We start from the raw sequence: 57671 nt of genomic DNA on the forward strand, positions 1-57671 counted from the left end.
AGATCTTCTTCGCAGAAGTCATCCTGGCAATTACATCAGGCGAAGGTGGTGGGGAAGGTGGCGGCGCTACCTTCAAGCAAGCCACAGTAAGAAGCAGAAGCAAAAGGCAGAGGCTCAGCAAGGGTCTGCGAATTAGAGCGTTCATGGCATTCCTATCGTTGGGCGTACATCCATGTGGGAAGGCGGGTGACGAGGGGCAGGCACAATACTACTGCACCCACTTCAGAGGGGAGGCCAGATAGCGCTAGAAGTGACCGGTGAGCAATACGCAAAGCTACGGAGGTGAACTTACTTCATCCTTATCCGGCTCATTCACAATCAAGCTGAATCAATCATGCTCATTCATCACCACGCCCCATCCTGACAGCAGGGCGGGGCTTTTGTGTTTGTGAATTGGTATTAGGTGCAGCGAAGTACAGCGTGCAAAAGTAGCACAAGTTGCTTTTGGAGGCTTTGATGATTTCTGGGGAGGGTTGTAAAACCTGCATATTTATTGAGGATTTATGGTGGCCCGGGCAGGAGTCCAACCTGCGACCTTCGCGTTAGGAGTGCGAATTTGCACTCTCTTGAGTATGCCTGAACTGAACTGCACGAAGACGAATAAATCTAGTAAAATGAATAAGATATAAGGTTTATTTGCGTCAAACTGACTGCACGCTCCTGCACGAATTACCGGTACAAAATCACACAATAATCACACATTTGGGTTATCATCGACCCATGCCAAGAGGTCGGAAAGCAGCAAAAGTGAAGGGCGTGTTCGAGCGGTCGCCCGGGGTATGGTGCGCCCAATACCCAAGCGGAGCCTATCCGGATGGACGTACTCGATGGGTTCGGAAGTCGTTCGGCTCTGACAGGGCGGCAGCGGTTTCGTATGTCGAGAAGGCACGGCTCATTGAGCGGACGGGTGAGGGGCTGTTGCCCACTACGGCTCGGAAGCCTGTCCTGACTTTCACTGAGGCAGACCGACAGGCTGCAAGTGTCACGGTCGATGAGCTGGCTGACGATTACCTCGCGTTCGTCCAGGCCAACCCGACCGAGTTCAAAGATCAGGTCAATCCTCCCCGCGTCATCAAAGAGATCAAAGAGGTGTTCGGCTCACATCCTGCAACGACCTTGGAAGCTCATCAGATCGATGACTGGTTGACCGAGATTCAGAGGAAACGAGATCTCGCTCCCGGCACCGTCAACCGAATCAAGTCCACCTTTTCGGGTATATACCGCCGTGCTCTACAGCGCTCAAAGGTGAAGGTGAACCCTGTTCGTAATGTTCCGCAGCGGAAGATGGACAACAAAATAGGGAAGAGATTGACCGATGCAGAGATCGAAAAACTCCGAAATGCCATCCGCAAGAGTGGTGAATCTAAGGCTCACCTCGCGCAGTACCAGCCGGATGTGATTGAACACCGGTTATGTGAACTTGATTTCGCTCTTGGCACCGCTTGGCGCAAGTCTGAGCAATACGGGCTGAGATGGCCACAGGTGGATTTCAAGAACAAGAAAATCACTGCGCTGAACACTAAGAACGGCGAGACATACGTGTGCGAGATGATGGGGCTTGCAGAAAAGGCATTACGAAGGCTTCAGAAACTCAAACGTTCCCGGTTGGCTGGCCGGAAATACGATGCTCCAACTGATGCCGTGTTCGCTATTGGAGACAACAAGAAGTGGTTTGCTCAGGCGACGAAAGATGCGAAGTTGAAGATTCGCTGGCACGATCTCAGGCACACCGCGATATCGATCGTTGCAGAGAAAGCACCGTTTGCCGTGGTCCAGGCGTTCAGCAGACACAAGTCCTCATCGATGGTCATGCGCTACGCGCACGCTGACTCCACCACTATCCGCGATCACTTAGCAATGCTGGACTAACAAAGGGATGGATGCGTCGTTTCAGCGATCCTTGACCTGTAGTCCAATCAGAATGCGGAGCTTCTTCAAATATGCATCCATGTTTGCTGAGGAGATTTCAGGATTGGAACCATCGTTGTAGAAATAGATTCGATCACTGGTTCCCAACCCATGACAATCGAGCTTGGCGAGTGTAGATGGCCCAAGTCCCGTTATAAACATCTTGTGCAATGGATCGTTCCACTCCGACCACCCGTCTGTGATTGTTCCTAGAGTTTTGTATTTTCTGTTAAAGAACGTCCATGATCCATCAGGATTCTTCTCCATCCCATAAGGAAACATGGCCTGACGCACATTAAGATTCGTCATTGAACTCCTTAATCGTCGCGATTGCAAGATACCCCATGTGGGGCGATTTCATTGCGATCAGCATACAGCGTGGCTTTGAACCACATGTTCGGAAATAGAGAGCTTGCACTAAATTCCACCCGTAGTTATTCTGTAAAAGATGCATTCGGAATTCCTGTTCCTGATTTCGGGAGTTTGCAGCCATCAAATCGAGTAGAGCCTAACAGGCCAGTGGTATCCCCAACATCCTTAGAGTCACTGTGTACTCGTGACTTCGTGTGTCCACTGCTGGTCTTCCGGCATGGTGCCTGTGTGCCTATGCCTTTTGAGGTTCTATGAACGACAACACCGCAACACCCCTTCTCGTATCGCGGAAAGATTGTGCAACCCTTCTCTCTCTTTCCGTCCGCAGCATTGACTATCTCATTGCCGACAAGCGCATCAAGACCCGCCGTGTCGGTGGCTCTGTGCGCATACCCATGACCGAAGTACATCGCATTGCTCGGATGGATTTCATCGGCAGCATTCGTCCTGTCAAGACGCAGGAGGTGGCGAATGCAGCCTAACCTTCAATCGCAACTCACCGCCATCACTAACCAACTCGCAGCCATCACCGACTACCTCGGCGATCAAATCACCTGGACCGGGAAGACGTTCAATCCCACGCAGGGCAAACGCAAAGGCTGCAAGAATTGCTATGCCGCCAAGCCGAAGCCTACAGCCAAGCGCGGTCGTCCAGCCAAGCCGAAGCATGGACGCAGCCGTGGCAAGGCGCACAGCGATGCCATCAGGGCAGGTCTGAGAAAGTCCAAACGCGCCAACGCCAAGTAATCCGTGTCAGTTGAACTACCTCAGCCGCTTCCGGTGCATTGGAAGCGGCTTTTCTTTTGCAGAAGTATGGACTTTACGCAAGGGCGAGCGGAGGTCACAATGAGACTCCGTGACAGGGCATCGTTACTTTACCTTGCAGTCTTCATCTGCGCAGTTGTGCTGGGAGTTTTTTCCTTCACACGGGGTCATGTACAAAGTCTCAGCAAAATTTCCGTCTCTGGGCATGTGAAAGTTGTACCGATAGCAATACTCCGTGATATGTGGCGTTCCAAATATGTCCTTGTAGGTGAGTCGTCCGAAACTATACCAAGATCCAGGATCTTTCACGATACCAGTATGCAAAACAAGCGAAGCAAGGGCTCCGCATTCACTAATCGTTTGCATAGAATGTGGGCCTATCGTGAGTTGCTGTTTTTCCCCCAAGAATTGAGAAAAATCCAGCAACTCATTCGATCTAAGTTTGAATTGCTCTCCCGTGCCACAATTCCTTTGCAGCACCAAACCGCGCGCGTTGGTGCTACCGCTGTTTTCAAGGGTTATATCCCAAGAATAGGCTGGCTCGCCGTTGGATGCGAGGCCGTATGTGGTATCAATCGACTTCACAAAGACGAACGCTCTCTGAGTCTCCGTATATTGGCTCTTGAACGTATTAGCTTGGGTGTCGAGTTTTTCTACTGCATCACCGACCCCATTACTGATTTTTCTTGCGCTGGTCGAAAAACTTTCAGCCGCATCGTCAACGCGGTTGGCAGCGGCTATCAGTCGGTCTACTTGAGTAGAGGTGGCGCGGTTATTGCTCCACGATTCGTAAGCCTGAAAAGCGGATACAGAAAAGATAAGCGCAGTAAGAATAATCATCCAGCGCTCGCCCACCTTCACCCGGTCGAGAAGTTTCTCGTTTGTATCTTTCTCGTTTTGAGCGGGTTTATCTGCGCGTGTCTGGGTTTCAAAAGGCTTTCCCGTTTCCATAGGAAGTCTGACATCTGGCGGGCTGTCGGCCTGCTGATTATTAGTGCTTTTCTTATCGTTCAATTTGGGCGCCTTATCCATGTATGAGGATCGCTCCGATGAAGCACAAATACTAAGAGGGCCCAGAAGCACTAGAGCGGTTCAAGCAAGGGATGTCCTAAAGATGCTTTGAAAGACAAGGTTATACCGAAGCGCCAATCTGTGCGATCATGCAAGCCGGGAACGGCCTTGGGTCGGATTTCGCACTCTGTACTGCACTACGCTGCACTGTGTAACCATAAACCACTTGCCAGTGTCAAATAATAGGAGTAGAATTGGCAAATTGGTCGGAAAAGGCCATTTAGTAGTAAGCGGCGGCTGGGGCAGGACTTCGGTGGTCAAAGGTGGATTATGAAAGGGAATGCGGAATAGTGGAATTAATTGGACAACGGGCACTTTCAATGCGTGGACGGGCTGCACAAAGATAGATCAGGAATGCAAGAACTGCTATGCAGAGGTATTGCTAGATCAGAGGTACGGGGCTAATAGAGAGAAGCGGTGGGGTACAGAAGCCAAGCGGAAACGGACTTCTGAAAGTAATTGGAAACAAGTAAAGAAATGGAACTCTGATGCGGCTTCCTCCGGGGAACCGCATTTCGTGTTTTGTGGCTCTTTGATGGATGTGATGGACGGCCATGAGTCGATTCCTCAGGCGTGGCGGGATGATCTCTATAAGCTGATATCGGAAACGCCCAATCTTACTTGGTTGCTTTTGACTAAGAGGCCAGAGAACTATGTGAGCTTTTTGAATGGGCGGCAATTGTCCTGGCCGCATGTGTGGCTTGGGACTACTTGCGGGCACGATGGCGATAAAGCAAGAGGCCGAATAGAGGCATTACAAGGAACTCCTATTCATTCTGAGGCGCAGCGGTTCGTCTCGGCAGAGCCTCTTCTGAGTGATATCAGCGGTATCGATCTATCCGGCATTGGATGGGTGATAGCGGGCGGTGAGAGCGGAGCTGGTGCAAGGCCATTTGATCTAAAGAATGCTTGGAATCTATATGAGGCGTGCGACCGGCAGCATATCGCATTTTGGTTTAAGCAGATAGGCGAGATCACTGTTGACGGCGCGGAATCAATCGAGAAAGTCAGCAGTCTCCATGATCTTTCGCAGGTGCCATCGAAGTATGCGGCGATGATTCGGCGGGAGCGACCAGAGCCATATAGGGCAAGCGTGCAGGCCGTGCCCACGGTGAAGGCCGATCTCCCGGCTCTCGAAGCGGCTACATGGATGGATGCGACAGAGGGCACTGATTCGGCTCTGTCTGAGTGGGTTGATTGCCAGTTTCCGACTGATGAAGTGAAGGCTAGGGAACTTGTTCTGAGGCCGCAACTGTTGGCGGCGGTGACGGCGTTGAAGCGGTCCAGGTTCGATACCGGTCGGCTGTTGACTGAGTATCGGAAGCTGTTCAAAGGCACCTTCGACGGGCTTCTTAATGCGCTGGGAATTAAGCGTAGGACAGGCTTCGACATCATTGAGGATTACGAGAGAGCGAAGGCTGTAGCTGAACCATTGAGGGCGGCAGCATCGCGAAAGGGAATCGATCTAGCGGAGCGGAAGTACGAGGACTTGGCTTTGCAATTGGCTAAGAGTGCGAAATCCGCACTGTCTGATGATGAGGCTGATGTCGAGTTTGAGGCTGTTGCTGAGGAAGTCAAGAGTGAGCGATTGAAGAGCAAGCTAGATAAAGGCAAAGCAGATAAGCTCGTTCAGATCTCGTTATCCGGCGGTGCTAATGCGACAGAGTTGGAAGAGAAAGTGAAATCGGCCCTGGGTGCAGATGTGTTTCGGGCGCGATACATCGCCTGGCTGAAGACTCAAGAGGCGGCATTAGCGGAAGCTGCGTAAGACGCAGAAATGCCCGGCTCTCGTTATGAGTTGCCGGGCGTGTTTGCTTGCCTGTAATGCGGGTTGGGTAAGGTTTAAAACGCCAACGGCCCGTTATTCCGCTGCGCCTTGATGGAGACTTTCTTTGCGGCTTTCTTTGCCGGAGCCTTCTTCTTTGCCAAGGTCACAGGACCAGTAAGAGTGCCAGTCCCGGTAACTGTCGCTCTTGTCACGGTCTTCTTCTTGGCAGCGGCTTTCTTCGCTGGCTTGGCAGCGTAGGCCCCCATGTACATGCGTGACTTTGCTGGGGACTTCCTCGCAGCCGTCTTCTTAACAGCCTTCTTCGCTGGTGCCTTCTTTGCTACAGCTTTCTTCGCGGGAGCCTTCTTGACTGCCTTCTTTACGGCTTTCTTTGCAGGAGCTTTCTTTACAGCTTTCTTGGTTGCCATTGTGTCGCCTCTCATAGATGAATTGGGAGCCTACACCAGAATGAGGTCGATGCAGCGAATGGGGAAGACTCAACTTTGGTTCATGCGCGAGGCATAAGACTCACCCTCGCAGCATCGACTGATTCAGATTCTGTGCGACATCAGGGCGGCTGCGAACATCGCAACGTAGGAAAGTGTCAGCATTTTCCAATAGCCATTCTTGCCTAATCGAAAGGGTATTGAAGGGAACCCGACTTTGGGACCGTAGCGAAGGACCTGCCACAGGATGAATGCGAGAACCGGGGGAGCTAAGACAAGAATCAAGATTGTGGTCTGCATTGCTGCTACCTCCGCAATAACTATTTCATGCTTTCTTCAGCTTTGACCAGCGTCTCTTCTGTGAAGCGTTGATTCTAGCGCATTCAGCAGGCCTTCTTAAAGCATTTGATCCGTTTTGGCATGTTAGTTCGTACTGATGGTGGGGAATTCTTAATCCTCTTCAAGAGTCGCTTTACATCCGTTTGCTCGGCAGGGCTGAGGCTTTCATCAAATATCAATCGGGCAGGACGTGTCACATACATCCGCTGCGCGAGATCGGGCGCTATGATGCGCAAGTCCAAATCTTGATCCTCGAACGAGACAAATCGATCGAATGTAACCAAAGGGCCACGTCCCCCTGGGCATTCGTGTCTATGTGGACCCACACCAATCCAATTCAACTTGTAGGCTATCCCATTTGCTCTGGCTTCGCCGCCACTCCCACCAATCCCTATTACAGCGTCATAGGAATAGCCTCGGACAACCCCCATGCAGTCGTGGATTCCAAACCGCCCCTTTTCGTCTGGATCACCATTGTGAGTTCGTTTATAGATGAGGGTTCTCATGCCGGATAGTGTACATGGCGCTGATGTTTTACTGTGTTGTCTCAAAAGTATCGAGAGTCATGTGCCTTGAAAATAATTTCAATTATTTTCGTTTTCCACTGACGGAATTGAAAAAGATTCCGATACTACCTATTTACATAAGCAGCAAAGCCCATCTGGATATTTGAAAACGGGGCAATTGAGCATTGAAACCGGGCCGTCGTGATGACGCCTCGACCGAAGGGCTCAATACGCATGGTAAGAAGTTAGACTGTCCCATGACCGGGTAACGCACTCAGGCGTCCGGCGAAGTGATGAACCGATATGTTCGGGTGGGGCACAGCACAAGCGATACAGGGCATGATGTAAAGAGCCTTGGATCACTCTCCGAAGGGAGCTGGTGTGTTGGCGATACTTTCTCAGGATGCGTTACAGGACCGGGGGGTGACAGAGCACCCATAGCCAGCCTGAGAGTACGAGTCTAAGAAAGTCATACGCTAAGGTCTTTATACTGTCGGCCCTCCTCAGGGTAACGATTGGTGATGATTCAGAGTGATGCACTTCTCTTCAATACCTATAGGGTAAGGAGAAGTGTGTCACCACTGAATCATTGCCTGTCGTTATAGGGTGCGACGACAAGTTCATTCATGCTGTGATGTGATGCCAGACGATCTCTGTGTATGACGTGCTGCCAATCTGTTGAAGTCAGCCATCATTAACACCCTATCTGGCCCTGACCATTTGTACTTGCGGTGTTTGATTCGTAAGCAACAGGTCTATCGTCTGTGAAGGTAATATGCTTCACTGAACGTGGCTGATAGCATGGTCGAATGCCAAATTCTCCGACACCACGAGAACTCCTGCTAGTAAAAGTTGACAGGGCCTATAAGCACATCATCGATCTTGAGGCCGAAATCCTCCAATTCAATCGGGAGGGAGACAGTCACGAAATCTTCTCTAAGGACGACCTTCAGACCGGTGAGCGAACGTTTTATCTCCGAATTATCAAGGATATCCCTCTGGGCATTTCTGCGCTTGTCGGAGATGTTGTTCAGAATCTCAGAAGCACACTCGATCATCTTGCCTTTCACTTGGTACAAAGTAGCCCCATTACTCCTAAGCCCAAAGAGCAAGACATTTACTTCCCCATCTATGAGACGGCCGCCAAATACGATTCTGGAAAGATGAGAAAAACACAAAGCATGGCGGATGCTGCTATAAAGGCTATCGATGACATCCAGCCCTACTACAGAAGCGACCCCATTGATTACTCCGCTGGGATCGGGAATGGAACTCCCCTCTTTTGGCTCGACGAAGTCAGCAAGCTCGATAAGCATCGCCTTCTCGTCACGATTCGAGGTGATGTAGTATCCCATTCCCTTCCAAAATCTAAGCGGATTGAGATGGCCAATTTCTTGAAGACCGCATTGGGGAGCACGTCGGCTGATGTTCGGATTGCCTTTAGGCCAACTGATAGCCCTTTGGTAGATGGCAGCGTGTTGTGTACCCTCCCCATCGCAGATGTAGACAATAAGATGGAGTTTGGATTTCAAATAGCCTTCGGAGAGCCGAAATGGGTTAGAGGCAAGGAACTGCTCTCTACTTTGAAGCACTGGCACAAGTTCGTTAGAGATATTATCGAGGACTTCGACGCTAAAGGTTTGCTCTGACCGCTACCGCGCAAAAGGCTCCTAAAAGGATAAAAGCAACGGGCGGCAATCTCAAGCTCATGCCGATCACAAACGTGATTAAAACAGTCAGTGCGTCATGAAAATAATTACAACTATTTTCATTTATTTGCGTTTTTCGTTGATGGTTTAGCGTGGAAAAAGCATACTAAGGATATGTGTAGGCAAGAATACGCCTGCACTTGCATTGAGTTCTGTTGAGAACCAGCAAGTCATCTCTCAACATAGGAACTCATCATGCAAGCTCTGCTCGACAATCCCCCAAATCCCAACATTCCTGAAAAGTTCATAGACAGGTTCTTCGATAAGGTCCAGGTCGATCCTGTGACCGGCTGCTGGCACTTTGACGCTGCTCGCTTTCGCAACGGATATGCCCATTTCCATAATCCCGTCACAACCGCGTATGCCCATAGATTTTCTTTCCTAGCCTTTAATGGCCCTCTTCAAAAGGGTCTGAGTGTCCAACATCGTTGTCCGGCTGGATCGAATAAGGCATGTGTCAACCCTGCTCATCTCTTCCAGGACACGGCGAAGAAGAACAGCCAGGATGCTGTTGTTGAAGGTCTGTATTCGGCTACACCACGCCGTAAACAAGTGAAGGCTACAACGGAAGAGATTGCAGACATTCGCAAACGTTTCAATGATGGGGAATCTCTATATTCCATCGCGAAGAAATGGAATCGTTCTGTTCCGTATGTGTCGAGTGTCGCCTCGATGAAGCTGCACACTGGCAAACCACGCAAGCCTAGGGCTCCTCTATCAGGCATATCAGCAGTAGAGAAACCCGCCAAAAAGAAGAGTGGAAAGGTCTGGGACACATTAGCCACCCATCTCGCAAAGGAGGCCGCGTAATGACCAATCAGAGAGAACGGAACGCGGAAGCCATTGAGCGGTATGCCCAGCAGGTTCGCGAAGCCTCGGCCGATGTGGAAAGAGCATTTAAGAAGGTTCAAGAATTGATCGATCGATATTACCCAAACGGGATCATGGAGAAAGACGATGCAGAATAATCGCCTCGCTCCAGATCACTTCTTTCGCCTTGCGGATGCACGAAATAGAGATTACCGGCAAGACCAATACGTCGCATTGCTTGAGGCCGCGCCACAAACTGAAAAGGCAGCATTAGCAATCCTCCGAACGGTTCATCATCGGCAAGAGACATCACGCCGTCGGGATCGTAAGTGGACTGTCCAGCCCGACCTGACATTCGATCCCATCGCGCCACAGGGAGAAGATACAGACGGTCATATAGTAGCTGCCTTATCCTGCTTGCCCCTTGAAGATCAAGACATAATCAGCCAACACATCATCGAAGGAATGTCACTCAGAGACATTGCCAAGCAGCAAGGCGTCTCGAAGGACTGCATTCGTAAGCGGTATGACCACGCCAAGCAGAAACTTCAGGCACTCGCCCAAAAAGAGTAGCCAATTTCCTTCTCAAAGACCCGTAATAAGTAGAGGGGAAATATCTCCGCATCAGTCCGATCATTCGATCACCCACCTATTGACTGTTAACGCGTGCTGCATAAACCCCGCCCAATAGAGAACCAACCCCTCGACACATTCAAATGCGAAAAGACACATCACTCCCAAAGCGGGAGAAACACATCCCCGAACGTATCAAGCTCGCTGACGCGTCCGCTCATCCTGGTGTCGAACTCATCGAAGCCTTGACCGAGAGACGGCCAACAGCCGAAGCCAAAGCGATTCTCGAATCATGGCGTTTCAAATATCAGCCGTATAGCGGCAAAACACACCCTAAAAATAGGTACATCCTAAATGTCTAATTGGATCACTAACGCCGCCGACGCCATTGCACACGCCTTCACAAGCGTATTCGGCTCAACAGCCGCAAAGAACTTCCTCGATGCCGAAAAGAACATCCTAAAGACTGCTCTCGGTGTCATCGCAAAGGATGCCGTCACAGCAGTTCAGCAAGACGTAACCAGTCCTCTATCTGAAGCCCAATGGGCAACAGCAGCCGCCACCATCGGCGCTAAAGCAGCAGGCGAGGGAATCGTCGTAGCCGGTCAAGAAATCGACCTGTTGATTGGATTGTTCAGCGCCGTCAAGGTCAGCTAGTGCCCCAGGCTGCAAAGCGCCCATGCAAGAAGTCAGGATGCAGTGAACTCACCTTATCCGGCTATTGCGAGAAACACAGCACGACAGACAATCTGTACAAATACGATAATCATCGTGGTTCAGCAACATCTCGCGGATACGGTGCGGACTGGAACAGGCTCCGTGTGCAGGCACTCATCAGAGACTTCTATCTCTGTGTCCGTTGCAAAGCGAACGGCGATATAAAGCCCGCTACGGATGTTGACCATATCCGGCCATTCAATGGCAAAGACGATACTCTCCGTCTTGATATAGACAACCTTCAATCCCTTTGCAAAGCCTGTCACTCACGCAAAACGGCCAAGGAAGATGGCGGCTTCGGTCACGCCAAATCATGAATCAAGACCTCATAGATATAGCTACCAAAAGAAACATCATTGCGGACGATAGTATTGTCCGGGTAGTTAAATCAAGATGAGGCGAGGCTATAACTGAGATAACGAGTAACAATGCAATCCGCATAGTTACCATATTCCAATTTAGCTGTTGGCCTGACCGTCGAGATTGCATGAGCATACCGCCAAGCGCAATCAACGCCGCAATGCCACCGAAAATAGTCGATCCCCAACTAGCCAAGAACTCATGATCGTGCAGCCAAGTTTGCATGACTATCTCCTCGCTTAGAACTTGTTTCTGTCTGTTTCAGGAAGCCCACCCGACACTTCATTGGGATTCTTCGTCTCTTCGGGATCGTCATACTCCCGCAGAGCGCGCACCTCATGATGCCAAATTTTCATCGTTGAGATGACATCTGTGAGGCTTCCTGACTGCAAATCTGTTTTTTCAGGCTCGCTCTTTGCCAAGCGAGGCCTGACTATCGTCGCTCCTGGTGGATGGGATTCCACGATAAGGAAGACGCCTTGCGCGTCCTTGCCTCCGAGCTGAGGCACAATAGCTGCTCTTACCTGTCCATGCGCAATGTAAACGCATTCAGCTCCGGCTAAACGCCTAGCTTCTGCAACCACATCTCTAACTAGACCCGCTACGTTCACATCGAATAGTAGCCCCGCCACGTCTTCCATCGACATCGTGCGTCTCCCTACATCATTTTCTTGAGTTTCTTAGTGCCAGAACTATATCAGCTTAGCCACGGTGACTGTCTTACGGAGATGTCAAAGTTGCCCGCCAATAGTGTCGATATGGTCTTGACTGACCTGCCGAAGCGGTTTCCACCACCGAGCGACGAGGTTGTCAGGCTGTACACACAGGAACGATGGACACTCCGCAGAATAGCTGACCTCTATCATTCAAATCACCACGTTATTCGCCGTATCCTGCATAAAAACAATGTCGAGATTATCGGCAACAGGGCGCGGAAGCCAGTCAGCGATGAGACGCGAAAGCGTCAGAGCGCGGCGGCTAAAAAGCGTGGCCCGCACCTGACCAAGTACACATACAGCGAAGCCCAGAATAGAGCCAATCAGAAGCGCAAGATGGGAACAGTGATTGACCTCGATCAATACAAAGATTTCGAGCGTCTCAAGTTCCTTACAAAACTGACCTCCAGATATCGAAAACACTTTGGACATTCCGATGAGGTCCGCAAGGCATTTATAGATAAGTTCTGGAATGATCCGGCTTTCAATGCGATATACGACCGATGGATTAGCTCCGGCCAGAACAAATGGTGGATGCCTTCTCTCGATCACAAGCAACCGAAATCACGAAAAGGCTCTTGGGCCTTGGACAATCTGGAAATGCTTACGTGGTTCGAGAACAGGGCCAAAGACAACATGACATCCGAAGAGTGGGCAGCGTTCAAACGCACAAATCACATTAGCTCAGACCTCTTCATCGAGAACATACTTAATGACCGAATCCAACCCAACGGAGAACAACATAGGGAAGACAGCGGATTATCAACTCCTCTTAGGCGATGCGCTTGAGCAGATGAAAGTGATACCGGCAGGATCGATAGATATGATCCTCACCGATCTTCCCTATGGTTAGGAACGACCAGCAACGCGTGGGACAGCATCATTCCGATGGAAAAGCTCTGGGCAGAATGGAAACGCGTCTGCAAGCCAGGAGCGCCAATCGTGCTCTTTACACAGCAACCATTCACCACGACTGTCGCCGTGAGCAATCTCAAACAGCTAAAGACTGAACTCATTTGGGAGAAACCGCAGGGAACGAACTTCCTAAACGCGAAGAAATATCCCATGAAAGTTCACGAGAATATCCTCGTGTTCTGCGATCAAACTCCGCTGTATCACCCACAGATGACGACCGGAGCAACACCATACGTCACTGGCGCTCATTATGGTTCGAGCAACTATCGTCCGATGGATTACGCGGGCGGTAAAGTGAATGCTGACGGCTCTCGCTATCCAAGATCGGTTCTACAGTTCATACCTGAACGAGGAATGCACCCAACACAGAAACCTGTTTCTCTCTGCGAATGGCTCATACGCACATATTCAAATGCTGGCGATACCGTGCTTGATTGCTGCATGGGGTCTGGCACAACGATTCTCGCGGCACTCAATACAGACAGAAAGGGAATCGGCATTGAACAAGATCAGAAGTATTTCGATATAGCAGCACAACGATGCAAAGAGACAGAGGCTAACCAAACAACGTTAACCTCTATCCCGCATGAACCAGACATCATAGAAGATAGAGCGGCTTAATAACCTACCAATCTCGATATGGCAGATTCGATTTCGTCACATTAGCTGATGTCAATCCAATTGAGCGGCAAAAGCCAAAGACCGCGAGCTGAGTGAGATCAGCATTGGGCGTCGGTCCTATTTTGATCTCAGTGACTGCATCCCAACGAAAAACGTCAGGACGCATCTCCTCGGCGGCTTTCGAATGAGGCACATTTAGGGCGACATACGGGACCAAAGATGAACGCGTACATCTGAACTCAATTTGATGGGCCTGCTGGAATTGGGATGGCAGAACCAAACGATACTCAGATTCGCTGCTGAATCCCTTATGTTTGTAAAAACTGGCCTGAGCTTCGATGTTGAAACGGAAGTAAGCGTCGATACTAGCGAACTCATCTCCATAGTTATCCTTTAGCTCCTGCACTGACTTCAACGCATCGTTATACGCCGAATTCAATACTTTAATCGCAAGCTCGCCGTCATTAGGATCAACATAGAATACGCGTTTGAATTCACAGGGCAGTATATAGTCCCACACGTTTCGCTTATAACCCTCGTAGGCAGGCTTCCACGCAAGCTCTACTGCTTTTAGACACTCTGTCTTGAATCCGATGCTGACGCCGTTAGCCTGTGGACAATACGAGCGCCATTGATTCAGCGAATCTGACTCTGCGGAGAACGATGCGACATATGGACCATCGGGTACCTGTGATCGCTGGCTAATTCGAAATTGTTCGACTTCCATGCGATGTTCTGACGCGAAGTTGAGTAAATGTCCATCCACGGTGTCGAGCAGAAGGTTCCGCTCAGAGACATCATTCAAATATCCGATATCCGTAGCCCATATCTTCTGTGTCTTCAGAATCTTCATCATTGAAGCCAGAGACGTGTAGTGATACACCACGGTCGGCTCTACGTCTGGAATCAGGGGTTTGAGAACACTGCTCATGTATCCGCCATCCTAACGGAAATCAAAGGTTAGGGGTATGGGGTCGAAATCCCTCGCATTCAGGCCCCCTGAGACCGCACATTGGTCGAATTTTTACGTCTGCAATTCAAAGTTTTGAAAATCGATGCCCAAACCACGTAAACCGACGGCCCTGCTTGCCTTAAATGGCGGTCTGGCCACTAATCCTGGCCGCTATGCAGATAGATTGAGCGAACCTAATGTGACTCTTCCCATTGGTTCAGCCCCATCCGGTTTCTCCAAAGCGAAACGTGCGATATGGGATGAAGTGGCTGGCTTGGTTGCGCCTGGTGTTCTCCAACGCAGTGACCGCATCATCCTTGAACTCATCACCCACCTCATATATGACCTACGCACAGGCCAATCGACTGTCGCGTCTATCGCGCAGCTACGTATGGCTCTCGCCTCATTAGGCATGACCCCTTCAGATCGAAGCCGCGTGTCAGCCGCTCCCCAAGATTCCCCCAATGACCCCTTGCAGTTCCTCGACAGTTAGCTTCACCGACCGCGCCATCCATTATTGCCGGTCCATCTTCGCGAAGGAACATCCTGCTAGTCGATACACAATCGGAGCCTGTCAACGCTTCCTAGACGATCTAGAGCGCACTGATTGGCGCTGGATATACGATCCCGCCCGCGCACATAAGGTTTGCAGCTTCATCCAGCTCTGCCCACACGAAAAGGGCGCAAAGCAATCAACGCCATTCCTATTGGAAGACTTCCAGGTCTTCATTGTCTGTTCCATATTTGGCTTTGTTGACCGTGACACCCAGCTCAGACGCTTCCGTGAGGCTGTATTGCTCATTCCCCGGAAGAACGGCAAGTCGCCTCTAGCTGCTGCCATTGCTCTATACATGACTTTCTTTGACGGGGAGAAAGGTGCCGAAACCTACTGCGGAGCACTCACCGAACAACAGGCCTTTGAAGTCTTCCGGCCTGCAAAGGCCATGCTCGAAGGGATGCCTGCACTCTGCAAGCGTTACGGAATCGAGATAAACGCAAAGTCTCTCGTACAACCTACATCCCGCTCTCGAATGATGCCCGTCATTGGCACAGGCCGGGACGGCTCCATGCCTCATCTGTTCGTAGGCGACGAAGCGCATCAGTGGAGAGACGCATCTCTCTATGACGCCCAATCAACGGGCATGGTCGGACGTAAACAACCTCTCAAGCTCATCATCACCACTGCTGGCGAAACGATCAGCGGCCCGGCCCACTCCAAACAGCGTGAAGTTGAAGCACTGCTAGATGGCAAAGGCGATAACGAACGTCTATTCGGTGTCATTTATACCGCCGATCCCGAGATCCCCTGGACCTCACGCGAAGCCCTCCTAAGCGCCAATCCCAACATTGGTGTGAGTGTCTCGGAAGAATCCCTCATTGAGGCTCAAGCCGAAGCAATTCGTAATAGTGCCAAGCAGGGAACATTCCGCTGCAAACACTTGAATCATTGGATAACCGCCTCATCCGCATGGATGAACATGGAGTTCTTTCGCAAGTGTGCGGATTCCGCACTCAGCCCAGACGCATTCCTCGATGATCCCTGCATCCTCAGCAGCGATCTTGCCTCCAAGATCGACCTCTGCGCTCTCTGCAAACTGTTCAGGCGGGATATAGAAGGCAAACCCCACTATTACGCCTTCGTTCAGTGTTACGTTCCTGAGTCACGCGTCAACGACCCCGCCAACCAACACTTTCAGAAATGGTGCGCTGACGGGCTTCTCACCTCCACACCGGGCAGCAGCATTGATTACGCCACGCTCGAACGAGACACCCTCGCTGATATCGCCAAATTCAAAGTTTCTCTGCTTGCCTATGACGAACGCTATGCAGACCAATTCTCCCAGCGCGTAGCCGAACAAAGCGGCATAGATAGGGTCATTATCCCGCCATCTCCTCGCGAGCTATCACCCGCAATGAAGGAATTGGAATCAGCCGTATACGACGGCAGGTTCCATTACGACGGCAACCCACTTCTTGAGTGGGCGATGGGCAATGTTCTCACTCACGAGACAGTCGCCGGCAATCTCACAATGCCCGACAAGCCGGCTCCCGAAGCCAAGATAGACCCCGCAATAGCCATATTCCTCGCTATGAACCGAGCCATGTTGCTCGATCCCGCAGATAAGACATCTGCCTTTGAACCGTTCTTCCTATAAGACTCCCTCCCGAATGTCCCTTATCAAACTGAATTTAGAAGTGCCGCCATCGCCTCCGATAGAGCAGCGCGACAGCACCGTTAACGTCAATGGCCTGTTCTCCGCAGCATGGTCAATGCTGACGGATACAACACCCACCGCATCCGGCGAGATGGTCAATGAAGCCATCGCCCTGCAACACATTACTGTTTATGCGGCTGTCCGGTGCATTGCTGAGTCCGTAGGCTCTCTGACTCTCCGTCTCTATCGGCGCACCGACAGAGGCCGTCAGGAAGCACTAGACAAGTCCCTATACCGCGTTCTTACCGTTTCGCCTAACGATGAGATGTCTGCACCTGTTTTATGGGAATCAATTGCTGGTTGCATGGCCCTCACAGGCAATGCCTATCTTGAAATCCTCCGCAACAGCGCATTGGAACCAGTCGGCATATATCCGCTATCACCTCTATTAACCACACCAGTCCGTCTCCCTGACAAGACCCTGGCCTTTAAGACGAGTGTCGGCCTCACTAACGGTCAGACACGCATTGTCGCAGCGAAAGATATGCTCCATTTTCCTCTGTTTTCATGGGACGGCCTCAAAGGTCTGTCACCCATTGGTCAGGCGCGGCAAGCAATTGGCCTCGCGAGAGCAGCTGAAAAGTTCGGAAGCAAGTTCTTCGGCAACGGCTCACGCCCAGGTGGATTGCTCACACCGAACAGCAAGATAGACGAAAAAGAAATGATTAACTTCCGCAAGTTCTGGGAAGCCGCCAATGGTGGAGAGAATCAAGGCCGAATAGGTGTTTTACCTCAGTCCTGGACCTACACCCAGCTTGGCCTGTCACCTGAAGACAGTCAGTTTCTCGAAACCCGTCAGTTTAGCCGTACAGATATCGCAGCACTCTTCCGCGTGCCGCCTACGATGGTCGGCGATACCACCCGCCTGTCAAATAACAATCACGAGCAGCAGTCACTCTCATTCGTCACCGATACATTGCGCCCCTATCTGGTCCGTATCGAGAAGGAAATCCAGCGCAAGCTGCTTCCTGTAGACGGCTCAATGTTTGTTGAATTCGATGTTTCTGAACGTCTACGCGGTGACTTCGCAACGACGATGGCGGGATTCGCAACAGGGAAACAATGGGGCTTCTATTCCACCAACGCAGTCCTAGAAAAGCTCGGCGAGAATCCCATCGGTCCAGAGGGTGATGTCTATTGGGCTCCCGTCAACATGATGAACGCGGCAAGTCTCACCACTGTTCAGAAACCCATAGCGCCGACCACGCCTGCTGAAGCAGAAGCCGAAGTCGATCAAAGATCACTGTTCGATGCCTATATCCCGGCATTCAACGGTCTGTTTCAGGATGCCGTTAGCCGCATATCCTCTCGCAGCAAACGCGATGCGGAATCCATCACACCGATCTTGAACCCAATCCTTCAGTCGATTTCTAGCCTGATCGTCACCGAGGCCCGCAGCAAGTTTGATCTTCCTGATGATTGGACGCCTTCAGACAAGATCGTCCGTGACTGTATCAAAAACGCCTCTAGCCGCGCCAATGAATGGACCACGGATAACGCTTCATCTGTATCCGGCTCCGAAATGAGCAAAGCGATTCGTTCCATCCACACAAACATCTTTCGCGAAGCCGGTGCAGCAATAGCCACAAGGAACCCCCATGTCTAAAGAACCAAATTCAGTTGAGCATCGCTATCTAACACAAGAGTTTCGTGTGTCCGATACAGGAGCGCCAACCATTTCCGGTTATGCCGCTCTATTCGGCGTTTTTTCAGAAGATATCGGAGGCTGGACCGAATCGATTGATCCTCACGCATTCGATGCCATCATGATGACGAATCCTGATGTCCGTGCTCTATGGAATCACAATCCTGACCATGTATTAGGCAGAACTCTATCGGGCACATTGAAGCTAAACCTTGATTCTCGCGGATTGGCCTACGTCATTGATCCACCTAACACAACACTGGCTAACGACCTGATTGTTTCGATGCGCCGTAAGGATGTAACGCAATCGTCATTCGGCTTCAAGGTCAAACGCGATCAATGGACAGAGCAACCAGACGGCAGCATCACTCGCCGCATATTGGAATTCCAAGAGTTGCTAGACATATCGCCTGTTACCTATCCGGCTTATGCCCAAACAAGCTCTCAGGCCCGCAACATGCCTTCGACAATGCCAGCCGAACTCCGCTCTAAGATCATCACCCGATCAGCAGACGACATCTCAAATGAACCTATTTGCGAATGTGAATGCACCCAATGTCTCGCAGGAGCCTGCAATCTCTGCTCTGACGATGACTGCATAGACGAAGTTTGTTCTTGCTACAACCAGAATGCTCAGAGATCACTACATGTCTCTGATTCAGAGCATAGACGCCTTCTGATGAAGCTGGCTCTATTGGCTCATAAGCACTAATCCCCACCCCACAAATTTAGTAATTCGCAAGTAGGACGTCGCCGCTATGTCGTGCCGCGTTCAATCGCACCCGTCTGCCTTGCAGCCCTGAAGTCTCGCCCGCAGCGAATCGGTCAGCGCATATCCCCCCTGCAACACGGAAACACACAATGGAAATCAAGTCTTTAACAGAAAAACGCAACAAGATCATGTCTGATGCGACTGCATTAGTAGCGGGCGAAAACGTCACCGCAGAACAACGCACTCAATTCGATTCAATGTTGGCTGATGTCACAGCCATTGACGGCGATATCGCCAGAGTCCAGGCCGCTGACGAATACCGCGCCTCCATCAACAAGGCTACAAACAGCCCACGTCCTAACCCAGGCGAATCCAACGACGTTCATGAATCCGTTGAAGTCCGCAGCGCCCAGGTAAAGCAATCATTTCGCAATTACCTTCGTACCGGCCAGATAGAGATACGTGATTTAACTGTCGCCAACAGCGGCGTTATGATCCCCACTCTCTTCAATCCTTCAGTCTTTGAAGCTCAGAAGTCATACGGCCAAATCTATGACCTCGTTAACGTGATGAAGACCGACACTGGCGATCCTATCAAGCTAGTTCTTGATAACGACACCAACAACGGCCTTACCTCCGTCACCGTTGGAACTAACGCCAGCGAAGTCGACCCATCCATCACTGGATTAACCCTTCAGGTGGACAACTTCACCACAGGCGTTATCAGAATCGACAATGGCCTCCTAACAGACGCCGGATTCGATGTTGAGGCCTTCATCCGTGACAGATTCGCTAACCGCTTCTTTCGGGGTGCAAGCAATCTCATCATCAACGGCAACGCAGGTGCGGTTCAGTCAATAACCACCGCATACAACACCCAAGGTTTCACCAGCGCCACAACCAACAAGCTCGGCTATGTTGACTTTGCTACTGCTATCGGAACCCTAGACCCTGCATATCAGCCTAACGCCGTATGGGCAATGTCCAATGCAACACTTGGCTATGTCATCGGTCTAACTGACACCGCTGGCCGTCCCTTATTCCTTCCTAATTACGGTGACGCATCAGGTGGTTTCGTCGGAACCATTCTCGGTCGCCCTGTAAAGCTAGTCACCCAGCTTCCCGCTGTTGCAACAGGTAATGTTCCTGTTCTATTCGGTGACTTCAAACAAGCCTATACATTCCGTCAGCAAAATCCTGGCCTCGGAATCCTTCGCTTGAATGAACTCTTTGCAGCCGGATACGAAACAGGCTTCGTCGGTTTCGCCCGTGTCGGTGGATTAGCCACTAACGCCGGTGTCTCACCCATCTGCGCAATCACAATCAAGTAACCGCCCAAGAAGAAGGCAGGGGATGGCTCACGTCGTCCCTTGTCTCTTCGGTATCCCGCCTAAATGATCCTCAGCTATCAACTCATCACACCGCCAACGGTGGAACCTGTCACGCTCGAATTGGCAAAAAGCCATTGCAGAGTCGACTTTACTGCTGATGATCCTCTGATCCAGGTCTACATCACAGCGGCCCGGCAGTATGCGGAGAAATACACCAATCGCGCATTCTTCAACCAGACATGGGTGTTGGCATTGGATCACTTTCCGTTGCCGAGATTCCAAACGTCATTGAATGCAGAACAGCGTCATGATTGGCCCTATTTCGGTGCCGCATGGGACTACTTCAGCATCAGGCTGCCTAAGCCACGATGCGTCTCTGTTCAGTCCGTCACATATCTTGACCTGAACGCACAGCTTCAGACATTAGACCCATCGACATACTTCGTCGATACGACCTCCGAGCCTGCTCGTCTCGTGCCGTCTGAAAACCTCTTCTGGCCATACACACAGCAATATCTCCCCGGCTCAGTAAAGATCACCTATCTGGCTGGCTCTTATGGTGATGGCGTGACCGTCAACACATGCCCACAAACCATTGTGATGGCGATTCTGTTGCTCGTGAGCCATTGGTATGAGAACAGGGAAGACAGTACAGCCCTAAACCTCAAGAACATCCCTATGGGTGTCAGTGCCTTGCTGGATACGGAAGTGTTCAACGCGCTGACTTACGACGCGGTATAAGCCATGCAAGCAGGAAATCTCAAACGCCCCATCACCGTCGAAGTTCCCGGCACTACCAAAGATCAATACGGCCAGATAACGGCCACATGGGACACTCTGTTGCAGACATGGGCAGACATCCACACGATCACTTCTAAGGAAGTCTATGCTCTGGGTGCTGGATTCAATTCTCAAATCTCCCACAAGATCACTATCCGGTTTCAACCTGCTGTAACGCTCGCAGCCGGAATGCGTGTCGTCTATCTCACCCGCAATTTCATCATTCAAGCTGTATCCGATCCCACAGAAGAGCGTAGGGAACTGGACCTGCTCTGTCTTGAGCAAACGAAATAACAATGATTGAATCCGGTCTTTATCAACTCATCACCGCTAATGCAGGATTCTCGGCCATCGCAGGAAACCGTCTGTATCCCCTGGTGTTGCCTGATTCGCTAGTGCAATCAGATACGACACAACCATCTGCGACATACCAGACTGTCTCGTCTGTGCCTGTTTACACCAACGACGGCCCTGCCGGATGCGTGCTCGCCAGAGTGCAGTTTGATTGTTTCGCGGCGGCTTATGCAGACGCAAAGTCTGTCAGCGATGCGATCAGAAAGACGCTTGACGGCTATACAGGAACACTCCCTGATGGAACCCCTGTGTCGAATTGCTGGATAGATAACGTCACTGATTCCTATTCGCAAGACACCCGCCTATATAGGACATCGACTGATTACCGCGTCCTCTACGCACAGCAATAACGAAACTGTCCGGTCTGGACACTTTCTCTGAACATCCGCAACACCCCTCTCCGCAACATCCCCTCCGCACTGCCCATTTCCCTCCGCTTCAAAGGAATCCCCATCTATGTCTACCGCCTTTATATCCGGTAAGAGTTCCGTATTGTCTATTGCCGCAGCTTCGGCTACCGGAACACCCACCTTTACCCCAATCAATCAGATCAAAACCACTCAGTATTCAGGCCGCAAGATGGATACCGAAGACATCACCAACATGAGTTCTGCTGGCGTGACTCGTGAGTATGCCCCAACTCTCAATGATGCCGGTCAGCTTGCAATCAGCGGTGTGTGGGACCCCTCAGACCCCGGCCAGCTCATGCTCAGTGCCGCATTCGATGCTCAAACTCTTCTCTCGGTAAAGCATCAGCTTCCTCTCATTCAAGATGCTGCAACTGTCCAGACAACCGGACCTTTGCTCACTTATGTGGGTTACGTCACTGAGAGCACTTTCGATATTCAGTTCGATAAGAGTTCGACATTCAACGCCACCATCAAAATCACTGGCGTAATCACCATCGCTCCCGGCAACTAATCCGTAGGAACCCTAGAAATCCATGTCTGAAAATAATCAAGTAGCAGGCACGGTAGGGAAAGACCCTACTCTGCCTGACGTATCCCTAATCCTGAATGGTGTGGAGCGGCATCTGTGTTATGACTTCAATGCCATCGCCCAGGCCGAAATCCATACCGGTATCAATCTGTTAAAGAACATCACTGACGTATCCGCAACCAATCTCCGTGCGCTGTTGTGGGCGGCATTACTAAAAGAGAATCCCAAACTCACAATCGAAGAAGTTGGTAGTTGGATCAGCCTGCATAAGGTTCCTGCAATCCATAACGCCATCATCACCGCATGGTTTGGTTCGTTAGACGAGCCAGAACCTAAGGGTGAAGACGCGGGGGAATAGACGGCTCAGGTGGTGCAGATCATCTGAGCCTTTCTTATCTTTGGTCTGTTGCGAGATACGACCTCCGTCTCACTGACGTTGAGTTCTATTCGCTGACCCCTCGTCAGTTTTCCCTATTGTTCAAGCGCCATAGAGAAATGCTCCAGCATCGCGAGATGTGCGCTGCATTCACTACAGCAGCGGTCATCAATAGCTCTATATACGCGCCTAAAGAAGCCGTCTCACCGCTCTTATACATGCCAAGTCATCGTGAGAGTGTCCCGCCTAAAGCCCTCGCCCCTCCAGAAGAGTTGCAAGCAATACGAGATGCCTTCATGGCTCAATCGGCCCAACTTGCCTACGAGATGAAACAGGGATTCGGCCCACTGTACGACCGTATCTGCCTGCACAAGACACCTGATGCCTAACGAATTCTCCGATCTCATAGCAAAGCTCGATGCCCTGAAGGGTGATGCGCTCAAGAAAGCTGAACGCAAAGCCCTGACGGAAGTCGGCCAGATAGTGAAGACAGCAATAGTCGAACGAACTCCTGTTCAGTCTGGTGTTGCCGAGGGTCTCCTCAAACCCGGTGAACTAGCCGCCAACATAAAAGCCGCTGTTCACATCGCGAGCGACAAATCCACCACGACAGGCGATGTCTCCAGCGTCACCATCGGTCCTGGAACTGCCGTGACACGTTCTGTTGCCAATTGGGTAGAGAACGGACACGCGAATGCTCGCGCTACTAAGGGCAAGAAGACAACCGATCCTCATCCCTTTATCCGGCCAGCTCAAGACGCCACACAACAACAAGCTATTGACGCTTACGCCGCCACGATGACGGCTGAAGTCACTAAGGCACTTAACTAAATGGCAACACAAGTTCAGGTCGTATTCAACGCCGACACAGGGCAGTTCGTCTCAAATGTCGATAAGGCGAATCAGGCAGTCTCTAAGTCTAGTCAAGCTGTAGCCAACGCTAAGAATCAAATCCTATCCAGCTTCAAAATGCAGATCGATGCTGCTAAGAGTGTTGGCGCATCTTCGGATGAGTTGGCAAGGATTCAACAGCGTACCGCTAGGATGATGTCAGAGGTCACTGATACGAATGCGAACCGCATCGTAAACAGTCTCGACCGAATCAGCGCCAAGAACAAGCAAGTTCAGGCAGAACTAGCCACACTCAATAAAGTTTCCCCTGTTTCAAGTTCAATCGGTGCGGATGTCTCTGACCGTGCAAAAGCCTCTGCCAGCATTCGTGCCCTAAGCGGAACCGGAAGCATTCGCGCGGCTGAATCATTTGCATCATCTATCCCGCTCTTATCGAAGGCATTCGATGTCGCGTTTCCCATCGTTGGCGCAGTTGCTTTCACCGCTGAAATCGTCAGAGGTGTTGAAGCTCTCCATCAGATGTATGAGACGGCGGTCAAACTCCCTGACGCACTGAAGGATGGCTTTGAATCGCTGAATGCTCCCATTGAGACTAACGTCGATGGACTCCGCAAGGCGAACGATGAATTAGAAATCACCATTGCCAAGTTAGAGCACAAGCCGGTCAACACATTGGCGCTTGCCCTCGACGAAGCGCGAATCAATGCAGATCGTCTCGCAGAGTCGTCGGACAAGGCGGCAGCGAATGTCAAAAAGCTATTAGCAGAGAACTCAGCAGGTCTAGGTGCGTTCGCCCTCACTGGTCAAATCAGCACCGGGCCTGTCTCTGATGAAGTAAACAAGCGGATGACCGACATCCGCAATATGCAACGGGATAACCGGGACGCAACACGCTCCGGCACTGACACACCCGAGGCAGCAACGGCACGTATCGCAAAGATCACCGCAGCTCTCAAAGACTTGTCAGCATGGGCGAAACAGTCACGCACTGATATCCAGTCATTCGATACCGGCGGCAAGAACAGCGCCAATATCAACATCTTATCTGGCGTTCAAGACTTTGCAGACAATACGCTCGATGAGCAGTCTCAGCAGAATCGCAACACCGCTGACCAGCAACAAGAAAAACAGCTTCAGGATGCGCAAAAGCGTCGTCAGGAAGCACAAGAGGCAACACGTCAAGCCTCTGAAGCTCAACGGAAGGCGATGGAAGCCCAACGTCAGCAATGGCAGGGCCAAGACGATTCCCGTAAAGACTCTGGCAACGATTCAGCCGTCATTGAAGTAAACACATGGGATCGTCGGTTAGCCGGTCTTCAGCAGGGTTCAGCACAATATCTCTATGCGCAAAACGAACTCACCGCAAAGCTAAGGGAAGCTCGGACTCAAGCCGCCGAGGCTCAGAAGCAAGCTGCTGCTAAGGCTCTCAAAGATCAGAGCGATTCATGGGATCTCGATCACGACTCATGGACTCAGGCAGGGCATCGCACGGCACAGGATGAAGCCGACTATTGGTCTATCCGTGTCTTGGAAGCCCAGCAAGGTTCAGCCAATTACAAAGCCGCATACGATAAATACACCGCTGCCATCAATGCCAGCCAACGTGAGGCCGAGGAAGCTGCGAAAGCACGCTCTAAGGCATCCCTCGAACAGGGATCACAATCGACAGGCTATGCTGAAGCTGTTCTAGGCATTCAGCGACAGACCGGCCAAATAAGCAATCAAGATGCTGCCACACAACAGGCCAACATCCATGCCGAACAGTATCGTCAGCAGATTGCAGCCCTCAATGATGAACTAGGCAGACAGACCGGCTTAGACCCCAACTCAGCCGCCACAGTCAATGCGCAAGCTGCCGTGGCGAAGGCTCAGGCCGACCGCCAAGTCCAGATCATGCAGGACGCGGCACAGACTGCCGGTGCCTCATGGCAAGGCGCACTGAAGAATGCGAATGCCTTATGGGTGCAGGACAGTGAAGACTCTGCTAAACAAGTCGTCGCGCTATATCAACAAGCTATATCTGGCCTAAATGACAACCTTTCAAACCTAATGGTCGGTGATAAGACCAATTGGTCGGGCATGTTCCGAGGCATTGGCAAGAGCCTAGCGAATGACAGTCTGAAACAGATTGAAGCCCCTGTCTTAGGCGCTCTCGGTCTAAGTAAGCCTGATGGAACAGCTACCAATCCAATCAATGTCCGCATCGTCGGCCAATCCGTAGGTGGTGCAGCTAGTGGCCCCTTTGGAAATCTCTTTTCAGGTAAAGTCCCCGGTGGTGCAGGTTCATCCTCTGGTGGCATCTTCGCAAGTCTCTTCCATCGATCAGCTAAGGTCGCCAGTCCTGGTGCCTCTGCCGATTCAACAGATGGTGATGACGTAGAGTCACCAGACGATGATGGAGCTGGTTCTGGCGTAGGTACTGTCGTTAGCGGTGGCTTTGGGAAAGTCCTTCCTGAACTGTCTATGTTCGGTGGTGGCTTCGCATTGGGCGGTGGCGTCCAAGCTGGCGTACCGATCGATGTGGGTGAGATGGGAAGGGAACGATTCGTTCCGTCTACTCCCGGCACGATCATCCCGCATAACGCTCTCGGTGGTGGCAGCAACTATTACTCAATAAACGTTGCTAACGGCGTGACCCCCGAACAATTCGATATGAAGTTCAGGGATGCAATGGGTCAAGTTGCACCGCAATTAACGAAGACAACTTCTCAGGCCATGAAAGATCATCAGCGCCGTCAGCCTTCCTCGAAGCGATAACACGGCTTCCTCTCACACATCTTTAGGAACACCTTCATATGTCCACAATCGGCACCTATAACGGCGCTAATATCGTCGCGTTTCCGTGCGCCCCCGGAATCAAACAGCTAAATCTCTCCATGAACGACACAACACCTGTATCGACCTCACCCTTTACAGGTGTTCAGCAGGTCCAGGCATGGCCCGGTGCAGACTTCTGGACTGCCGACCTCACACTCCCGCAGATGACATCTGAAACAGTTGCCGCGTGGGAAGGATTCTTAGGCGAATGCAGAGGTATGACCAATGTGTTCTATCTCGGCCATCCCTTCCACATCTCTCCTAGCGGTTCAGCAAGCGGCACACCTGTCTGTAACGGCGTGACTGCCCCCATGAGCTACACGCTTGCCACTCGTGGATGGACACCGAACACCTATCGTTTACTTCTACCGGGCGATCATCTCCAGATTGGTTATCGTCTGCATCGTGTTCTGACTCAGGTTGATTCCGATGTAAACGGTGGCGCGATCATCTCTGTTTGGCCTTCTATTCGCGAGGCTACGACAGACGGTGAACCGGTCATCCTCAATCGTCCGCAAGGGCTCTTTCGCCTATCCAGCAACAAACGATCCATTCTGAGCGCTGAAACAAGACTGAATGCCGTCACGATCTCCGTGATAGAGGCCAGATAGACATGAGAACAATTGATCCACTCATGTTGGCTGCGCTTCAGGCTTCTGTTGTGGTGCCTGCATTCTTGGCCTCACTTCAATTCAAGTCCGGCCCACAGTACATATGGAGCGGTGTTGGTCCTCTTGTCTACAACTCCAACACCTATCTCGGTGTCGGCTCTCTCGGTGGCGTAGGAACAATCAGTGAGGGAACAGAAGTCCAGGCAGCAGGAACAGCTCTGACTTTATCTGGCATCGATCCTGCACTCTACTCAGCCTGTCTTACTGACATTCAGTTAGGCGCTCCAGCTCAAGTGTGGTTCGCGTGCCTGAATAGCGGGCAGATCATCGGCACACCCTATTTGCTCTTCAGCGGCCAAGTAGACAAGCCACACATCACAACCGGGGCCAATACGATCACCGTTTCTCTTGCTCTAGAGAATCGCCTGGCCAACCTGCAAAGGGCATCTGCTCGGCTATGGACGGCGGCTGACCAGAACATGGAATACCCGACCGACAGCGCCTTCAACTGGGTCGAGATATTGAACGATATCTCGTTGAATTGGGGTTCTTAACCCTCTCTTACCGCCACACAATCAGCAGCGCTCGGTTCATCCATCGCCTATGTGCGCGTGGATTGATTCGCCACGCCTGCGAAGGAACACAGTTACTTGAACATCTACGGTTATATCTATTTGATTCGTAATCGAATCGATGGAAAGGTTTACATAGGACAGACTGCAAGAACTATCGAACAACGATGGAAACAGCACAAGAAAGAAGCGCGTGCTGTGAGAAGCAATGCTCATTTGTATTGCGCGATGAGAAAGCATGGACTGGAATCGTTCGACATCGTTTGTCTTCATCAAGCCTTCAGCAAAGCAGAGTTAGACGACATGGAGCGTCGAGCCATCTTTACTCATGATTCGATGAACCCTGACTTCGGTTACAACAAGACCGATGGCGGTGCAAACGGAAAACGATCCGATGAGACTCGTAAGAGATTGAGCGAGTCACATATGGGACACAAACGCTCTGCTGAGTCCCGTCGAAAGCAAAGCCAATCGCTCATGGGACATTCTTCCGGAATCAAGGGTAAGAAACATTCGCAAGCTACACGGCAAAAGATGAGTGAGTCGCAGAAGGGCAACACCTATTGTCTTGGCAACAAACTCACAAAAGCTCACCGTCGCAAAATCAGTGATGCCGTAAAAGGTGAGAATCACCCGAGCTTCGGTAAGAAACTCTCAGAGACGACACGCCAAAAGATGCGTGAGGCACGACTGAGACGTAAGTCGGAAGCGTCTCCAGCCCTCATCTGGGGCAGCTAATCATGGCGCTTGTAAGACTCCCAAAGTGGGACACACAACTCCTACCTGCATTCATCGCTGCTCACAAAAATGTTTCTTTCAAGTGGGGCACATCGGACTGTTGCCTGATAGCAGCAGATGCGATTCAGGCAATGACAGGCGTGGATATCGCCAGCGACTTCCGGGGCAAATACACCGACGAAGCCTCTGCATTCGCACTCATCAAGTCTGTAGCGAACGGCACAACCGTAGCTGATGCAGCCGCCTATTGTGCAGCCAAGCACGGACTCACCGAATGGTCGAAGCCTTTGCTTGCGCAACGTGGCGATCTTGTCACCATTCAGAACGGAACACAGCTCATCGCTGGCTTCGTCGGCATCGATGGCAGATATGCAATCAGCATCGGTGAAACCGGCCTGATGCAGTTTCCCATTTCAGTCATTACTCGCGCGTGGAAGACCTCCTAAGCAGGCACACGCTCCAGAACACACAAGGTCGCTCATTCAGAGCGGCCTTTCTATTTAGGAACACAAAACACATGAGTAAGGCCTTGGTTGGAGCAAGTGAGCTGATTGGCGCTGTTGGCATGGGTGTCGCCGCATTTCTAGACCCCGCACTCGTAGCGAGTCCCTGGTTCGACAAGATCATGGCATCGCTGGCTATCAGCGGTATCAGTATGGAAGCCGGAGCTATAGCCAACGCTCTCACTGCTAACCGTGGCGTCAACATCACCACTCGTCAAGCTGCCTCATATAGACAAATCATCTATGGGATTCAGCGTGTCGGTGGAATTCAAATCTATCGTTCGACTACAGGCGGTCACCATGACCAATTCAATTATGTAATCGTCATCGCTACTCATGAATGTTTCGCCATTGAGAATCTTTACCTTGACGGCAGACAGGTTTATTGGGATACCACCAGCGCTGGCAACACCACACAAAACGGATATAACTTCGGTGGCAATGCTGACGGTAATTCCCACCAAGGCCCTAACGGCGTTCAATACAATTTCGGGACTCTTGTCTACTGTGAAGCTCGCTATGGAGAACAACTTCCTGGTGATGTCATCGGTGGTCTCACCGCAAACGATCCTACCTGGGCTGCATCATCCGGCAAGTCTCCCTTTGTAGGCGGCTGCACGTACGTCTATCTCAAAGTTGAATATGACTCGTCTATGTTTCCTTCTGAGCCTGAAGTAAGGTTCACGGTGCATGGAAAGCCTGTCGTTGACCCTCGCGTAGGAACAACGCCCACATACTCTGCCAATGCAGCCCTCATCATCAATGATGTTCTGACTGACCCTGAATGGGGCCTCGGTGACGACAGCGTAAATCAGGACCAACTGATTGCAGCAGCCAACATTTGTGATGAACAAGTCGCTCTCGCAGCGGGCGGCACAGAAAGCCGATATTCCTGTCATTGGCATTACGACACAGGCACCGCTGTCGGAGATATCATCTCGACGCTCATGGAGTCGATGGGTGGAAAGATCAGCCGAATAGGCGGTCAATGGTTCATCTATCCGGCAGCCTATTACGGACCTTCAGCATCATTCAACAGCGACCACCTGATTGACTCTGTTGATTGGACTACTAAAGGCTTCCGTGACATCTCGAATAGAGTTCGCGGCAAGTACACAGCGCCAAATTTTCCATTCAACGTCGCTGGCAACCTGTACGACTCTAACGGTTGGTACAACGGCCAGATACAGGACAACTTTCCCTTTGCCTTCCAGCCGACTTCATATCCAGACTATGCAGCGGACACTCTCCACGGCTACGCCAATGATGAATACCTGACCGAAGACGGTGGGGTTGTTCTCCCTCTTCAGAAGGATTTCATTCAGGTTCTCAGCATCGCCCAGGCGCAGCGTCTAGCGAAAATTGCGTTACTCCGCAACCGGATGCAAATGGGTTCGGGCACGCTAAAGATGTCTCTTGCCGCTTTCATGTTGCAGCCAATGGACACGTTCAATATGACGTGTTCTCAGATGGGTTGGACAGACAAACTGCTCGAAGTGAACTCATTTCAATTCGCTACCGATCAGACCGATGCAGGGCCTCTCCTCAGCATCACGCTCGGCGTCAATGAAACCGACCCAACAATCTATGACTGGAGCGTAGCCGAAGAGCTGACCGTCTATGACGTGCCAGCCGCTCCATCGCTTCAGGCTCCCTATACTCCTGCACCGCCTACAGACATGGAACTCATCTCCTCGGCTGCGACTGCATTGCTACAGCCTGACGGCTCTGTTGCGCCACGAATCCAAGTCAACTGGACAACACCTCTAGACATCCTCGTCACCCAGATACAGGTTCAGTATCAGCCGGTTGGTGCAGCCAATTGGACGGATGCGGGTTCAGCGTCGGTCAATAGCAATTTCTACTTCATCAGTGGTGTTGTATCCGGCCAGCAGTATGACGTTCGGATTCGATCAATACGCGGTAATGGTGCGACCTCTGTATGGGTGGAACTCGACGGCTTCACCGCAGGATTGGTTCTATCTGTTCAGACTCAGGACGGTGTCGGTAAAGGCTCACTCGTCGGGGAAGCGTATCCCGATGGAACCGCTGCTATCGAGTGCAATCCCTTCACCGCGCTTGTCGGCCAGTTGTCTTTGCCTGTCTTCCCTGGTGGAGCAGTGACGATCTCAGGCCTGACTCAACAAACTCTCTATTACGTGTACTATATCGATCCAACCTATGTGGGCGGCAATGTCACACCGATAGCAACGACAAATCAGTCTGACTTTCTCGGCAAGCTCGGATACTTCCTCATCGACTCTATTGTGACGCCTTTTGCTGGCTCAGGTGGAGGGGGTGGAGGTACAGGAACGAGCGGCGGTAAATACCAGCCAACAACTTTTAGCGATTTAGGAACCAGAACCACCACGACCCCTGCTGCTGCATATGACGGAAATCTAAGTTCATATGCCACGGTATCGGGATCGAGTACCTCTACCTTTGCTGTTGGTAAGACATCGAATACAACAGCGATAGGCAGTGGGGCATGGTCAGGTTTTAACTCCGTAGTTGCCGCCGCCGACATGACCCTGACGGTTATCTGTACTACGATCCTTAGGCAATCGGCCACTTCGCCGAGTGGGAGCGTTAGTATTAATGCCTCTTTAGGAGGAAGCACAACCTCTCCTCTCGCTAATTCAGCAGGAAATTTGACTACCTATACATTGACTGTTCCTACTGGAACCAATCTGTCTGGCATCTCGGTTTTTGTGAATGCTGTTCCGGGTGTTGGTGGAGCATCGAGTTCTGTCCCGAGCGCTTCGTCTTCAGTACAGGCCCAGGTGGCTGAGATTTACATTCAATAACTAAATCCCCTTTGCAGTGAGCGCATAGAAGCCCGATTCCTTTGGGCCTCTATGCCCCTGCATGTCCGCACTACGAGATTCCCCTTCAATGACATATCAATTCAGCCCTCAGGGCCTCTCACTGACCAAACAGTTTGAGGGGCTTAGGCTCACCGCATATCAAGATGTAGCCGGTGTCTGGACAATCGGATACGGCCATACAGGCGATGTCCATCCCGGCCAAACGATCACAAACGAACAGGCAGACAGTCTGCTTCTGTCGGACATGGCGATAGCGATTGCTTGCGTCAATCGTCTGGTCAAAGTCCCGCTCACGCAAGGGCAGTTCGACGCTCTCTGTGACTTCACCTTCAATGAGGGGGTTGGAAACTTCACCACATCCACTCTTCTTCGCGTGCTCAATACAGGCGATTACACCGCAGCCGCGAAGCAGTTCAGCGTTTGGGTGTATGCCGGTGGGAAGGTGCAGGCCGGTCTTGAACGGAGACGCGCAGCCGAGCAAGCCATGTTTAGCGGGAGCGGCGAATAATGCCTCCACAAATCACTCTCCGAGACTTGGATGGAATGCCAAAAGGAGAAATTCACTTAGCAATCGCTAACTCTGAGCGACAAACACTCGGCCTAATGGAACAGAAATTGAATGAACACCGCGAAAAGATAGAGCGCCGACTAGACAATCAGGACGAGAAGCTGGAAACCATGCAACAGGACATCACCTCTCTAGTGGGGACTGATAAAGTCCCTGGCCAGATAGGGCGAAACACTGAATTGCTTGAGGGCCTCGTTGCTAAACACGAAGCATGGCATGAGCAGGACACAGAGTTTCGATCTCACATCACCAGCCAAGTCAGCGAACTGAAAGAGCAACACAAATCTGTCACTAAAGACATTCGCTCTGTTAAGTGGTTCATCACTATTTGTTCTGCGCTCGGCATGGCAGGGAACGCGATTCTCAAAGTCGTGCGGCAAGGCAAAGAACTGTACAAGGCAATTGGTGTCGGTGGAATCCTCTGGATTCTGATTGTTCAGTTTCTACACCTTATCTGGCCTCTTCTTCACGCTTGGCTCCATTGGTAATCGAAGACGGCGCGAATAGGGAAGACACATTCTATTCAGCACTCTTCTAAACATCCCCTTCAGTAACAAATCCCCCCACACATTCATTAGGAAACACACTCAATGGCAAGTCTCACTGCAACGGTGGGTTACACCGTCGTGTCTGCATCTAATCTTCGTGATTCGAGCAGCGCACCAATAACCAATGCAACAATCTATTTCACACCTGTAGACAATAAAGGCAAGCCTCTCTCATACAAGACAGGAGGTGTCGCTCCTGGGCCGACTACGGTCTACAAGGTCTCTGCTGTCGTCACTAATGGCGCGTTTCAAATACTTCTTGCCGATCCTAATCTGACAACCCCAATCAACATTGGCTATGCGGTCAGGCTCATTGACAACGTGACAGGCAACAATCTTCTCGGCCCTGGTTATGGCTGTGTTCAGTGGCCTACAGGTTTGGCCTTCGACTTCGATACCTATGAACCGGACCTTGCAGCTCAGGTCACTGTTCAGCCCGGCCCCATTGGACCTCAAGGTGTAGTCGGTCCTGTTGGTCCTCAAGGCATTCAAGGGAATGTTGGTCCTGTTGGTCCCACTGGACCTCAAGGTGTTCCCGGTATCGCTTCATTGGGAGCGCTTGCTTCGCTTGCCTCAAAACAACCGGCTGGTAGTTCTCTCTTGCAGCTATGCAATGTAGCGGCCTGCACCACAAACGCTTTCTTGAATACAGGAGGCGTCGTAACTCCTAACACCTCGGCCAACGTGGCCGTCAGCGACTACATTCCAATCACAGCAGGGCAGCAGTACATCTCGACTGATTCGCTTCCTAGCGTGCAGCGCATTTCGTATTTCGATCAAAATTTCACATGGGTTGTCGACGATACGACGATGCATGGTGCTGATACGGCTATCTCCGCTCCGTCTAACGCGAACATTGCCTACATGCGGATTACTCTGGCCAACACCCACGTAATCGCCAACCCAAATAGCTTGATGATTAACTACGGAACTGTCCTCGCCCCTTGGCAGGCATATGGTACTTATCCGGGTAGCACGATAGATGCAAAAGATGCGGCTGTAGCCACTACCGCAGCAGCTCAACTTGCGTCTGGGCTTGGTCTGGCGACCCTCCCACATGCTGAACTTGGTATTTGGCCTAACGGTCGCAACCTCATTGACATCAATAATGCTCTTGCAGGCTGTCGCAATGTTGTCGATGGCACAATCAATACAACCGGTGTCGCTGCGTCTTTAAGAAGCAGTCTACTCACACCTTGCGCAGGGCTGAGTTTTGTGTCTTGCGCTATGCAGAACGGCAGCCCCGGAAATGCAAACTTTGGACATTGTTTCTATAAAGCAGACGGTACATTTTTATCTGCTATTCCTACAACGACATTTGCAGCAGGGCAAGCAATTCCAATTCCAAACAATGCTGTTTTTATGAGTTTGATGTGGTCACCTGCAACAGGTAAAGTTCCTTACTTTGCACCTTGTACATCTGCTGGCGGCATTCCTCCAATTATCAATCCATACAGAGGCCGTCCGCTTACGCCACTGACTAACATCAATGTTTGGTTCTGTGGCGATAGTCGCTTAGGTCAATCTTCCATCACTAACGGTTTTTGTGCTGCATCAGGTTGCAATTTGGCAGGACTGGACGCACGCGCTGGCCGGGCATTCTCACAGATATTTGAGATGTACGGTAATGATCCCGTCAATGGCACTAATCAAGGATTCACATCCACAGTTGCAAATCCGACCACAGGGCAACAAGCGCAGACTTATCACAACAGCGGGACTATTGGAAACACCCTTGCACAAGACTTGGCGACTATGGAAATGGTCATCATCGCGCTTGGCACTAACTTTGATTCACCAATGGGAACGTATGTGGACACATCTGCGACAGCGAGCATGTGTGGCTATTTGCGCAGGGCAATTGAGGGCTACCTGCAAGCCAATCCATTCGCCCGATTGATCCTGATTGCCCCGCAGCACAACTCATTTCAGACCGATGTCAACGTTAATGCCTGGAATGCGTTGGAAACCCAAATTGCAAACGACTACGGTGTGCCTGTGCTGAATGAACATGCTACCGGGCAATTCAGCGCCTTCATGGCTACATTACCTGCGGGTGTTTCAGTCGGCAATGTCAACACCCAGCAGACCTACACAATTGACGGAACCCACCCAACTATCTGGGGAGGCTTTTATGTGGAAGGTCCTCTATGGGCACGGTTCGCACAGCATTACGCTTACGCAAAACAGCCTGTGACCGGTGCCGGTGCTAATTTGTATGACTGGTCTACCAAATAAGCGCTTGTTTCTGCATCAGAACAACAAAGAGCCTCATCGTCATTGCGCGGTGAGGCTCTTTTCATTTGCAGAAATAGTGCGATAGCATTGCTTTTATGTGGCGCACCCTACTCACCGTATTTCTTTATATCTTCGCTGCCGCGATTCTTCTAAACGCTCTTCTGAACGTGGTGAAGCTCGTATTGAGAATCTTTCGGAAGAGGCAGAAGAGATCAATTTCAAACTGAGGCACTACCTCAAATTGGGATTTATATGGGCCAAGGCGGATTATGAAAATATAGCGGATTGCTGGCTGATGTGTGCGCTTGGTTCATTTATTCAAGCCGAATGCAACGCAATTGAAACTAAAAAGGCCAGTCCGTGATGGGCGGGCCTTTTGTTGTGCTCACTTGGACGCCTGAAAGCCGGATGTGGTACAAAATTTGGGTGCATGATTCCCGTGCATTCCTCCGGGCCATCTTTCCGAACACCACACCTGAATATCAGTGCAGTTGAATTGGCTTTCCTGCCTCTGTGTCTGCCACACATTTCCAACGAGCACAGAAAGTTATGAATTTCACAACATACAAGGAGAAATGATATGAGCAACATGATATCCGAGAGTGCATTCTTTGCAGAGAACCCCACGGAAGAGAAGTCAACCGATGAACAGGCTCCAACGAAGGAAGCGGTCCTAAAGGCAAGTGAGGACTTCCATGCGATACCGTTGAGCATGGTGGCCGACGCGGATAAGCCTACGGAGGAAAAAGCCCCCGAGAAGTTGAACCCAGCACTTACCGGTCAGGATATGCTCCAACCAAAACGCCAAACGTTCGTAAAACCAAACGAGGACCTCGCGGCACTTGACGCGCTTTAATTGAGCCACCATTAATCAAAGGCACAGGCAATTGAAACGCCCGGCAATCTCTCATGAGGACCGGGCGTTTTCCGTTTAAGGAGACTGTTCCGAACTGATATGGAAGACCGCACGTGACCGGAGAGCAATTCATCAAGCTACGTAAGTGAACTCACTTCATCCTTATCCGGCTCGCTCTCTAACAACCTGAATCAATCAGCACTGCGCCTCATCCTGACAGCAGGGTGGGGCTTTTCTGCTCGCGGATTGGTATTGTGTGCAGCAAAGTACAGCGAAACAAAATCACACCAGAATCACACAGCAGCCCAAAATGGATTTTGATGCTTTTGAGTGAATGCTACGAACCCGCATGGATATTGAGGATTTTTGGTGGCCCGGGCAGGAGTCCAACCTGCGACCTTCGCGTTAGGAGTGCGCTGCTCTATGCAACTGAGCTACCGGGCCCTGGAGTGGAAAGGGAAGAGCGCAACGAACCACAGAAGGAACGAATGCGAACCACTCCTGCTAGTGTACCGCGCCATAGAGGCCGGCTCAGGCGTAAAATTGAGGACGTGCCCAGGTATTCCATTGTCGTCCCGTTTCATAACGAAGAAGAGAACGTAACGAAGCTCTATGACCGCGTAAAGGACGTGATGGAACACGTCAACGCGAGTTTTGAGATGGTCTTCGTCGATGACGGTTCTCGCGATCGCACCTACCGCCTGCTGGAGGAGATCGCCGCCGTCGATTCACGTGTATTGCTGGTCAAGCTGCGCCGGAACTTCGGCCAGACGTCGGCGCTGGCTGCTGGTTTCGACCACTCCTCCGGGGAGTATGTCCTGGCGATGGACGGCGATCTGCAGCATGATCCCAACGAGATTCCGACGTTTCTCGCCAAGCTGGAAGAGGGCTACGACGTCGTCAGTGGATGGCGTGCGCAGCGGGGCGACAACATGGTGATGCGGCGGATTCCGTCGCGCATCGCCAATTGGTTGATGGCGAAGCTCTCGGGTGTGGATATCCACGACTTCGGCACGACGTTCAAGGCCTATCGCCGCGAGGTGATCCACAATATTCCGCTGTACGGGGAGATGCACCGCTTCATCCCCGCGCTGGCGAGCTGGTACGGTGCGAGCATCTGTGAGATTCCGATCTCGAATCCGGCACGCGAAGCGGGGCAGAGCCACTATGGCATCTCGCGCACATTCCGGGTGTTCTTCGATCTGCTGACCATTCGATTTCTGCTCAAGTACATGACGCGCCCGCTGCACTTTTTCGGAAGCATCGGCGCGCTCGCTATGGTTTCAGGCGGGGGCATCGCGACGTGGCTGCTGATCTACAAGCTGATCTCAGGTCATGCTGTTGCGGGGGAACATGCACCCTGGTTCATCATCGCCGGTGTGCTGATTCTGGCAGGCATTCAACTCATCGGGGTCGGCTTGCTCGGCGAACTCCAGGTGCGGCACTTCTTTACGCAGACGCAGCGCACGCCCTATACGGTGGACCGCGTCGTGCGGATGAAGCCCTCAGAAGAAAGCCTGCTGCACTGAGCCCGCGCTTTGGAACGGGAGCAGTCCGTCTTTGTGCGCCGGAAGAGCCGATTTGCCGTGCCCGTTTACTCGGGACGCAGATAGAACTCGATGCGCAAGCCGTCGGGATCGTCCAGCCAGATAAATTCCTTCAAACCATACTGGTCCAGCTTCAATCCGCTATGCGAGATTCCGGAGCTGTCCAGTTGTGTCTGAATGGCTTCAAGTTCCGCAAGACTGCGAACGCCGAAGGCGATGTGATTCAAGCCGACGCGTTCCTTGTCCTGCATTCCTGCGTGGTTCTCGACCGTACTCGTGAAAAACAGACGAGTGTCGCCTACCACGTACAGAAGGCTATCTTCAGCTCTTTCAAGGGGTTGGCCGAGAAGTGCCTGGTAAAAACGCTCCGTCCTATCGAGCCCTGAGACGCGGAAGACCAGATGGTCGACAAATCCGGGATAGGTCATAGGCAGCTCTCTTGCTCATAAAAAGGGATAGGCCTGTGTCACCAGCCAGAACACTTCTGCAGGATATCCCGGCTTCAAACCAGCTCTAAACTCTCCCACTGCCATCGGACTGTAACAACCGTTATGTATGATAGACGACATAGCCCGGCGGGCAGACCTGCGATCTACGAATCACTCCCCTCGATTCGTTCCATTGTAAAGACACTCACTGAAGCCACCGCACTCGTACGAGGAAAGGTTGGATTCGTTGAGCGTCCATCTTATAAACCCTAGCGACAACTCTTTTGGTACTGCCGTCATTACCCCCAGATGGCTGTTTGTATTGGCTGCGGCAACGCCGCAAATAGCAGGGGATCCCATCCTTGTCGACGAATCCCTGGAGCAGGTTGTTCCGGAGAGCATTCAGGCCGGAGACATCGTCGGCATCAGCGTTCATACCGGCAATGCGCTGCGTGGATACGAAGTGGGCCGCATGGCCCGTGGCCGCGGCGCCTGGGTGGTATACGGCGGCATTCACGCTACGCTCTTTCCCGAAGAGGCCTTCGAGCGTGGTGAAGCGCACGCTGTTGTAAAGGGCGATGGCGATATCGCCTGGGGCAAGGCCGTTGTCGATTGCCTGGCGGGCACGCCGGAGCGGATCTATGAGGGCGGCCGCATCGATGGTGACCAGTTCCTCGCAGCGCGCTGGGACCTGATGCCTCCTGAGAAATATATGTGGGCCTCGGTGCAGACGATTCGCGGATGCCCGAAGCACTGCTCATTTTGCAGCGTCTGGCGGACCGATGGACAGCAGCCGCGGCAGCGCCGGTTCCAGAGTGTGATCGATGAGATCGTCGATCTGCGACGTCTTGGTTTCCGGTTTATTGCCCTGGCCGACGACAACTTCTACCCGGTAACGCTGACCGATCTGCGCCTCGCCCGTGAACAGAACAACACTGCCAAGGTCGACGAGTTGATGGCGATCCGCACGGAGCGCTTTCAGCTCATGGAAGAGCTGGCGAAGCTGCCGAAGGACATGGTGTTCTTCACGCAGATCACGATGGAGGCTGGAGAAGACGGCGAGTATCTCGACGCCATGCGGAAGGCCAACATCAAGGGGGCGCTTGTAGGCGTGGAAGCCGTGACTCCGGAAGGTCTCAAGGCTGTCTTCAAGGACTTCAACTACTCCGGCGACGCCTTGGCGAAGCAGTTGCAGACATTCAAGAAGCATGGTGTGCACGTTCTCGGCTCGTTTATCTTCGGGCTTCCGACCGATAAACCGGCTACCTTTGACGCCACGGTAGAGATGGCTTTGAAGGCCGGTGTAACCTTCGCCCAGTTCGTGATGATGACGCCGTTCCCCGGAACGATCGATTTTGGACGCTGGGAGAAGGAGCAGGCCAAGGACCCCACGATGGTGGGCGATGTGCCGATCACGCGCTACTGGCTGATTCCAACGGCAGTCCGTCCCAAGATGTTCACACCCCATCCTTCGATGAGCTCGGACGAGATTCGCGAGCGGACGCAGAAGGTCTGGGACAGGTTCTACAACTGGAGCGCGATCTGGCAGCGGTCTGCCTGCACGCCGAACCTGAAGTCCAGGGTCGCGTTCATGTTCCTCTCCAAGCTCTATCGGCAGATGTATGCCGGGACGGGAATCTCCACGGACAGCGCTCGCCGTAAGAAGTCCAAGTCGTGGGCGCGCTGGACGGCAAGACAGTGCAAGAAGCTGTTCCAGGCAAAGCCGATGCCGGAACTGCAGTCGCCTGTATGGGCACTGCCCTCGACAGTGAAACTGCTGCGGACGGCGTTAGTGGCAGGAATGCCGCAAGAGACACCGTTTGTGGTGTTGCCAAGGGAGTAAATTGGGCGCCCTGATGCTTCGGCATCAGGGCGTTTCCGGGACCAGGTAGTGTCTGACGAATCGGGATAACGATTCACCTATTTTGTTCCCCCACAGATCCGTCATCCTGAGCGGAGCATCTCGCGCTTTTGCGAGAGCGGAGTCGAAGGACCCCGAAGAGCTTGATCTCACCCGGGATGTTGGGACATTTTCCAGCACGAGAGTCCAGGCTCGAGCGCTTGGGGTTGAAAAGGTGCAAAAGGTTTGGGCAAGAGGATAACCCTCGGGGTCCTTCGACTGCGCGTCCCCAAAGGCTGGGACGCTTCGCTCAGGATGACGATTCTGTGGGGGGACGAAGAACAAAGCTATGCGTGGAGCGAGCTTGATTTCACTCTACAACCGCTATCCCCGGCTGGCAGGCGCTTTCGATTTAGTGAAGGCCGCCGTACACTAAAGGTCCGCCAACATTCGTTAAATGTTGCCTTTGCGGTACTGCATCTCCTCGTCATGCTCTCCATGGGAGACAGGCGGAGTCAATCTACTTATGCTTTCTCTTTCTTCACTGGGCCGCCCCGTGGCCAGGTTGTCTTTACGCGCCGGTCGCCGGCGCCGATCCGCCTGTGCCCTCCTTCTGCTCGCTGCATTTGGAACCGCGGCCCATGCCGTTATCGTGCGCGGTCATGTGACCGATGTGCTGGGCAGGCCCGTGCCTGGAGCCCGTGTGCAGCTCATCGAGTCGGGTAAGGTGTCGGCCATCGCGTATTCGGAGGAAGATGGGTCCTATGAGATTCGCTATGCGGGTGCTGGCCGGTTCATCCTGCTGGGCTCGATAAGGGGATTTTTCCCTTCCATCGGCGAAGACTTCTATAGCGGAACGACGGATGTCCTGGAGAAGGATGTCGTGATGGCGACGAATACGGTGCGCCAGGAGGTCTCCGTGGCGGCGACGGGCATTCCGACGCCTCTGCCGCAGCTCACAGCTCCGGTTAGCGTCATCCAGGGAGAGACGCTCGATACACGCCTTGGTGTGGTCGATGAGATGCGTCAGATCCCGGGAGCCTTCCTGGTACAGACGGGCCAGACAGGCGGGGTGACTTCGTTATTTCTGCGTGGCGGCAACTCGACCGCAAACCTGGTGATGATCGATGGAGTCCCTGCCGACGATGTAGGCGGCACCTTCGACTTTGGCACGGTCAGTTCGACGGCGGTGGGCCGCATGGAGCTGCTTCGGGGGCCGGATTCGGCAATGTATGGAACGGACGCCGGATCGAGCGTGATCTCAATCGAGACACCGCGCGGTACGACGGCGGTCCCCCTGTTGACTTACTCGGGCGATGCGGGCAACCTGCACACCTGGCGTAATGAGGCGACGCTGAGTGGAACGCTGCAGAAGTTCGACTACTTTGGCGCCGTGTCGCGACTCGATACGTCGAATGCGCTGCAGCTCGACCGGTATCACTCTGTGACGTCGGCGCTCAACCTTGGCTACGACATCAACGGCAATACGCAGGTGCGGTTTACGATCCGCAACGCGGATTCGGCGACCGGTGTGCCCGGACCGCATGATTTCTGGGGAATCTCGGACGACAGCAAGCTGGGGGATCAGGACCTGTACTCAGGGCTGACCCTCGAGAACCGCTACAAGGGAAATTGGCACAATCTGTTCCGCTACAGCATCGCCCGCAAGCGCGAGCAGCAACAGCAGTTCGGCCAGCAGGGAACCCCCATCACGTTCGAACAGGGGCAGCCCGATCAGTACACCGCGTACTTCGGTCCGGTAGTCACGATTCGGGGAGCGAATGGCTATACGGCTACAGGGCAGACGGAAGTGTATGGCGACAATACCGATCAGGATTCCAATCGCGACCAGCTCTATTACCAGAGCGACTATAGCTTCTCGCGGCATTTCATCGGGCTATTCGGGTTCCGCTACGACAACGAGCGCGGCAGCTTCAACGACGCCGATATCTTTGAGCATGAGAAGACGCAACGTACCAACTTCGAGTACAACCTCCAGTTCCAGGGTGAGTTCTTCAGCCGGCTGTTCTACTCGGCTGGCGGTGCGGTAGAGAAGAACCATCTTTATGGCATTGCAGGGACGCCCCGGCTGGGGCTGACCTATGTTCCGGTACGCCCGTCGGGCAAGCTCTTCCACGGCACACGGCTGCGTGCCAACTTCGCGACCGGCGTGCAGGAGCCGACGCTGGCGATCGAGTTCCAGAGTCTGTATACGCAGCTGCTGAACGCCGGCGATACGGCGGATATTGCGCTGTATCACGTTACACCGCAGTCGGCGCAGCGCTCCCGGACCTACGATGTGGGGATCGACCAGAACATTCTCGGCGAGAAGCTGACGCTGAAGGCCGGCTATTTTCACAATGTCTTCGACCGGCAGCTTGAGGGCGTCGGCAATGCTGCGCTGGCGCAGTACTTCAACCTGAATATCAATCCGGGTGTCGGGCTCTATGAGGCGTATCTGAACTCGCTGGCGTACCGCGCGCAGGGCGAAGAGATCGAACTGGCGTGGCAGCCCAAGCCGAGCGTGCTGGTACGCGGCGGCTATACGAACCTCGATTCGAGGGTGCTGCAGTCGTTCGCCTCTGACGCGGTGGCAGCCGCCGAAGGGACTCCGACCGAGAACCCGAATCTGGCGGGAATCGCGATTGGGGCGGAGAGTCCGCTGGTTGGGGCAAGGCCCTTTCGGCGAGCGCCCAGCACGGGCTATTTCGATGCGCAGTACATGCGGCGGAAGTTTACCGTGGCGCTCAAGGGCGCGTTGGCCAGCCGCAGCGACGACTCTACGTACCTGGGTTATTCCGACGCCACCGGCGGCAACACGCTTCTTCTGCCCAACCACGACCTGGATTTCGGCTATGTGAAGCTCGACCTGGGAATGACCTACGCGATGCCTCACCACCTGCTTTTCTTCACGCAGATCGACAATCTATTGAATAACCAGCACATCGGGCCGATCGGCTATCCTGGGCTTCCGCTGACCTTTCGGTCGGGCCTGAAGATCCGGTTGGGTGGCAATTAGTCGTTCTCTAGCCCAAAAACTGGAAGATCCAGGAACTAGAGTGGCAGGGCTATTCAAACAAAATACTGACATCTCACGATTCTTTTACGCGTCTATAGTAGTGAAGGGGTTAGACATGATTACTTTTCGCCGTGCATTGCTTGTTTCTTCCTTAGCCGCACTCGTTGCGGTTCCGATGTTCGCTCAGGAGATGCCGTCCGAAGGACCGCTACCCACCTCCGCGCTCATTAACGCCGAATCAAAGAACGGTGTTCCGCTCGATCCTGCCATGTTGACTCTGGAGATTAATGGTCATGGGACGCCTCTTACTGGTGTGACTCCCGTTCATCCGGGTGGCACGCAGTTGGCGATCCTGATCGACGATGGTCTGCGGGGCTCTTTCGGCCTGCAACTGCCGGACCTGAAGAAGTTCATCAATGACCTGCCGCCCGGTGTACAGGTGATGGTCGGTTATATGCGCAATGGAACGGTGCAGGGAACCGGCTTTACGACCGACCACGCAGCGGCCACCAGCGTGCTGCGTTTGCCCATCTCCGCGCCGGGTGTCGATTCGAGCCCATACTTCTGCCTTTCGGAGATCTCCAAGCACTGGCCGTCGAACAAGCCCGCCGCGCGCTTTGTGATGATGATTACCAACGGTGTCGATCCCTATAACGGCAGCACCTCGATCCTGAATCAGGACAGTCCCTATGTCCAGACTGCCCAGGAAGACGCCCAGCGTGCTGGTGTAGCCGTCTACTCGATTGCGTTTACAGAAGCCGGTATGCGCGGTCGGCGGGGAAGCTTCAGCGGTCAGAGCTATCTGAGCCAGGTTGCCGAGGCTACGGGTGGCCGTTCCTTCTACCAGGGTTTTGGCAATCCCGTCTCCCTGGGGCCGTTCCTTGATGATTTCCGTAAGGCGATCAACGAGAGCTACACCATCAACTTCATGGCGAATGCACCCCTCTCGAAGCGCGATACGCTCACCCGTATCAAGGTGAGAACCAGCCAGCCTGGGGTCAAGGTCCATGGACCGGATGGTGTCCATCCGGGTGTTGTGGCGGAGTAACCTGGAATTACAGCCGTTTTCAGCCAGACATAAGGCTTTAACGCAGAGGCGCGGAGGTTTCGCGAAGGTCGCAATGGATGCCATTGCAGCTTTCCCGAAACCTCCGCGCTTTTTGCATTAAGTGATTCGCTCTTTCTTACACATATTCCATTCAACTTCGCGCTGTACCATTGCAATAGAAGTGAGAGGTGTATGAGCGAAGGCCGCTGGGTATTGTTGATTGCGAGTGAGGTGGGTGGCACGGATTCCGTTTCGGATCGTGCCATGGAGCGTTTGGTCGAAGCCATTGGAAAAGAAGGTTACGAAGTTGTCAGGACTTCGACGCCTGAAGATGGATTATCGCTGGTAACCTCGGATCCCTCGCATAGCGCGATTTTGCTGGACTGGGACCTCGAAGGGGAGAACCAGTTCGACGAACGCGCCGCGCTCAAGATCCTCCGCGCCGTTCGCCGCCGCAATAAGAAGATCCCGATCTTTCTGATTGCGGACCGTACGCTTGTCAGCGAACTGCCGCTGGAGGTCGTCAAGCAGGTGCATGAGTACATCCACCTCTTCGGCGATACACCCGCGTTCATCGCCAACCGCGTGGACTTCGCGGTCGAGCGCTATCACGAGCAGTTGCTGCCTCCTTACTTCCGCGAACTCAAGAAGTACACCGACCAGGGTGCATACTCGTGGGACGCGCCAGGGCATATGGGCGGCGTCGCCTACCTGAAGCACCCGATCGGCATGGAGTTCCACAAGTTCTTCGGCGAAAACATCATGCGGTCCGATCTCGGCATTTCGACCTCGCCGTTGGGATCGTGGCTGGACCATATCGGGCCTCCGGGAGAGAGCGAACGCAACGCTGCCCGCATCTTCGGCGCCGACTGGACGTTCTTCGTGCTGGGCGGTTCGTCCACCTCCAACCAGATTGTGGGCCACGGCGTAATCGCGCAGGACGACATCGTGCTCGCTGACGCGAACTGCCATAAGTCGATCTGCCACTCGCTTACGATTACTGGTGCGCGTCCGGTGTACTTCAAGCCCACGCGCAATGGCTACGGCATGATCGGGCTCGTCCCCATCAAGCGCTTCAGCCCGGAGAACGTCCAGGCGTTGATCGATAAGAGTCCCTTCTGCGCCGGTGCGCCGGTGAAGAAGGCGACCTATGCGGTCGTCACGAATTCGACCTACGACGGCCTCTGCTATGACGTGAATCGCGTTGTCGAAGAGCTGGCCAAGAGCGTTCCGCGCATCCACTTCGACGAGGCCTGGTACGCCTACGCCAAGTTCCACGAGATCTATCGTGGACGCTTCGCCATGGGAGTTCCGGATGAGATTCCCGATCGTCCGACCATCTTTTCCGTGCAGTCCACGCACAAGATGCTGGCAGCGTTCTCGATGGCGTCGATGGTGCACATCAAGCTCAGCCAGCGCGCACCACTGGACTATGACCAGTTCAACGAGTCGTTCATGATGCATGGGACGACCTCGCCGTTCTATCCGCTGATCGCTTCGCTCGACGTCGCAGCAGCCATGATGGACGAGCCTGCCGGCCCCACGCTGATGAGCGAGACGCTGCAGGATGCGATCAGCTTCCGCAAGGCCATGTCGTCGGTGGCACACCGTCTGCGCGCTGCGGAGCAGGGTTGGTTCTTCCGGCTCTATCAGCCGGAGTACGTCTTCGATCCGCTCGACGGTGAGACCTACCTGTTTGAGGAAGCTGCCGATGGTTTGCTGACGAATCGTTCCAGTTGCTGGACTCTAAAGCCCGGCGAAGACTGGCATGGCTATCAGGATGAGGACATCGCGGACGACTATTGCATGCTCGATCCGTCGAAGGTGACGATCCTTACGCCGGGTGTCAACGCACAGGGAGTGGTCAGCGATTGGGGCATTCCCGCGGCGATCCTCACGGAGTTCCTGGATGGCCGCCGCGTCGAGATCGCGCGCACCGGTGACTACACCGTGCTGGTGCTGTTCTCGGTCGGAACCAGTAAAGGGAAGTGGGGCGCGCTGCTCGAGAACCTCTTCGAGTTCAAGCGGCTCTACGACAGCGAAGCTCCGCTGGAAGAGGCATTGCCTGAACTGGTGCTGAAGTATCCGGCGCGTTACCGCAACGTGACGCTGAAAGAGCTGAGCGATGAGATGCACATGGTGATGCAGCAGCTCAATCTCTCGGGCCTGGTGAACGCGGCGTGCGACGAGGACTTCGATCCAGTTCTTACGCCGGCACAGACGTACCAGAAGCTCCTGCGCGGCGAGACGGAGAAGATCAAGTTCTCGGAGATGGCAGGCCGCATCGCTGCCGTGATGCTGGTGCCGTACCCGCCGGGCATTCCGATGAGTATGCCGGGCGAACGTCTCGGAGGCCCGGAGAGCCCCGTCATCCGCCTGATTATGGCGATGGAGGAGTTCGGCAAGCGCTTCCCGGGCTTCGAACGCGAGACGCACGGCATCGAGGCTGATGCGAATGGCGAGTACTGGATGCGTGCTGTGATCGAGACTCCCAATGGGAAGCGCAACGGCCGGAATAAACAGCGTCCGCCAAGCTCCGCGCCACCGGTGAAGCGGAGGAAGAAGACGATTCCGCTTCCGGGGGATGATTCACCTCTGGAGCCTGGCGCGCCGGTAAAGATCTCGCCGGAACGGTAGGGTTGGATGTAGGGAATAACGGATAAGGGCATGGCTTCTGGCCATGCCCTTATCCGTTTGCGGTGTTGATGGCATGGCACATTTCGACGGAGCACTCTGGCGCAATCCGGTGTGTTTTGCCGAAATGTGGGGTGATTTGAGGTTTTCCTGTATAGCCTCTCGCGTTATCCCTTGACACTTTGCATCGCAAAGTATTACTTTGTAATGCAAAGTGAAAAGTGCACAAATGCTCTGAATCGCGATCTTGAAGATATTCGCAACATACGCCGCCACAAGTTAGCCCGGAGTCTTTTACCAGCCTGGGCTTGTTTTTTCTCTATCAACTTTGCATTACAAAGTGTATTTGCCACCTAAAGGAGACACGCCGATGAGCACCATCTTTCCGCCGCAACCTGCAACTCCAATCGCCAGTCTTAAGTCGCGTTCTATGGGAACGAAGTTTTTCTTGTTATTTGCCCTGGCAGTGCTGATGAGCCTTCCTGGCTTCTTCGTCGACAGCCTTGCGGATAGCCGCGCCGAACAGAGAGGCGCGGTAACCACCTACAGCAATGGAACACCTCAGCCGCCGCACACAGTACTCGGCATCAAGATGGCGGACTCCTACCGCTCTATCCATCGCTCGCTCAGGTACATCACTTTATTTCTGGGATTGGTGTTCATTACGTATTTTCTTTTCGAGGTCACGGCAAAAAAGCGGGTCCACCCTGGGCAATATGCGCTGGTCGGTGTGGCGCAGACCATCTTCTACCTGCTGTTGCTTTCGTTATCGGAGTTGGTTGGGTTTGACCTTGGATTCCTGATCGCCGGGGCAGCGACGGTGCTGCTCTTTTCCATGAATACCGCATGGCTGTTTGTGAGCCGCAAGCTGGGCCTGCGAGCTCTGGGCGTGTTCAGCCTGCTCTATGCCTTTATCTACGTGCTGCTGAGGCTGGAGAACTATGCGCTCCTAGTCGGCTCCTGCGCGAGCTTTGCCTCCATCGCTGCGACGATGTACTTTACGCGGAACATCGACTGGTACAGCCCCGGCGGCAACGATTCGCCAGCTCCTGCAGGGGCTCCAGCGACCACACACGAATCCTGGTTGAAATGACCTTGTGTGGATGGCCAAATGTACCCTGAACCATTTGGGTGCCCCATTCATGACGGTTTCATGTCATGAGTGGGGTGGCGATGGTTCTAAGACATTCGTGGCAGCTCACTCATGCACAAAGAACGCGCATGAATGGGGCACCCGGCGAACAAGATCCTTCGGCATGGCACTCATCCTACAGCCCACATCTCAAAAGCGAGATGTGGGGCACCCTCTTTGCTTCCTATTTAGACTTGGGCCACCCGCCCGTCGTACACATAGATTGCCGAGCGCTCTCAAATCCTATTTCCTTGCTACCTTCTCAACTAGCTTGATGCAGCCCCAAACGATGGCATAGTCCACTACTCCGACAGGCAGAAGTGTAATACCTGGATAGCTCTTGCTTGTCCAAGGAACGAGCAGAACGAGAGAAGCTTGAAAAGCGACCGTGATCGCTAGCGTCATCCAAAACTATGTGTACTTTTTCAAATCCCAGCAAGCTCTAGCAGCTAAAACCACAACTCCAACCGCGACCAGGGCGGCTCGCCCCCTCCCCGGGTCGCCCAGATATACAAACAAAACAAAAAACGGTAGCCCGCACAAAAGAGCTATAAGAACCCATTTTCGATTAAGTAGATTGGAAGATTTAGTATTGTTCGATTCAACCATTAGTTAGTGCCCCGCCTGACATGCTCGGTAGTCTTTGTAGGTATCGTGCAACCAAGGTATAGATGCTTACACGATTCATTGCAACTCTCTTTCTCGCCCCAGACCAGCAACAAGGCCGCCCCGAAGGGTGGCCAGCTGGCTGGATTTTGCTAAAGGTTATTGCTTCATTTTCTCCATGAACGTGAGCGGCCTGACGAACAGGACTACTTGTCCGGGCTGGGGCTGGACTGTGACTTTACCGCATGTGTTTCTCGAAGCATATCCGTGCTCAAGAACTTCTTTTGTGCTGAAGTTGTTTAGTTCGAGCGGAGAGCGGTTTCCTTCCCCTGACCCACACAACACGTAGGGAACATTGATTAGGAAGGACTCATCGTATTTCACAACGGGATACTTCTCGACGATAGTACTGTGACCCGTCGAGATGGGGATATTCACCTCGTTCGGATTCAGCGTGAGTTGTAGTCGAGCAATGCCGTTGTCGTCCGTGGGGATCGCGATTGCTTCTTTGCGCTCTCCGCCCACCCAGACATTCACGTACGCGGAGGTTCCAACCATAGGGCGTCCATTTCTACCGTCCACCAACTTGATTTCGAGCATCTGAGCAGCAAGTGACATCGCAGGCATGGCCATCAAAACGGTTACAAGCAGGTTGAGCCATCCACGGTGGAAGGATACTTGACGGTGCCCGATCAGCATTTGGGGTATCCTCCCACCTTCGTCATATTCAGGAGCCAATGGAAGAACGCACCAACCGGGTTGTACACGTAGCCGGAGTCGATGTGGAACGTAGCCTGATTCGGCCCAAACGGCACGGTCAGTTGATCGCCATGTCCTCCTGGACTGCTTACGGCATGAAGGGTTGGCCCATAGCCGATGGCGTATGTCCACCAATGAACCGGATAGTAGCCCGTGGATACGCCGGATGTGAGCCATAAATATTCAGGTTCAACGTACCTTGGCCTGAAGGCGCTCCCGTTGAGTAATTGAAAGTGCTGCTGACATTCGCATCTGTATAGTTCGTCCCAAACTGATTATTGGTGGCGTTCAAAATCTTCGCTTGGCATGGCGGAGGAGGCTCCACTTTATTTGGGGCTCGGAGTCGAATTCACGTCCGCAATATTCACATACTTGATTGACACGTTGTCGCTGTGGGACTGCTCTCCATTTATCTCATCTTTTGAGATAGTATTTCCTGCGCAAGAGATCTCGAGGTGAAGTGGATCTTGCCATTTTAAAGTAATGCAATCATGATCTGTTGAGAAAATGACCGAAGGCCCATGCAAAGCGTACCTAAGTTCAACAGGCGAAAAGATATGGTCTCCCATAACTACAAAGATCTCGTCATTATTGAGCGCGTCATTATCTGAGCGCTTTGCGACCATCGCAAACCTACCCGAGGAAGATCGTTGGGTAGACAAAACACTGAAGTCGCCGTGATCGAAATAGCCATGAAAGAGCCCGTAAAGGGCGAATGCTAATACGATCACCGTTGTACAGGCGGCGATTAGTCCCACTCCTAAGGTCTTGTTCACAAATGGCATCCGGCTGCCCTCATCGCTTGCCCCTGTCTAATCTGAGCGTTATTGGTGCCGTGCTCCGCATTTAACATGCTGAGCAGTTGGGCTTGACATGCTGCTGAAACGTGGGTCCGGGCGTCGGATTACTTGGGGAAGAAAAAGTCACCGTGCGTCGTACACATATGATTGCCGAGCGCTCTCAAATCCTATTTCCTCGCTACCTTTTCAACTAGCTTGATGCTGCCCCAAACGATGGCATAGTCTGCTACTCCGACAGGCAGAAGTGTAATGCCGGGATAGCTCTTGCTTGTCCAAGGAACGAGCAGAACGAGAGAAGCCTGAAAAGCGACCGTGATCGACAGCGTTACCCAAAACCATGTGTACTCTTTCAAATCCCAGCAAGCTCTAGCAGTTAAAACCACAACTCCAACCGCGATCAGGGCGGCTCGCCCCCTCCCTGGAGCACCCAGATATACAAACAAAACAAAAAACGGTAGACCGCACAAGAGAGCTATAAGAACCCATTTTCGATTAAGTAGATTGGAAGATTTAGTATTTTTTGATTCAACCACTAGTGACCCGCCTCACATGCCTGGTAGGCTTTGTAGGTACCCGTGCAAATTGCTCGACTCGTCATAAGTCTGGAAGGGAACCAGCCCGGGCTGTTGTTGTGCTGTGGACAAGACCGGGATAGAGAAAAGACAGACGAAAGGGCAGAGCTTCCAAAGTCTCACGATGATCTCCGATTTGCGGTCAACGAACCACGCGAGGCCATTCCAGGCACACTTATAGCAAGGTTTAGTCGATTTTTCTAAACTGCTTTTGGGAACACGGGGCACGGGACGTATTATTTGCGACAGTAAACGATCTATCGTTTGCAAACGGTTGTATCTCTGTTTTTGAGTTGACCAAGAAGATCACGATGAAGTCGATTAGTTGTCACAGTTTTGTCTTGATTTTGTCATTGCGCTTGACGGCGAGGAAATAGAAACGCTCTCGCGAATATTGTTGATGTGCGCGGGAAGCAGTTTCCTTCCATTCGCTTCGTTCGGTTGGAATGACAGAAAAGCAGAAGCAACGACAAAAGCAAAAGCAACGACAAAAGCAGAAGCAGATTCCCTACGGGAATGACAAGCCAGAAAAGCAAAAGCAAAAGCAAAAGACAAAGAATGGTAGTGACACGGCAAACAGAAAGCCCCGGATTTCTCCGGGGCTTTCTGTTTACTGCTATTGCTTGTTGGTGGAGGCTTAGTACATGCCGTCCATGCCGCCGCCGCCGTGGTTGTGTCCGCCGCCCGCTGCTTCCTTCTTCTCGGGAATCTCGGCGATCATGGCTTCGGTGGTGAGCATCAGGCCTGAGATCGACGCGGCGTTCTGCAGGGCAGTGCGCGTAACCTTGGTCGGATCGATGACGCCGGCCTTGACCAGGTCCTCGTAGGCGCCGGTTCCGGCGTTATAGCCGAAGTTCGGGTCCTTCGATTCGTGGATCTTGCCGATGACGACCGCACCCTCTTCGCCCGCGTTGTGGACGATCATGCGCAACGGCTCTTCGATGGCGCGGCGAATGATCTGCGCGCCGACCTTCTCGTCACCCTCGAGCTTCGCGATGAGAGCGTCGACAGCCTTGGCGCAACGCACCAGAGCCACGCCGCCGCCCGGGACGATGCCTTCTTCGACGGCTGCACGAGTTGCATGCATCGCGTCTTCGACACGGGCCTTCTTCTCCTTCATCTCGGTCTCGGTAGCTGCACCGACCTTGATGACTGCAACGCCGCCAACCAGCTTGGCGAGGCGCTCCTGGAGCTTCTCACGGTCGTAGTCGGAGGTGGTCTTCTCGACCTGAGCGCGGATCTCCTTGACGCGGCCTTCGATCTTGGAGTCCTCACCGCCGCCGTCGACGATGGTGGTGTTGTCCTTGTCGATGGTGATGCGCTTGGCGGTGCCGAGGTCTTCGATCTTGACGCCCTCGAGCTTGATGCCGAGGTCTTCAGTGATCGCCTTGCCGCCCGTCAGGACAGCGATGTCCTCGAGCATGGCCTTGCGGCGGTCGCCGAAGCCGGGAGCCTTGACGGCAGCGACATTCAGGGTTCCACGCAGCTTGTTGACCACGAGAGTTGCGAGAGCCTCGCCGTCCACGTCCTCTGCGATGATGAGCAGCGGCTTGGCGGTGCGAGCGATCTGCTCGAGCAGGGGGAGCAGGTCCTTCATCGTGGAGATCTTCTTCTCATAGATGAGGATGTAGGGGTTCTCGAGGGCTGCTTCCATGCGCTCTGCGTCGGTGACGAAGTAGGGCGAGAGGTAGCCGCGATCGAACTGCATGCCTTCGACGACGTCGAGCTGCGTTTCCATCGTGCGCGACTCTTCGACGGTGATGACGCCGTCCTTGCCGACCTTCTTCATCGCCGCGGCGATGATGGTGCCGATCTGCTCGTCCGAGTTGGCCGAGATGGTACCGACCTGGGCGATCATGTCGCCCGAGACGGGCTTGGAGAGCTCGCTGAGAGCGCCGCCGATGACAACGCCGTGCTCGTCGCGCTTGCCGATGATGGCCTCAACAGCCTTGTCGATGCCGCGCTTCAGCGCCATCGGGTTTGCACCGGCGGCGACAGTCTTGACGCCCTCGCGGTAGATGGCCTGGGCCAGAACGGTGGCGGTGGTGGTGCCGTCGCCGGCAACGTCGGAGGTCTTCGAAGCGACTTCCTTCACCATCTGCGCGCCCATGTTCTCGAGGCCCTCGGGCAGCTCGATCTCCTTGGCAACGGTGACGCCGTCCTTGGTGATGGTGGGGGAACCGAACTTCTTCTCGATGACGACGTTGCGGCCCTTGGGACCGAGCGTCACCTTCACTGCGTTGGCGAGCGTGTTAACACCACGCAGGATCGCCTGACGCGAATCTTCTCCATGCAGAATCTGCTTTGCCATGTGTTTCTTCTCCTCGCGGCGGATGAGGCCGCGTTGATATTGACTCCGGGGCTAAAGCCCCGAATCTTTGAATCTGTCCGGCACGGCTGACGCCATGCCCTAACGAAACCGGATGTATCGCAGCGCCTTGCGGCGTGCGCAGCACTTACTTCTTGAGGATGCCGAGGACTTCTTCTTCGCGCATGATGAGGAACTCTTCACCATCGAGCTTGATCTCGGTGCCGGAGTACTTACCGAAGAGGATGGTGTCGCCAGCCTTGACGTCGAGCGGGAAGACCTTGCCTTCATCGTTGGACTTGCCCTTGCCAACCGAGACAACCTCACCCTGCTGGGGCTTTTCCTTGGCCGAATCGGGAATGATGATGCCGCCGCGGATGCTCTCGCCCTCTTCCAGACGACGAACCAGGATGCGGTCATGCAACGGCGTAAACGAAGTAGCTGCCATATTCTTGAATCTCCTTATTGCTGTTTCGAAAGAGTTGGACCACCCTGCGATGGTCTTTTGGCACTCTCGACTGCCGAGTGCTAATGTATGCCAATCGTGAGGCATAGTCAATTACAAGACGGTAAATATGAGTGAAACTCGCGCATATTCTAGAAATGTGTGAGGGGATGAGGAGCGATATGCCAAATCTTCGCCTTCGCGATAAAATGCCCCAATGATGTTTGCTTCTCTTCGCCTTAGGGCTCAAATGATGGTTGGTGTGGGATTGCTGACGGTTTTACCGGCGGCTGTCCAGGGACAGGACTCCCAGCACGGCCGCAAGTACAAACCGCCACCACCGATCGCGCACATCGTTGTGACGGTCGAAAAGGGCTTCAACAGCAAGCCCCTGATCAATGCGGCGGTGGTCTTCCGCTCCTCGAAGGACGGCAAGGACAACGGAAATCTTGAGGTCAAGACGGACTCTGAAGGCCGTGCCACGATGGATCTGATCGAGGTTGGGAGCCATGTGACGGTGCAGGTGATCGCGAACGGTTTTGCGACCCAGGCGCAGGAGTTCGATGCGACGATGGACGACAAAGAGATCCTCATCAAGATGCAGCGGCCCCGTGCGCAGGTATCGGATTACGTGGATAACGATGGCAAGCCCGCGCAACGGCCGGCTGGAACCCAGGAGCATGTAGTGGCTCCGCCGGCAACCAATCCTCCGGCCACGACGACGCCTCCCACGGAATCGCCGAAGTGATGGAGGGAGCTAAGCCTCTTGCCGGCAAGCGGGCACTCGTAACCGGCGGTGCACGGCGAATCGGACGCGCGCTGGCCCTGGCCTTGGCCAAGGCGGGCGCGAATGTCGCCATTACCTATCGCGGCTCGACGGAAGAGGCTGAGCAGACGGTATCGGACCTGCGCGAACTTGGCGTCGAAGCGTTTGCCATTGCATGCGACGTGCGGGAAGAAGCGAGCGTTGTGAGCGCTGTGGCCCAGGTCGTTGAACGACTGGGAGGCCTCGATCTCCTGGTGAATAACGCGGGCGCTTTTGAGACGGCGGCACTCGAAGAGATCTCTGTCGAGCAGTGGGATGCCATGTTCGAGACCAATACTCGCGGACCGTTCCTGGTTGCGAGATCGGCTCATGCGGCGTTGAAGGCGGCGCAGGGCCGGATCGTCAATATCGGGTCGCTGGGAGGGATTCATCCCTGGGCTACGCATGCGCACTACTGTACCTCGAAGGCGGCGCTGCATATGCTATCGCACACCATGGCCAAGGCGTGGGCGCCGCAGATCAGCGTGAACTGTGTGGCTCCGGGGATGATCGTGACCTCGGAGAAGGTCGATGCGGCCTATGAACACTTCGCGGCGAAGACGCCTATGCAGCGTAATGGGAAGCCCGAGGACGTTGCGGCAGCGGTATTGTTCTTTGCGACCTGCCCGAGCTTCATCACCGGGCAGCTACTGGCCGTGGACGGCGGACTGGGACTCTAGGAAGCTCTCGGGCTTCAGTGTGTGCGTGATTCGATGCATGCACTGAAGCCCGATTCTTACTTGGTTTTAGAGCATTTTCCCTGTTGCCGGGAATCCGGAAACGGGCGTGCAGCGGCGTTTTCATTGGGGAAAACACCCATAAAAATCGAGGCACCGCTCTACACCTACAGGGAAAATGCTCTAGCTGCGGGTTTCTTCGGTCGAGGGTACTGTCAACCAGAGCGATTCCAATCCTCTGAAAGACGGGGTTATCTTGCGTACAGGCTCTGCTCCGGGCTTCAGTGAGATGCTGGGAAAACGCTTTAGAAGAAGAGAAAATGCGATTTGTGCTTCGGCACGAGCGAGGGGAGCTCCCAGGCAGAAGTGCGCGCCGCCTCCGAACGAATAGTGGCGCTTGTTCTCGCGTTCTATATCGAACGCATGCGCATCAAGGTGCAAGGCCGGATCGTGATTCGCACCGTTCACTAAGGAATAAATTGTCTGACCAGCGTGGAATGGGCACCCGTCGATGCCTGGTGAATCTCTGGCGACTCGAGCCACGTGGGTTACCGGGGAGTCGTAGCGCAGCATCTCTTCGATTGCTCCGGGCAGCAGAGCTGGATTTACCCGAAGCTTTTCCATCTGCTCAGGATGCTGGAGCAGGGCGAACATTCCGTTCCCGATAAGATCCGTTGTGGTGACGTTGCCCGCGAAGAGCAGGAGTTCGCAGGTGCTGATGATCTCCCATTCCGTGAGTGTATTTTCTCCCTCGTGCGCGGTGATCAGGGAACTGATCAGATCGGCGCCACGATGCTCCCTGCGCTGGTCGACGATCTGTTTCAGGTAGGCGTGGAAGCTTGCCGATCCCCATTTGAGTGAGGCTAACTGCTCGGGGGTGGGCCTGGGGTTAAAGAGTTGATTCATTGCTTTGGACCATTGCAGGAAGTCTTCGCGTTTGTCCGTATCGACCTGAAGGAGCTCGGCAATGACCGCCATGGGAAAGGGTTCGGCGAAGGTTTCTATCAGGTCAAAAGAGGAACGGCCCTGAAGAGAGTCAAGCAGATCGGAGGCGATTTGCTCGACCTTTGGACGGAGGGCATCTACCGAGGCCTGATTGAAGGCTTTGGAGACGAGATCGCGGACGCGCTTGTGATCAGGATCGTCCATTCTAAGCAGTGACGGTCTGAAGTTCTCATCCACGCGGTGGACTTGCCGAAGTCGCGATCCGGGACTGGATTTGCGCGGGTCACAATCGATGTTTCGATCGTTGAGTACCTGTGCGACATCCTTTGCCCGAGTGAGGATAATGGCATCTACGGATTCATCGTGCAGGACCGGGTGTGCGGATCGAATTTGATCCAGGATTTGATCCGGATGATTTCTAAACTCTGGATTGAAAGCACTCACGGTGTCGATGGTTGGGGATGGCTTCTGCTGGTTCAAATTTTCTCCTCGTGCGGGTAGATAAATCACCTGGATGTGTTAACCCGGCAGGAGTGGTTTTATTCACTCCGCAATTTGTAGACTCAATCTTCCAGAGGCTGAACTTTATGGTTTGCTCTGGAAGGGGAGCGCCAGGGAACGCCATCGAACTCGAAGGGGACAAGAGTGTTGCGGTGGAGACAGATAAGGCGCGGAACGCCAACGCTGGCGCCTTAGAGCATTTTCCCTGTTGCCAGGAATCCGGAAACGGGCGTGCAGCGGCGTTTTCATTGGGGAAACACCCATAAAGATCGAGGCACCGCTTTACACCTACAGGGAAAACGCTTTAGGGGCAGGGATGAGATGTACTAAGAGTCGTAACAAGCAGCAAGCCGCTTACATATCACTTCTATCTTCCGAACATCCGCTTCCACCAGCTCTTGCGTCCGGTGTCTATCGTGTCGAAGGTGTCGAACAGGTGCCGCGGTTCTTCCTGATCGCCGAGATGATGGCCTTCGAAGATCGCCAGCGGGTTATCGACGCAGAGAAACTGGGCGTAGTCGGCTCCATAGCGTTTGGCGACGGCTTCGCGGGCCTGGCTCATCTGAGGGGGGCGGGAGGTGAGGTTGTGGGCGTCGGTCGCAAGAACGTGGACCCAGCGGTCGGCGAGCAGCTTGTGGGCCATGCGCTCGGCGTCTTTCCCCATCTTTCCAATCACAGAAGACGTGGTCACCTGAAGGAGCAAGCCGTTTCGCATCCACTCTTCGAGACGTTTGGGGTCTTTCTGAAGGGTGGGGTTGCGCTCCGGATGCGTGAGCACGGAGGTGATACCGGCGAGTTGAAGCTCGTAGAAGGTCTCACCCAGATTCGGCGAGAGGCCGTAGTCGGGCAGTTCGACCATCAGGTAGTTCTTGCCGTTGACGGTATACCGGGTGGGGTGAGCGATTGCATCCTGAATATTGTCGTAATTGAGGTGGAAGTCGCATCCGCCACCGAGGATGATGTCGATGGACTCGGCGGCGACAGCCGCTCGCAGCTCGGTGAGCTTGGCCGCGACAATCTCCGGGTTGAAGGTGTAGCGACCGCTCGCGTGAGGCGTGCACACGATATGCGTGATGCCGTCTGCGGAGGCCATTCGAGCCATGGAAACCGAGGTCTCGAGGTCAGGTGAGCCGTCGTCGAGGCCCGGCAGGAGGTGATGGTGCAGGTCGATCATTGCTGGTGAAAGAGTATCACTCCGGTGTGTTTAACGCTGTTCGATGCCGCTTTTGCGGGGAAGTGGAAAAGGCCAGGTTTGCACGAATCAAAGGGCATCGTATGATGGGGTTGTATTCCAGGCCCTCCGAACGGCGTTGAGTCGGCCAAGGCTGTACAGAAGGAAGATCAGGAAATCTCTTCATGCCAGAAAACACTACCAACAACTCGAAGCCGCGTGTTCTCGTCGCCGACGATGAGCAGGTGATTGCCAATACCCTGGCCATCATTCTCAACCAATCGGGTTTTGAAGCGCGCGCCGTATATAGCGGCGAGAAGGCTGTCGAGATCATTGATGAGTTTCAGCCCGACATGCTGATCAGCGATGTCATCATGACCGGCATGACCGGTATCGAGGCCG

At 53.3% G+C, this 57671-nt stretch carries 56 protein-coding genes and 1 tRNA gene (2 of these 57 running past the window's edge); 42 read left to right on the plus strand and 15 right to left on the minus strand.

The annotated features are described in order from the left end of the window. Nucleotides 1-145: the 5' portion of a hypothetical protein gene (locus ACIX8_RS24490; protein WP_014265027.1), read on the minus strand. The gene continues 410 nt to the left of window position 1, outside the view; 145 of the gene's 555 nt are visible here — the first part of the coding sequence; the start codon lies at nucleotides 143-145; its stop codon lies beyond the left edge, outside the window. A gap of 602 nt (nucleotides 146-747) precedes the next feature. On the opposite strand from ACIX8_RS24490, the gene ACIX8_RS09000 reads away from it, so the two are divergent. Next, a complete protein-coding gene (locus ACIX8_RS09000; RefSeq protein ID WP_044176429.1) occupies nucleotides 748-1869 on the plus strand; it encodes a tyrosine-type recombinase/integrase in 1122 nt (373 codons plus the stop codon). 21 nt (nucleotides 1870-1890) lie between these two features. On the opposite strand, the gene ACIX8_RS09005 is transcribed toward ACIX8_RS09000, so the two are convergent. Further along, nucleotides 1891-2217 (minus strand): hypothetical protein, encoded by a 327-nt coding sequence (locus tag ACIX8_RS09005; protein ID WP_014265029.1) that lies wholly within the window; start codon nucleotides 2215-2217, stop codon nucleotides 1891-1893. Between the two features lie 314 nt (nucleotides 2218-2531). Here ACIX8_RS09005 and ACIX8_RS09010 point away from each other — a divergent pair, with 314 nt between their 5' ends. Beyond that, nucleotides 2532-2762 (plus strand): MerR family transcriptional regulator, encoded by a 231-nt coding sequence (locus ACIX8_RS09010; protein ID WP_014265031.1) that lies wholly within the window; start codon nucleotides 2532-2534, stop codon nucleotides 2760-2762. Next, nucleotides 2752-3027 carry a hypothetical protein gene (locus ACIX8_RS09015; protein WP_014265032.1) on the plus strand — a complete coding sequence of 92 codons (276 nt, stop codon included), beginning with the start codon at nucleotides 2752-2754 and terminating at the stop codon, nucleotides 3025-3027. Before ACIX8_RS09010 ends, ACIX8_RS09015 begins: the two co-directional genes overlap by 11 nt. A 123-nt stretch (nucleotides 3028-3150) precedes the next feature. Here the strand turns inward: ACIX8_RS09015 and ACIX8_RS09020 are convergent, their stop codons facing one another. Continuing rightward, entirely contained in the window at nucleotides 3151-4077 is a 927-nt protein-coding gene (locus ACIX8_RS09020; RefSeq protein WP_014265033.1) for a hypothetical protein, read from the minus strand. A 319-nt stretch (nucleotides 4078-4396) separates the two neighbouring features. Between ACIX8_RS09020 and ACIX8_RS24495 the strand changes: the two genes are divergently transcribed. Then, a complete protein-coding gene (locus ACIX8_RS24495) occupies nucleotides 4397-5884 on the plus strand; it encodes a DUF5131 family protein (protein ID WP_014265034.1) in 1488 nt (495 codons plus the stop codon). A gap of 74 nt (nucleotides 5885-5958) precedes the next feature. Here ACIX8_RS24495 and ACIX8_RS26145 read toward each other — a convergent pair whose 3' ends face one another. Then, nucleotides 5959-6312: a hypothetical protein gene (locus ACIX8_RS26145; protein WP_014265035.1), complete on the minus strand. Its 354-nt coding sequence runs from the start codon at nucleotides 6310-6312 to the stop codon at nucleotides 5959-5961. 1672 nt (nucleotides 6313-7984) lie between these two features. Between ACIX8_RS26145 and ACIX8_RS09040 the strand changes: the two genes are divergently transcribed. The 6 genes from ACIX8_RS09040 (at nucleotide 7985) to ACIX8_RS26500 (ending at nucleotide 11301) form a co-directional block, all read left to right on the plus strand. Continuing rightward, nucleotides 7985-8824 carry a hypothetical protein gene (locus ACIX8_RS09040; protein WP_014265039.1) on the plus strand — a complete coding sequence of 280 codons (840 nt, stop codon included), beginning with the start codon at nucleotides 7985-7987 and terminating at the stop codon, nucleotides 8822-8824. 255 nt (nucleotides 8825-9079) lie between these two features. Further along, nucleotides 9080-9694 carry an HNH endonuclease gene (locus ACIX8_RS09045; protein WP_014265040.1) on the plus strand — a complete coding sequence of 205 codons (615 nt, stop codon included), beginning with the start codon at nucleotides 9080-9082 and terminating at the stop codon, nucleotides 9692-9694. Further along, a complete protein-coding gene (locus ACIX8_RS25915; protein ID WP_014265041.1) occupies nucleotides 9694-9852 on the plus strand; it encodes a hypothetical protein in 159 nt (52 codons plus the stop codon). Before ACIX8_RS09045 ends, ACIX8_RS25915 begins: the two co-directional genes overlap by 1 nt. Continuing rightward, entirely contained in the window at nucleotides 9842-10267 is a 426-nt protein-coding gene (locus ACIX8_RS09050; RefSeq protein ID WP_014265042.1) for an RNA polymerase sigma factor, read from the plus strand. Before ACIX8_RS25915 ends, ACIX8_RS09050 begins: the two co-directional genes overlap by 11 nt. A gap of 354 nt (nucleotides 10268-10621) precedes the next feature. Further along, the gene (locus tag ACIX8_RS09060; RefSeq protein WP_014265043.1) at nucleotides 10622-10924 is read left to right on the plus strand and encodes a hypothetical protein; all 303 of its coding nucleotides are present in this window, start codon (nucleotides 10622-10624) and stop codon (nucleotides 10922-10924) included. Nucleotides 10925-11088: 164 nt separating this feature from the next. After that, nucleotides 11089-11301 (plus strand): HNH endonuclease, encoded by a 213-nt coding sequence (locus ACIX8_RS26500; RefSeq protein WP_223295494.1) that lies wholly within the window; start codon nucleotides 11089-11091, stop codon nucleotides 11299-11301. Between the two features lie 282 nt (nucleotides 11302-11583). Here ACIX8_RS26500 and ACIX8_RS09075 read toward each other — a convergent pair whose 3' ends face one another. Then, nucleotides 11584-11991, minus strand: a complete 408-nt coding sequence (locus ACIX8_RS09075; protein ID WP_014265046.1) for a hypothetical protein — start codon at nucleotides 11989-11991, stop codon at nucleotides 11584-11586. A 90-nt stretch (nucleotides 11992-12081) separates the two neighbouring features. On the opposite strand from ACIX8_RS09075, the gene ACIX8_RS25920 reads away from it, so the two are divergent. Then, entirely contained in the window at nucleotides 12082-12849 is a 768-nt protein-coding gene (locus tag ACIX8_RS25920; protein ID WP_190273802.1) for an HNH endonuclease signature motif containing protein, read from the plus strand. A 99-nt stretch (nucleotides 12850-12948) separates the two neighbouring features. After that, complete coding sequence (locus tag ACIX8_RS09085) at nucleotides 12949-13596, plus strand: DNA-methyltransferase (protein ID WP_396248433.1); 648 nt, start codon at nucleotides 12949-12951, stop codon at nucleotides 13594-13596. A 4-nt stretch (nucleotides 13597-13600) separates the two neighbouring features. Here the strand turns inward: ACIX8_RS09085 and ACIX8_RS09090 are convergent, their stop codons facing one another. Continuing rightward, on the minus strand, nucleotides 13601-14527 hold the full coding sequence (locus ACIX8_RS09090; RefSeq protein WP_014265048.1) for a DUF2971 domain-containing protein: 927 nt from the start codon (nucleotides 14525-14527) through the stop codon (nucleotides 13601-13603). Between the two features lie 485 nt (nucleotides 14528-15012). On the opposite strand from ACIX8_RS09090, the gene ACIX8_RS09095 reads away from it, so the two are divergent. From ACIX8_RS09095 to ACIX8_RS09195, 21 genes are all read left to right on the plus strand, one after another. Next, nucleotides 15013-16704 (plus strand): terminase large subunit, encoded by a 1692-nt coding sequence (locus tag ACIX8_RS09095; protein ID WP_014265050.1) that lies wholly within the window; start codon nucleotides 15013-15015, stop codon nucleotides 16702-16704. A gap of 13 nt (nucleotides 16705-16717) precedes the next feature. Then, nucleotides 16718-18370: a phage portal protein gene (locus tag ACIX8_RS09100; RefSeq protein ID WP_014265051.1), complete on the plus strand. Its 1653-nt coding sequence runs from the start codon at nucleotides 16718-16720 to the stop codon at nucleotides 18368-18370. Then, nucleotides 18363-19121: an HK97 family phage prohead protease gene (locus ACIX8_RS25180; protein WP_014265052.1), complete on the plus strand. Its 759-nt coding sequence runs from the start codon at nucleotides 18363-18365 to the stop codon at nucleotides 19119-19121. The genes ACIX8_RS09100 and ACIX8_RS25180 overlap by 8 nt, the downstream gene beginning before the upstream one ends. 149 nt (nucleotides 19122-19270) lie before the next feature. Continuing rightward, on the plus strand, nucleotides 19271-20452 hold the full coding sequence (locus ACIX8_RS09110) for a phage major capsid protein (protein WP_014265053.1): 1182 nt from the start codon (nucleotides 19271-19273) through the stop codon (nucleotides 20450-20452). A 63-nt stretch (nucleotides 20453-20515) separates the two neighbouring features. Beyond that, nucleotides 20516-21193, plus strand: a complete 678-nt coding sequence (locus ACIX8_RS09115; protein ID WP_014265054.1) for a head-tail connector protein — start codon at nucleotides 20516-20518, stop codon at nucleotides 21191-21193. Nucleotides 21194-21196: 3 nt separating this feature from the next. Then, on the plus strand, nucleotides 21197-21526 hold the full coding sequence (locus tag ACIX8_RS09120) for a phage head closure protein (protein WP_014265055.1): 330 nt from the start codon (nucleotides 21197-21199) through the stop codon (nucleotides 21524-21526). Between the two features lie 2 nt (nucleotides 21527-21528). Continuing rightward, a complete protein-coding gene (gene gp17, locus ACIX8_RS09125; RefSeq protein WP_014265056.1) occupies nucleotides 21529-21936 on the plus strand; it encodes a tail completion protein gp17 in 408 nt (135 codons plus the stop codon). Nucleotides 21937-22042: 106 nt separating this feature from the next. Then, nucleotides 22043-22507, plus strand: coding sequence for a phage tail protein (locus ACIX8_RS09130; protein WP_014265057.1), 465 nt, complete (start codon nucleotides 22043-22045; stop codon nucleotides 22505-22507). Between the two features lie 22 nt (nucleotides 22508-22529). After that, complete coding sequence (locus ACIX8_RS09135) at nucleotides 22530-22883, plus strand: hypothetical protein (protein WP_014265058.1); 354 nt, start codon at nucleotides 22530-22532, stop codon at nucleotides 22881-22883. 399 nt (nucleotides 22884-23282) lie between these two features. Further along, entirely contained in the window at nucleotides 23283-23732 is a 450-nt protein-coding gene (locus ACIX8_RS09145; RefSeq protein WP_014265059.1) for an HK97-gp10 family putative phage morphogenesis protein, read from the plus strand. Beyond that, nucleotides 23733-26510 (plus strand): phage tail tape measure C-terminal domain-containing protein, encoded by a 2778-nt coding sequence (locus ACIX8_RS09150; protein WP_014265060.1) that lies wholly within the window; start codon nucleotides 23733-23735, stop codon nucleotides 26508-26510. 38 nt (nucleotides 26511-26548) lie between these two features. Next, complete coding sequence (locus tag ACIX8_RS09155; RefSeq protein ID WP_014265061.1) at nucleotides 26549-27181, plus strand: hypothetical protein; 633 nt, start codon at nucleotides 26549-26551, stop codon at nucleotides 27179-27181. A 2-nt stretch (nucleotides 27182-27183) separates the two neighbouring features. Continuing rightward, nucleotides 27184-27735: a hypothetical protein gene (locus ACIX8_RS09160; RefSeq protein WP_014265062.1), complete on the plus strand. Its 552-nt coding sequence runs from the start codon at nucleotides 27184-27186 to the stop codon at nucleotides 27733-27735. Nucleotides 27736-27831: 96 nt separating this feature from the next. Beyond that, nucleotides 27832-28491: an NUMOD3 domain-containing DNA-binding protein gene (locus tag ACIX8_RS09165; RefSeq protein ID WP_014265063.1), complete on the plus strand. Its 660-nt coding sequence runs from the start codon at nucleotides 27832-27834 to the stop codon at nucleotides 28489-28491. 2 nt (nucleotides 28492-28493) lie between these two features. Continuing rightward, nucleotides 28494-28937: a DUF6950 family protein gene (locus ACIX8_RS09170; protein WP_014265064.1), complete on the plus strand. Its 444-nt coding sequence runs from the start codon at nucleotides 28494-28496 to the stop codon at nucleotides 28935-28937. Between the two features lie 71 nt (nucleotides 28938-29008). Continuing rightward, nucleotides 29009-31801: a phage tail protein gene (locus ACIX8_RS09175; protein WP_014265065.1), complete on the plus strand. Its 2793-nt coding sequence runs from the start codon at nucleotides 29009-29011 to the stop codon at nucleotides 31799-31801. Nucleotides 31802-31889: 88 nt separating this feature from the next. Beyond that, nucleotides 31890-32330, plus strand: a complete 441-nt coding sequence (locus ACIX8_RS09180) for a lysozyme (RefSeq protein WP_014265066.1) — start codon at nucleotides 31890-31892, stop codon at nucleotides 32328-32330. Beyond that, entirely contained in the window at nucleotides 32330-32878 is a 549-nt protein-coding gene (locus ACIX8_RS09185) for a hypothetical protein (RefSeq protein WP_014265067.1), read from the plus strand. Before ACIX8_RS09180 ends, ACIX8_RS09185 begins: the two co-directional genes overlap by 1 nt. Nucleotides 32879-32980: 102 nt before the next feature. Next, entirely contained in the window at nucleotides 32981-35176 is a 2196-nt protein-coding gene (locus ACIX8_RS26155) for a hypothetical protein (protein WP_014265068.1), read from the plus strand. 97 nt (nucleotides 35177-35273) lie between these two features. After that, the gene (locus ACIX8_RS25600; RefSeq protein ID WP_150110547.1) at nucleotides 35274-35540 is read left to right on the plus strand and encodes a hypothetical protein; all 267 of its coding nucleotides are present in this window, start codon (nucleotides 35274-35276) and stop codon (nucleotides 35538-35540) included. 216 nt (nucleotides 35541-35756) lie between these two features. Next, entirely contained in the window at nucleotides 35757-36032 is a 276-nt protein-coding gene (locus ACIX8_RS09195; protein ID WP_014265069.1) for a hypothetical protein, read from the plus strand. 367 nt (nucleotides 36033-36399) lie between these two features. Here the strand turns inward: ACIX8_RS09195 and ACIX8_RS09200 are convergent. Continuing rightward, a tRNA-Arg gene (locus ACIX8_RS09200) sits at nucleotides 36400-36476 on the minus strand. A gap of 107 nt (nucleotides 36477-36583) precedes the next feature. Between ACIX8_RS09200 and ACIX8_RS09205 the strand changes: the two genes are divergently transcribed. After that, the gene (locus ACIX8_RS09205; RefSeq protein ID WP_044176443.1) at nucleotides 36584-37561 is read left to right on the plus strand and encodes a glycosyltransferase family 2 protein; all 978 of its coding nucleotides are present in this window, start codon (nucleotides 36584-36586) and stop codon (nucleotides 37559-37561) included. A 65-nt stretch (nucleotides 37562-37626) separates the two neighbouring features. Here the strand turns inward: ACIX8_RS09205 and ACIX8_RS24505 are convergent, their stop codons facing one another. Next, entirely contained in the window at nucleotides 37627-38007 is a 381-nt protein-coding gene (locus ACIX8_RS24505) for a VOC family protein (protein WP_014265071.1), read from the minus strand. 247 nt (nucleotides 38008-38254) lie between these two features. Between ACIX8_RS24505 and ACIX8_RS09215 the strand changes: the two genes are divergently transcribed. From ACIX8_RS09215 to ACIX8_RS24510, 5 genes are all read left to right on the plus strand, one after another. Continuing rightward, nucleotides 38255-39850 carry a B12-binding domain-containing radical SAM protein gene (locus ACIX8_RS09215; RefSeq protein ID WP_044176445.1) on the plus strand — a complete coding sequence of 532 codons (1596 nt, stop codon included), beginning with the start codon at nucleotides 38255-38257 and terminating at the stop codon, nucleotides 39848-39850. Nucleotides 39851-40373: 523 nt separating this feature from the next. Next, nucleotides 40374-42866: a TonB-dependent receptor gene (locus ACIX8_RS09220; protein ID WP_014265073.1), complete on the plus strand. Its 2493-nt coding sequence runs from the start codon at nucleotides 40374-40376 to the stop codon at nucleotides 42864-42866. A 115-nt stretch (nucleotides 42867-42981) separates the two neighbouring features. Then, nucleotides 42982-43914, plus strand: a complete 933-nt coding sequence (locus tag ACIX8_RS09225; protein ID WP_150110548.1) for a vWA domain-containing protein — start codon at nucleotides 42982-42984, stop codon at nucleotides 43912-43914. Between the two features lie 192 nt (nucleotides 43915-44106). Further along, entirely contained in the window at nucleotides 44107-46551 is a 2445-nt protein-coding gene (locus ACIX8_RS09230) for an Orn/Lys/Arg family decarboxylase (RefSeq protein WP_014265075.1), read from the plus strand. Nucleotides 46552-46918: 367 nt separating this feature from the next. Further along, entirely contained in the window at nucleotides 46919-47641 is a 723-nt protein-coding gene (locus tag ACIX8_RS24510; protein ID WP_014265076.1) for an inner membrane CreD family protein, read from the plus strand. An 804-nt stretch (nucleotides 47642-48445) separates the two neighbouring features. Here ACIX8_RS24510 and ACIX8_RS09240 read toward each other — a convergent pair. From ACIX8_RS09240 to ACIX8_RS09265, 5 genes are all read right to left on the minus strand, one after another. Next, complete coding sequence (locus ACIX8_RS09240; RefSeq protein ID WP_014265077.1) at nucleotides 48446-48985, minus strand: hypothetical protein; 540 nt, start codon at nucleotides 48983-48985, stop codon at nucleotides 48446-48448. 386 nt (nucleotides 48986-49371) lie between these two features. Beyond that, the gene (locus ACIX8_RS09245; protein ID WP_150110549.1) at nucleotides 49372-49821 is read right to left on the minus strand and encodes a hypothetical protein; all 450 of its coding nucleotides are present in this window, start codon (nucleotides 49819-49821) and stop codon (nucleotides 49372-49374) included. A gap of 191 nt (nucleotides 49822-50012) precedes the next feature. Further along, a complete protein-coding gene (locus tag ACIX8_RS25605) occupies nucleotides 50013-50378 on the minus strand; it encodes a hypothetical protein (RefSeq protein WP_014265079.1) in 366 nt (121 codons plus the stop codon). A 676-nt stretch (nucleotides 50379-51054) separates the two neighbouring features. Continuing rightward, the gene (gene groL / locus ACIX8_RS09260) at nucleotides 51055-52728 is read right to left on the minus strand and encodes a chaperonin GroEL (protein ID WP_014265080.1); all 1674 of its coding nucleotides are present in this window, start codon (nucleotides 52726-52728) and stop codon (nucleotides 51055-51057) included. 145 nt (nucleotides 52729-52873) lie between these two features. Continuing rightward, a complete protein-coding gene (locus tag ACIX8_RS09265) occupies nucleotides 52874-53173 on the minus strand; it encodes a co-chaperone GroES (RefSeq protein WP_014265081.1) in 300 nt (99 codons plus the stop codon). Between the two features lie 247 nt (nucleotides 53174-53420). Here ACIX8_RS09265 and ACIX8_RS09270 point away from each other — a divergent pair, with 247 nt between their 5' ends. Both ACIX8_RS09270 and ACIX8_RS09275 read left to right on the plus strand, forming a co-directional pair. Next, entirely contained in the window at nucleotides 53421-53918 is a 498-nt protein-coding gene (locus tag ACIX8_RS09270) for a carboxypeptidase regulatory-like domain-containing protein (protein ID WP_014265082.1), read from the plus strand. Further along, entirely contained in the window at nucleotides 53918-54655 is a 738-nt protein-coding gene (locus tag ACIX8_RS09275) for an SDR family NAD(P)-dependent oxidoreductase (RefSeq protein WP_014265083.1), read from the plus strand. The genes ACIX8_RS09270 and ACIX8_RS09275 overlap by 1 nt, the downstream gene beginning before the upstream one ends. 180 nt (nucleotides 54656-54835) lie before the next feature. On the opposite strand, the gene ACIX8_RS09280 is transcribed toward ACIX8_RS09275, so the two are convergent. Together ACIX8_RS09280 and ACIX8_RS09285 are read right to left on the minus strand one after the other, a co-directional pair. Then, nucleotides 54836-56077, minus strand: coding sequence for a cytochrome P450 (locus ACIX8_RS09280; RefSeq protein WP_014265084.1), 1242 nt, complete (start codon nucleotides 56075-56077; stop codon nucleotides 54836-54838). 388 nt (nucleotides 56078-56465) lie between these two features. Further along, nucleotides 56466-57272, minus strand: coding sequence for a tyrosine-protein phosphatase (locus ACIX8_RS09285; protein ID WP_014265085.1), 807 nt, complete (start codon nucleotides 57270-57272; stop codon nucleotides 56466-56468). A 182-nt stretch (nucleotides 57273-57454) separates the two neighbouring features. On the opposite strand from ACIX8_RS09285, the gene ACIX8_RS09290 reads away from it, so the two are divergent. Then, nucleotides 57455-57671: the 5' portion of a response regulator gene (locus ACIX8_RS09290; RefSeq protein WP_014265086.1), read on the plus strand. Its footprint extends 164 nt past the window's final position; the window shows 217 of its 381 coding nt (coding positions 1-217); its start codon is at nucleotides 57455-57457; the stop codon falls past the right edge of the window.

Origin of the sequence: Granulicella mallensis MP5ACTX8 (genome assembly GCF_000178955.2) — a bacterium.
Classification (GTDB): Bacteria; Acidobacteriota; Terriglobia; order Terriglobales; family Acidobacteriaceae; genus Granulicella; species Granulicella mallensis.

Excerpts from the sequence above, each read along its gene's own strand:
- ACIX8_RS09005 (WP_014265029.1), bottom strand. The coding sequence starts at position 2,217 with ATGACGAATCTTAATGTGCGTCAGGCCATGTTTCCTTATGGGATGGAG.
- ACIX8_RS09010 (WP_014265031.1), top strand. The coding sequence starts at position 2,532 with ATGAACGACAACACCGCAACACCCCTTCTCGTATCGCGGAAAGATTGT.
- ACIX8_RS09015 (WP_014265032.1), top strand. The coding sequence starts at position 2,752 with ATGCAGCCTAACCTTCAATCGCAACTCACCGCCATCACTAACCAACTC.
- ACIX8_RS09020 (WP_014265033.1), bottom strand. The coding sequence starts at position 4,077 with ATGGATAAGGCGCCCAAATTGAACGATAAGAAAAGCACTAATAATCAG.
- ACIX8_RS24495 (WP_014265034.1), top strand. The coding sequence starts at position 4,397 with ATGCGGAATAGTGGAATTAATTGGACAACGGGCACTTTCAATGCGTGG.
- ACIX8_RS26145 (WP_014265035.1), bottom strand. The coding sequence starts at position 6,312 with ATGGCAACCAAGAAAGCTGTAAAGAAAGCTCCTGCAAAGAAAGCCGTA.
- ACIX8_RS09040 (WP_014265039.1), top strand. The coding sequence starts at position 7,985 with ATGCCAAATTCTCCGACACCACGAGAACTCCTGCTAGTAAAAGTTGAC.
- ACIX8_RS09045 (WP_014265040.1), top strand. The coding sequence starts at position 9,080 with ATGCAAGCTCTGCTCGACAATCCCCCAAATCCCAACATTCCTGAAAAG.
- ACIX8_RS25915 (WP_014265041.1), top strand. The coding sequence starts at position 9,694 with ATGACCAATCAGAGAGAACGGAACGCGGAAGCCATTGAGCGGTATGCC.
- ACIX8_RS09050 (WP_014265042.1), top strand. The coding sequence starts at position 9,842 with ATGCAGAATAATCGCCTCGCTCCAGATCACTTCTTTCGCCTTGCGGAT.
- ACIX8_RS09060 (WP_014265043.1), top strand. The coding sequence starts at position 10,622 with ATGTCTAATTGGATCACTAACGCCGCCGACGCCATTGCACACGCCTTC.
- ACIX8_RS09075 (WP_014265046.1), bottom strand. The coding sequence starts at position 11,991 with ATGTCGATGGAAGACGTGGCGGGGCTACTATTCGATGTGAACGTAGCG.
- ACIX8_RS09085 (WP_396248433.1), top strand. The coding sequence starts at position 12,949 with ATGGAAAAGCTCTGGGCAGAATGGAAACGCGTCTGCAAGCCAGGAGCG.
- ACIX8_RS09090 (WP_014265048.1), bottom strand. The coding sequence starts at position 14,527 with ATGAGCAGTGTTCTCAAACCCCTGATTCCAGACGTAGAGCCGACCGTG.
- ACIX8_RS09095 (WP_014265050.1), top strand. The coding sequence starts at position 15,013 with ATGACCCCTTGCAGTTCCTCGACAGTTAGCTTCACCGACCGCGCCATC.
- ACIX8_RS09100 (WP_014265051.1), top strand. The coding sequence starts at position 16,718 with ATGTCCCTTATCAAACTGAATTTAGAAGTGCCGCCATCGCCTCCGATA.
- ACIX8_RS25180 (WP_014265052.1), top strand. The coding sequence starts at position 18,363 with ATGTCTAAAGAACCAAATTCAGTTGAGCATCGCTATCTAACACAAGAG.
- ACIX8_RS09110 (WP_014265053.1), top strand. The coding sequence starts at position 19,271 with ATGGAAATCAAGTCTTTAACAGAAAAACGCAACAAGATCATGTCTGAT.
- ACIX8_RS09115 (WP_014265054.1), top strand. The coding sequence starts at position 20,516 with ATGATCCTCAGCTATCAACTCATCACACCGCCAACGGTGGAACCTGTC.
- ACIX8_RS09120 (WP_014265055.1), top strand. The coding sequence starts at position 21,197 with ATGCAAGCAGGAAATCTCAAACGCCCCATCACCGTCGAAGTTCCCGGC.
- gp17 (WP_014265056.1), top strand. The coding sequence starts at position 21,529 with ATGATTGAATCCGGTCTTTATCAACTCATCACCGCTAATGCAGGATTC.
- ACIX8_RS09130 (WP_014265057.1), top strand. The coding sequence starts at position 22,043 with ATGTCTACCGCCTTTATATCCGGTAAGAGTTCCGTATTGTCTATTGCC.
- ACIX8_RS09135 (WP_014265058.1), top strand. The coding sequence starts at position 22,530 with ATGTCTGAAAATAATCAAGTAGCAGGCACGGTAGGGAAAGACCCTACT.
- ACIX8_RS09145 (WP_014265059.1), top strand. The coding sequence starts at position 23,283 with ATGCCTAACGAATTCTCCGATCTCATAGCAAAGCTCGATGCCCTGAAG.
- ACIX8_RS09150 (WP_014265060.1), top strand. The coding sequence starts at position 23,733 with ATGGCAACACAAGTTCAGGTCGTATTCAACGCCGACACAGGGCAGTTC.
- ACIX8_RS09155 (WP_014265061.1), top strand. The coding sequence starts at position 26,549 with ATGTCCACAATCGGCACCTATAACGGCGCTAATATCGTCGCGTTTCCG.
- ACIX8_RS09160 (WP_014265062.1), top strand. The coding sequence starts at position 27,184 with ATGAGAACAATTGATCCACTCATGTTGGCTGCGCTTCAGGCTTCTGTT.
- ACIX8_RS09170 (WP_014265064.1), top strand. The coding sequence starts at position 28,494 with ATGGCGCTTGTAAGACTCCCAAAGTGGGACACACAACTCCTACCTGCA.
- ACIX8_RS09175 (WP_014265065.1), top strand. The coding sequence starts at position 29,009 with ATGAGTAAGGCCTTGGTTGGAGCAAGTGAGCTGATTGGCGCTGTTGGC.
- ACIX8_RS09180 (WP_014265066.1), top strand. The coding sequence starts at position 31,890 with ATGACATATCAATTCAGCCCTCAGGGCCTCTCACTGACCAAACAGTTT.
- ACIX8_RS09185 (WP_014265067.1), top strand. The coding sequence starts at position 32,330 with ATGCCTCCACAAATCACTCTCCGAGACTTGGATGGAATGCCAAAAGGA.
- ACIX8_RS26155 (WP_014265068.1), top strand. The coding sequence starts at position 32,981 with ATGGCAAGTCTCACTGCAACGGTGGGTTACACCGTCGTGTCTGCATCT.
- ACIX8_RS09195 (WP_014265069.1), top strand. The coding sequence starts at position 35,757 with ATGAGCAACATGATATCCGAGAGTGCATTCTTTGCAGAGAACCCCACG.
- ACIX8_RS24505 (WP_014265071.1), bottom strand. The coding sequence starts at position 38,007 with ATGACCTATCCCGGATTTGTCGACCATCTGGTCTTCCGCGTCTCAGGG.
- ACIX8_RS09220 (WP_014265073.1), top strand. The coding sequence starts at position 40,374 with ATGCTTTCTCTTTCTTCACTGGGCCGCCCCGTGGCCAGGTTGTCTTTA.
- ACIX8_RS09225 (WP_150110548.1), top strand. The coding sequence starts at position 42,982 with ATGATTACTTTTCGCCGTGCATTGCTTGTTTCTTCCTTAGCCGCACTC.
- ACIX8_RS09230 (WP_014265075.1), top strand. The coding sequence starts at position 44,107 with ATGAGCGAAGGCCGCTGGGTATTGTTGATTGCGAGTGAGGTGGGTGGC.
- ACIX8_RS24510 (WP_014265076.1), top strand. The coding sequence starts at position 46,919 with ATGAGCACCATCTTTCCGCCGCAACCTGCAACTCCAATCGCCAGTCTT.
- ACIX8_RS09240 (WP_014265077.1), bottom strand. The coding sequence starts at position 48,985 with ATGCTGATCGGGCACCGTCAAGTATCCTTCCACCGTGGATGGCTCAAC.
- groL (WP_014265080.1), bottom strand. The coding sequence starts at position 52,728 with ATGGCAAAGCAGATTCTGCATGGAGAAGATTCGCGTCAGGCGATCCTG.
- ACIX8_RS09265 (WP_014265081.1), bottom strand. The coding sequence starts at position 53,173 with ATGGCAGCTACTTCGTTTACGCCGTTGCATGACCGCATCCTGGTTCGT.
- ACIX8_RS09270 (WP_014265082.1), top strand. The coding sequence starts at position 53,421 with ATGATGGTTGGTGTGGGATTGCTGACGGTTTTACCGGCGGCTGTCCAG.
- ACIX8_RS09275 (WP_014265083.1), top strand. The coding sequence starts at position 53,918 with ATGGAGGGAGCTAAGCCTCTTGCCGGCAAGCGGGCACTCGTAACCGGC.
- ACIX8_RS09285 (WP_014265085.1), bottom strand. The coding sequence starts at position 57,272 with ATGATCGACCTGCACCATCACCTCCTGCCGGGCCTCGACGACGGCTCA.